Here is a 55,095-nt window from a genome sequence, read left to right as displayed (position 1 = left end):
ATGCCCGCGGCGGATCGCGACGCGCTGGCCGCGTTCATGTCGGATGTGAACGATCCGTCCCGAACCGGTTGAGCTAGGGACGATCGGCCGCTAGCGTGCGGCGGAATCGGGGCTGGCAGGGAACATGACGGACGAGTTGCCCAGAACAGACGCCGCGGCCAATGCGGCCGGCGGAGCTCAGCATCCGGCGGCCGGGCAGCCGTTGCTGCGCATCGAGGGCGTCGCCAAGACGTTCGGGACGTTCCGTGCCGTGGACGGCGTATCGCTCGACATCAAGGCCGGCGAGTTTTTCGCGCTGCTTGGTCCGAGCGGCTGCGGAAAGACCACGCTTTTGCGCATGCTCGCCGGCTTCGAGGCGCCGGACGAGGGGCGCATCCTGCTCGGGGGTCAGGATATCGCGCAGGCCTTGCCGCACGAGCGTCCGATCAACATGATGTTCCAGAGCTACGCGCTGTTTCCGCACCTGTCGGTGCGCGACAACATCGCTTTCGGCCTGAAGCGTGCCGGCATGGCGCGCGCCGACATCGCCTCGCGCGTGGCGGAGATGGTCGCACTGGTGAAGCTCGAGGGACTGGAGAAGCGCAAGCCCGACCAGCTCTCCGGCGGCCAGCGCCAACGCGTGGCGCTGGCCCGTGCGCTGGCCCGCCGTCCGCAGCTCCTGCTGCTCGACGAGCCGCTCGCAGCTCTCGACAAGAAGCTGCGCGAGAGCACGCAAGCCGAGCTGATGGAGCTGCAGCGCCGGCTCGGCATGACCTTCATCATCGTCACCCACGACCAGGAGGAGGCGATGACGATGGCGAGCCGGATCGGCGTGATGAATGCCGGCAAGCTGGCGCAGGTCGCGAGCCCGCGCGAGCTCTATGAGGCGCCGCGCTCGCGCTGGATCGCGGAGTTCGTCGGCGACGTCAATTTGTTCGAGGGCGAGTTCAAATTGCGCGACGGTCATCGCCTGGTCATCGCCACGCGCGAGGCCGGGACCTTGGTTGCGGCCGAGCCGCGCGAGCGGGTGAGCGAGGCGAAATTGTCGGTCGCGATCCGGCCCGAGAAGGTCAAGCTCTCGCGCCGCGGCCCGGTGTTTGAGGCCGGTCGTGAAACGGCGATCAACAGTCTGGACGGTGTGATCGCCGACATCTGCTATCTCGGCGGCACCACCACCTATAAGGTGAAGCTCGACGAGGGCGGAATGGTGCAAGCTTCAGTCGTCAACAGCGCGCGTCTCGACGTCGACGCCTACAGCGTGAACCAGAACGTCGTCGCCTGGTTCACGCCCGACGACTGCGTGGTGTTGCCGTCGTGAGCGGACGCCGCATCTTCGCGCGGCCGGCGCGCTTTGCTGCCATCGCGCCTTACGTCTGGATGGTGCTGTTCTTCCTGGTGCCGTTCGCCTTCGTGCTGAAGATCAGCCTGTCGCAGACGGCGATTGCGCAGCCGCCTTACGAGCCCGTGTTCGACCTGACGGCGGGATGGGAAGCACTGAAGACGGCGCTTGCTGCGTTGTCGATCGATAATTTCAGGCTGCTGATCTCCGATGAAATCTATGTATTCGCCTATGTGCGCAGTCTCACCGTCGCCGTCACAGCGACCGTGCTCCTGCTCCTGATCGGCTATCCCATCGCTTATGGCATGGCGCGGCTGCCCAAGCGCTGGCAGGCGGTGGCGATGGTGCTGGTGATCGTGCCGTTCTGGACCTCTTTCCTGATCCGCATCTATGCCTGGATCAACATCCTTCAGCACGACGGCTTGCTCAACCAGATCCTGCTGGCACTGCATCTGGTCAGCCAGCCCGTCGTGTGGCTCTCCACCGACAGCGCGATGTATATCGGCATCGTCTATTCCTATCTGCCGTTCATGATCCTGCCGCTCTACGCCACGCTCGCCAAGATGGAGCCGGCGCTGGAGGAGGCGGCCGGCGATCTCGGCGCGCCGCCTTGGCAGGTGTTCTGGCTCGTCACCTTCCCGCTGTCACTGCCCGGCGTCGGCGCCGGCGTGCTCTTGTGCTTCATTCCCATCGTCGGCGAGTTCGTCATTCCGGACCTTCTCGCGGGCTCCAACGCGCTGATGATCGGCCAGACCCTCTGGCTCGAATTCTTCACCAACAAGGACTGGCCGGTCGCGTCCGCGGCGGCCATCGTGCTGCTGGTTGTGCTGCTGGTGCCGCTGCTGCTGTACGAGCGGCTTCAGAAGCGGCAGCTGGAACAGGGGCGCTGAGACGATGCGCAAGCTCTCCCGTCTCTCCCGCTTCAACATCGCCTCGCTCGCGCTGGGGCTGGCGTTCCTTTACCTGCCGATCCTCATCCTCGTCATCTATTCCTTCAATGCCTCGCGCCTGGTGACGGTGTGGGGTGGCTGGTCGCTGCGCTGGTATCACGAGTTCTTCAACGACCGCGCCATGATCGAGGCGGCCTGGATGAGCCTGCGGGTTGCGGTCTCGTCCGCGACCATTGCCACGCTGCTCGGCACGCTCGCCGCGGTCGCGTTGTCGCGCGGCGAGCGGTTTCGCGGCCGGACGATGTTCTCCGGCATGCTCTATGCGCCGCTGGTGATGCCGGAGGTGATCACCGGATTGTCGCTGCTGCTGCTGTTCGTCGCGCTCAACGCCGAGCGCGGCTTCTGGACGGTGACGATCGCCCACACCACGCTGACGATGTGCTTCGTCGCCGTCGTCGTGCAGTCCCGCCTCGGCTCGCTCGATCGTTCGCTGGAGGAGGCGGCGATGGACCTCGGCTGCGATCCTGTCCGCGCCTTCGTGGCCGTCACGCTGCCGCTGATTGCGCCGGCAATCGTCGCCGGCTGGATGCTGGCATTCACGCTGTCGCTGGACGATCTCGTGATCGCGAGCTTCACCACGGGCCCCGGCTCCGCGACCTTGCCGATCCGGATCTACTCCGAGGTACGGCTGGGGGTGAAGCCGGAGATCAACGCGATCTGCACGCTGGTGATCGCCCTGATCGCGGTGGTGATCGTCGTCGCCTCGCTCGCCTCGAAGCTGTCGAGCTCACAGGGCGAGAGCGCCGCGCCGCTGTGAGCCGATCGTCACGCGAACGAAGCGAAGCAATCCAGAAATGCCCCCGCGGAAACACTCTGGATTGCTGCGTCGCTACGCTCCTCGCAATGACACGAAGGGCTGTTACGACTTCACCGCACCCGCCGTGAGCCCGCCCACCATGTAACGGCGGAAGGCGTAGTAGACCGCGGCCGGCGGCAGCGCGTAGATGAAGCCGGTCGTCATCAGCAGCTCCCATGGCGAGTCGTCGGCGGCGAGGAAGTTGCCGAGCGCGACGGGGAGGGTGATCTCGCGGTCGTTCGAGAGCAGTAGGAACGCGTAGAGATATTCGTTCCAGGCCAGCAGCACCGCATAGGTGCCGATCGCGACCAGCGACGGCATCATCAACGGCAGATAGACCAGGCGGAAGATCTGCAGCGTCGTGGCGCCATCCATGACGGCGGCTTCGTCCAGCTCGACCGGCAGCTTGTCGGAGGCCTGCTTGAGCACCCAGATCGCGTAGGGGCTGGCGATCGTCACCATGGCCAGGATCAGCGACCAGTGATTGTTGAGCAGGCCGTAATTGCCCATGGTGCGATACATCGGCACGGCGAGGAACGCCGCGGGGATGAAATAGGTGAAGAGCGCGAGGTTCAACACCATGCGTCCGCCCGGCACCTTCAGCCGCGAGATCGAGAACGCCGCCGCAGTCGCGATGAACAGGGTCAGCACGCCGACGGATGCCGCGATCAGCGTCGAATTCCAGAACTGGACGTAGAAGTCGCGCAGGAAATAATGCTGCTGCTTGAACACGATCTCGAAGTTATGCAGCGTCGGATGATCCGGCCACAGCTTGCCCGAGAACGCGTCCTCCTTCGGGGAGATCGCGAACAGGAACATGTGATAGATCGGGATCATCGTCCACAGGAAGACGGGGATACCGATCAGCAGCAGCCGCGCTTCGATCGCGACTTCGCGCAAGGAGGGGAGCTTCATCGCGACAACCGTTTCATCATGAAGTACACGAGCGGCAGGACGAACGGCATCGCGCAGACGATCGACGCCATGGCCAGCGAGAGCTGGTCGAGCCGGAGATAGCGGATGCCGAGCGTCGACAGCACGTGCGTGAGGTCGGCCGGGCCACCGCCGGTGAGCAGATAGACGCTGTTGAAGTCGCCGAGCGTCCAGATCATCGAGAGCAGCGTGCAGGTGACGTAGAGAGTCTGCATCGACGGCCAGGTGATGTAGCGGAATTTCTGCCACCAGCTCGCACCGTCGACCTCGGCGGCCTCGAACAGATCGTGGGAGATCGCAAGGCGGCCGGTGATCAGGATCAGCGTCCAGAACGGCAGCGACTTCCAGATGTGCACGGCGATCGCCATGGTCAGCGCCACGGTCGGATCGTTCAGCCAGTTCGGGCCGTCATCGCCGGTGAAGGTGAAGATGAAGTGGTTGATCATGCCCCATTCGGGATTGAGCATGAAGCGCACCGACAGGATGGTCGGGATCGACGGTACCGCCCAGGGCAGGATGAAGATCACCGAGAGCCATTTGATCCAGGTGCGCTGCTGGGCGAAGAAGCCGGATAGGAACAGCGCGATCAGCATCTTGATGTTGATGCCGATGACCAGGAAGATCAGCGTGTTGACCGCGGCGCGCGCGAAGATCGGGTCGTTGTACAGCGCGACATAGTTCGCCGGCGCGCGCGCCAGCCACAGCCCGTAGCCGACGGGATAGACGACGAAGGCGAGGAAAACGAGCAGATAGGGCGCGAGCAGTACGATGCCCCAGACCTGCGCCGGGGTCAGCCGCGACGACAGGGGCGGGCCGGGGATTGCCTGATCGCCAGAGAGCGTGATCGCCATTCTTTTCGGTCTCTTCAAAGAGAAGCCGGCCGCGAAACGCGGCCGGTGTTGTTCTTATACCTTTCCCCGCAACGCGGGGAGAGGGGCGGATGACTTAACCCGCGACCTGCTTGATGCGGGCGATCAGTTCGTCGACGGCCTTGTCGACCGGAACCTTCTCGCTCACCACCCGGTTCATCGCCTTCGCCCACACGTTCTCGTTGTTGAGGATCGTGAACTTCCAGTTCTTGGTGAAGTCGAACGCGGCGGTGCCGCCCTTGAACTGCGTGTAGACCGCCTTGCGGTGCTTGTCAGCCTGCCAGAACGGGCTTTCCTGGCTTTCCTTCGTCACCGGGAACCAGCGGCCCAGTGCGCCCTCGATATAGGGACGGACGTTCTCTTCCTGGAGCAGGAAGCTGATGAACTGCTTCGCCTCGGCCTTGTTCTTGGCCGCGGTGAAGACCAGCCCGGTCTTGACGTCGGAGCGGTAGCGGATGGTCGAACCATCCGGCGCCTTGGGGAAGGACGCCGTGATGATGTCCTGTTCATAGGCCTTCTTGCCGGCGTCGCGCTGTTCCTGGGTGAGGGCCTGGTTCTGCGAGTCCTCGAACCACTTCGCTGCGATCGAGATCGTGAAGTTGTGGGTCATCACGATGGTCTTGTTGTGGAAGGCGACGTTGTTGTCAGGATCCTTCCAGGTCGTCGAGGAGGGCGGCGTACAACCCTTGATGTAGGTGTCGGTGTAGTCCTTCATCGCCTTGATCAGGTTCTCGCGGACCTTGGGATCATCGACCAGCAGCTTGCCGTCGTCGTCAACCAGCTTGACGTGGTAGGCGTCCATGAAGGTGTAGAACGACTGGAAGGCGTCGGTGGATTCCACGCCCATCGGCTGGCCGACGGCATAGATGCGCTGGCCGGTCGCCTTGCGGATCGCCGGCTGCACCTTGTCGCACCAGAACGTCCAGTAGCCCGTCCAGTCGGTCGGAATGTCGCTCTGCTTGAAGCCGGCCTTCTCCAGCATGTCGTTCCAGATCTGGACGTGCATGCTCTGCTGCTTCAGCGGGAAGCCGTAATAAGCCTTCTTCTTGGTCACGTCGTTGTAGAGGATCGACGCATCCAGCGTGTTCTGCACGAACCGGCCCTTGATCGGCTCCATGACATCCGTGAGGTCCTCGAGCTTGCCCTCGTAAGCCCACTTGCCCTGCGCTTGCACGTCATAAGAGTCGGAATAGGCGACATCGGGCACGGTGCCGGCATCGAGCGCGGCGACCGTCTTCGGAATCATGTCCTGGATCGCGTACTGCGACAATTCGACCTTGATGCCGGTCTTGGCTTCGAATTTCTTGATCGTGTCGATCAACGCGTCGTCTTCGGAGCGATAGAAGCCCTTGCCCCACCAGACCGTAATCGTCTTCTGCTGCGCAAAGGCGGGTGCAGTGGCCGCAAACAGCCCAACCGCAGCGACCGCCAATGATACTGCGCCAATAACCTTGGATCTCACGTTTTTCTCCCTCAAACGGCCGGTGTTTTTAACCGGTCGTATAAAACACTAGCGCATGGCGGAAGTCTGATCTAGCGCCATCTTGTCAGACCAATGTCGTGGGGATAGAGCCTCGCGGAGATGCTTAATGCATGCATCGATCCAATCGCCGCATCAATTCGCGGCAATCAATTCGCCTTGTGCGTTCTGGCTTGGCCTGACCATGCGCGGCTGCTCGCCGCCAGCGAAAGGCGTTTTAAGCAGTATGAGGACTGAACGCAACGCAACCCGCTCGCAAGGCAGCGGTGCTCTGGCTGCAGGGCCAAAAATGTCTCTGTGAAACGGGCGGATTGATCCGAGGAACTCCGGTTCGACAGGGAACGGTCTTGCCCCGGTCTGCCGGCGAGCTATCAGCGTTTCCGCTTCAGACCCGTCGATGATGTGTTTGAACTTGCCTCGGCGGATCGGGGCCGCGGCTTGACTTGCCCGCTCGTCCGGGAAGGAGAGCGCCACGCCTCGAGCAGCATCTTGAGAAATTGGCTGGCATGAGGGGATAGTGTCGCCCCGCGCCTGCGCACGATTCCGATCGTCCGCGACACTTCCGGCTCGATCAACCGAATGGTGTGAATGATCGGATGGCCGGCGACGGGCGTCGCGAGTTTCGGTAGCACGGCGATTCCGAGTCCCGCTTCGACGAGGCCAAGCGAACCTGAGAGATGCGCGACTTCATAGGACCAGTTCAGCTGCAGGCCGTGTCGCGCCAGCGCATTGTCGATCAATGCGCGATTGCCGCTGTTGCGACCGACGGTGATGACCCGGTGCGGCACGATCTCCGACCAGCTTACCTGTTTGCGCGATGCCAACGGATGGTCATGACGGCAGGCCAGGACGAAAGGATCCTCAACCAGTTTCTCAAATTCAATTTCGGCATGTGATGCACCAATGAAATTGATGCCGAAGTCGGCTTCGCCGCGCGCGACCGCTTCCAATCCCTCATTGGCGCCGATGTCCAGAATCCGGATGCGAATGCGCGGATACGCTTCGGCAAACCGGCCGATCGCTCGCGGCAGGAAATAGAACACTGCTGTCGGCACCGCAGCCACCGAGACCAAGCCTGAACTTCGCGCGCCGATATCCTGGATGGCGAGCACCGAGGTCTCAAACTCGTCGATGAGGCGGCGCACCTTAGGCAGGAAGTCGCGGCCGGTCATGGTGAGATTGACGTGGCGCGTCGACCGCTCGAGCAACAGCGCACCGAGGCTTTCTTCCAGCTTCTGAATACGTCGGCTGAGCGCTGGTTGAGACAGGTTCAGCGCCTTGGCGGTCCGGACAAAGCTTCCCGTCTCCGCCACGGTGATGAACGCCCTGAGGTCGAGCAGTTCTGCGTTCATGGCAAGGCTCCATTATATCGATGGACGAAATAATACCTCAGATATTTGCATTTCACAAAAGAGTTCAGAAGGGGGATGCTCCGGTCGGGCGAAGATGTCGCCGAACGGAAGAACTCCATGAATGATCAGATTGCCATTCCCTGTGTGGTCATGCGCGGGGGTACCTCGCGCGGACCGTTTTTCCTGGCCCGCGATCTTCCCGCCGACCCCAGGTCGCGCGACGCGGTCCTGTTGTCTGTGATGGGAGGCGGCCACGATCTTGGAATCGATGGAATCGGCGGCGGCAATGCCGTCATCAACAAGGTCGCGATCATTGGACCGCCAACGGTGCCCGGCGCCGATGTTGACTACCTGTTTGCCCAGGTACGTGTTCGTGAAGGGATAGTCGATACCTCGCCGAACTGCGGAAACATGCTGGCGGCGGTGGGGCCGTTCGCAATCGAAGCCGGCCTGGTCGTCGCGACCGCAGATCGCACCCATGTCCGCATCCACAATGTCAACACCGGCAAGCTGATTGATGCGACCGTTGCCACCCCCGGAGCGCGGGTGACTTACGAGGGCGAGGCGCGGATCGACGGCGTACCGGGAACGGCCGCGCCCATCGAACTGTCATTCCCTAACGCGGCCGGCGCACGCACCGGCCGCCTGCTGCCGACAGGACGACCGATCGATCGCATCGAAGGGATCGACGTGACCTGCATCGACGCGGCGATGCCGGTCATGCTGGTCCGCGCGGCGGATCTGGGATGGACCGGCCGTGAGGCACCTTCGGACTTCGCCGACAGCGGCTTCCGCGCGCGTCTCGAGAACTTGCGCATCGAGGCCGGGCGCCTGATGGGTTTTCCAAATTCCGCGACAATGGTGATCCCGAAGCCAGTTCTGATTGCGTCTGCGGGCGAGGCGACGTTGAACACCCGGTACTTCATGCCGCATGACTGCCATGGCGCGCTGGCGGTGACCGGCGCTGTCGCAATCGCGACGGCCTGTGTCACGCCCGGGACTATCGCCGCAGACATGGTGGGACCGCTGGCGCCGCCGGTGCCGATCACGCTCGCTCATCCCTCCGGCCAGCTCGTGGTTCGGCTGGAGCCCGGTCCGGTCGCCCGGGTGCAGCGGACAGCCCGGCGGATCTTCGAGGGCCACGTCTTCGCCCGCCGATCGCACGTGCCTCATTCGGTCTTGGCGGCCTGAAGCCCGCCGCCGCAGTCATAAAGAAAATCAGAGCCATGGGAGAAACGAGAATGCACAAGCAAGCGCTGGCTGGGCCCGAGAACAGTGAGCCGCGAAAGCCATTCTACCGGATTCTCTACGTCCAGGTGCTGATCGGCCTCATGCTGGGCGTCCTCACCGGCCATTTCTGGCCTGAATTTGGCGCCGCGCTGAAGCCCTTCGGAGACGGCTTCGTCAAGCTGGTCAAGATGATGATCGCGCCGATCGTGTTCTGCACCATCGTCAGCGGCATCAACAGCATCAGCGATTCCCGCGAGGTCGGCCGCACGCTGGTGAAATCCATGGCGCTGTTCTACCTGCTGACCGTGCTCGCGCTGCTGGCCGGGCTGATCGCTGTATCGCTGATCCAGCCGGGCGCGGGCATGCATGTTTCCGTCAATACGCTGGACCCGTCGGTGGCTGCGAAATTCACCAAGCAGGCAGGTGCGACCGGATTTGCGGACTTCATGCTGCACATCATCCCGCATTCGTTCTTTGGAGCGTTTGCCGATGGCGAAGTGCTGCCGGTGCTACTGATCTCCATCCTGATCGCCTTTGGCCTAAGCCGTGCCGGCGATGGCGGCGTCGTGGTGACAAAGGCAGTCGCCTCGTTCTCTCACGTGCTGTTTGTATCCTTCGGCTTCATCATGAAACTCGCGCCGCTCGGCGCCTTTGGCGCCATGGCGTTCACGGTGGGCCGCTACGGCATCCGCTCGATTGGTTCGCTCGGACTGCTGATCCTGACATTCTATATCGCTTGCTCCGTCTTCGTGGTCGTCGTGCTTGGTACGCTGGCGCGGCTGAACGGCTTCAGTCTGTGGAAGACCATCCGCTACTTCAGGGAAGAACTGCTGATCGTGCTCGGCACGTCGTCGTCGGAGCCGGCGCTGCCTGGCGCGCTGCGCAAGCTGGAGCAGCTCGGATGCCGGAAAGGCGTGTCAGGGCTCGTGTTGCCGATGGGCTACTCGTTCAATCTGGACGGCAGCGCCATTTATCTCACCTTGGCCTCCATCTTCATTGCGCAGGCCTGTGACATTCACCTGTCATGGGGTCAGATCGCGGCGATGCTCGGACTGATGCTGCTGACGTCCAAGGGGGCGGCCGGCGTCACCGGCAGCGGCTTCGTCGCGCTCGTCGCGACCCTCTCGGTCATGCCGGATTTGCCCGTGACCGGCGTGGCGCTGCTTGTCGGCATCGACCGCTTCATGTCGGAGGCGCGGGCGCTGACCAGCATGATCAGCAACTGTGTCGCGTCCATCACCGTTTCGCTGTGGGAGGACGCCTGTGACCGCGAGGTGCTGGCCCGTGAACTGGGGCAGAGCGGCACTGTCACGGCCGCGCCCGGGACGAAGATCGCGGAGGCAGCGCTGGTGCGGGAGGACAAGAGCTGGATCTCGACGACGCAATCGGCCGCTTGACGCAGCGTTTGCAAATCGGTCGCAGTATTCAGCCTGGCAAATCGAGCCCGTGGCCTGCAGGCTGCCAACCCCTAAGAGAGCGACGTTGATCACTCTAGTTGGATTTGGCGCTGTCCTTCGCATTCTCCGCCGTCGGCGATCCGTCCTGCGCGGGGCGCTTTCCGCCCCCGGTGATGCGCTGCTTCAGGAGATCGAGGAAGGGAGACGCCGCAGGCGACTGGCGGATCAAGCTTTCGGGGTCGGGGAAGATCAGGGGATCGTCCCAGGGTCCCTGCACCATGAAGGGCAATTGAAAGCCGGACGTGGTGTTGAGGCTCGCCACGCCCTTCATGTCGTATTCGCGCGTCGGCACCGAGGCGGTGCCGGTCAGCGTGATCTTCGCCGCGGGCCCTTCGATGCGGATGTCCTCGGCGGTCGCGATCCCGTCGGCGAATTTCACCGCGATGGTGAGATTGTTATAAGGGGTCGAGCCGTTGCGGAAATTCCCGCCGCCCGACAGCGGCCGCCGCTCCAGACGCTTCAGCAGCTGCTCGGCGTTGAAGCCAGCGATCGCGCCGTCATGCCCGTTGACGGTGGCGCTGCCGTCGAGCGACTGCACGAGGCCGAACGGGCTCGAGCCTGAAGCGAAGAGCGACACGTTGATGTTGCCGCGCCCCGAGAGCTTGTTGATGCCGAACAGCTCGGTGGCACAGGCCTGCAGATCGACATCGGTGAACTGGAACTGCGCCTTGATGTCGGCGACGCTGTCGGCGCGCGCGATGCCGAACGAGCCCCTGGCGATGCCGCCAAAGATCTGGGCCTCGCCCACCGAGAGCGCCAGCGTGCCGTTGCGCAAATTGGCGCCGATCGCGGTGCGGCCGAGCTTTGACGGACCGACCGTCAGCTTTGCCGCCGACAGGCGCATGTCGAGGTCGGTGGTCGACAATCCATTGAGATCGAACAGCTGTCGGTTCCAGTCGCGCGCCCCGCTCGCGAGCAGGCGGAAGGTCGAGATATAAGGCGTGAAGTCGAGCGCGTCGGCGGCGAGCGTCGCCTGCAGCGTCTGCCGGCCGTTATTGGCGTAGGTCATGACGCCCTCGGCGGTATTGCCGTCGAGCTCGACATTGACGTTGGTGAGAGCGATCGAGGCACCGACGACGTTGGCGCGCGCCTTCAGCGCGAACCGGCCGAAGCCGCCGCTGCCCGGCTGCGGCTGTCCAGTCCAGCGCAGGGCGTTGCGCAAGGACGGGCTGTCGATGGTGAGGGTGCCTTCCATCATCGGGCTGGTGCGGTTGGCGACGCTGCCGTCGAAGGCGAGCTTGAGCGGCGCGCTCGCGATCCGCGCCTTCAACCCCGACCGCTCGCCGGAGAGGGCGGCGACGAAATCGGAAAAGCTGATCGAGCCGTCGACGCGCTCGCCGCGCCAGTCGAACTGTCCGGTCGCGGCAAAGGAGCGCGAGATCGAGGGCCAGGCCAGCGACAGGTCGATGTCCTCGAGCTTCTCGGTGGCGTGCGTGGCGGCGTCCTCGTAATTGAGTACGCCGTCCTGGATCCTGATCTCGGAGAACGACACCTGGTTGTCGGCGCCGGGCTTCATGGTGCGTGCAATGGTCTGGATGAAGGGTGTCCAGTTGCTCTCGCCGTCCGGCTTCAGGCTGACATGGATGCGCGGCCGCAGCAGCGCCAGGTCGGCGATCTCGAATCGTTGCAGCAGCAGCGGCAGCAGCCGCAAATTGGCGGTGAGCACGTCGACATGGAGCGCGGGATCGTTGGCGCCGCCGCCCTTGAGACCGACGTCGCGGAAGGAGATGTAGCTCGCCGGCAGGACCGAAATGTCGATGTTGCCTGCGACACTGAGCTCGAGCCCGGTCACGTCGCGGATCTGCGCTTCCACCGCCTTGCGCAGCGCGTCACGGTTGATGAGCCAGGAGGTCGCGATCAGGGCTATCAGCGCCACGCCGAGCAGCGCCGCGATCGGCGTCCCGAGGCGCTTCATTCCTTGGGCCATGGTCAATGGCATGTCCTGATCGGGTTGGTCGTTGGAGCCAGAAGGGCGGGTCGGGAAACCTGCGTGCCCACGCCCAACCCCCGCAACTTGATGGGTTTTCTTGTCGCTTTCAAGGCCGCGGGCGATTCTGCCCACGGCGTGGGCAGCTTCTATCACCCGGGGGCGGAACGGAGAACCCCGTATCATTGACGGCCTCGGAGAATTTCGCCTAATAATCGCCGCCAATAAGGCGCGACGCCCGCAAGCCGAAGGTTCAGTCGAAGGTCATTTGCATGAACAAGGTCTATCCCGACGCCAAGTCGGCTCTCGACGGCATTCTCAAAGACAACATGATGATCATGTCGGGCGGCTTCGGCCTCTGCGGCATCGCCGAGGAGCTGTCGGACGCGATCCGCGAGTCCGGCGTCAAGGGCCTGACGGTGGTCTCCAACAATGCCGGCGTCGACGGCATCGGGCTCAGCCGCCTGCTGGAAACCCGGCAGATCAAGAAGATGATCTCGTCCTATGTCGGCGAGAACAAGCTGTTCGCCCAGCAATTTCTCGCCGGCGAGCTGGAACTCGAATTCAATCCGCAGGGGACGCTGGCCGAGCGCATTCGTGCCGGCGGCGCAGGTATCCCGGCCTTCTACACCAAGACCGGCGTCGGCACGCTGATCGCCGAAGGCAAGGAAGTGAAGGAGTTCGACGGCGAGAAGTATCTGATGGAGCGCGGCCTGTTCGCCGACCTCGCCATCGTGCATGCCTGGAAGGGCGACACCGCCGGCAACCTCATCTACCGCAAGACCGCGCGCAACTTTAACCCAATGATGGCGACCGCCGCCAAGATCACGGTGGCCGAGGTCGAGCATCTGGTTCCGGCCGGTGAACTCAATCCCGACCACATCCATACGCCCGGCATCTTCGTGAAGCGCATCGTCGAGGTCGGTACGGCCAAGAAGCGCATCGAATTCCGCAACACCCGCCCGCGCACCAGCGCATGATCCGGAAAAGTGGAAGCCGGTTTTCCGATCAGATCATGCGCCACTAAAGAATCGACAGGAGCACAACGATGGCCTGGACCCGTGAACAGATGGCCGCGCGCGCCGCGAAGGAATTGCGCGACGGCTATTACGTCAATCTCGGCATCGGCATTCCGACGCTGGTCTCGAACTACATCCCCCACGGCATGGACGTCAGCCTCCAGAGCGAGAACGGCATGCTCGGCATGGGCCCGTTCCCCTATGAAGACGAGGTGGACGCGGACCTGATCAACGCCGGCAAGCAGACCGTGAGCGAGCTGCCCTCGACGTCCTATTTCTCGAGCGCCGATTCCTTCGGCATGATCCGCGGCGGCCACATGGATCTGTCGATCCTCGGCGCGATGCAGGTGGCCCAGAACGGCGATCTCGCCAACTGGATGATCCCCGGCAAGATGGTCAAGGGCATGGGCGGCGCGATGGACCTCGTCGCCGGCGTCAAGCGCGTCGTCGTGGTGATGGAGCATTCCGCCAAGGACGGTCCGAAGCTCCTGAAGAAGTGCAATCTGCCGCTCACCGGCGAGCGCGTGGTCGACATGGTGGTCACCGATCTTGCCGTCTTCACCATCGACAAGCACGGCGACGGCGGCATGGCCCTGATCGAGCTCGCCGACGGCGTCACGCTCGACGAGGTCAAGGCCAAGACCGAAGCCGAATTCCGCGTCGCGCTGAAGAACACGTAAGGCTCTGGAAGTAGTTGCGAATGGCCGGGCTTGCCCGGCCATTTTCGCTTGAACGTGCGGGTCAGGCGGGTGATCGGGCCCGGGAGGTCGCGAGGCGGCAGGTCGCTTCTACATCCCCGGTGTCGTCCTGGCCTAGTGCGCAATTGCGCACGGGGGGCCAGGACCCATACCGCGAGGTCTATCGGGCGCGTCGGTGATAGTCCCGAACGACTAATCGTCGTCAAACTCTATTCGGTGGTTATGGGTCCTGGCCTTCGCCAGGACGACATTGGAGAGGCACGAGCGCGCTCCCGCTACCAGCGTCAAGACCTCGCCGACCACACCTTGGCCCAGCGCGCCGACACGCTCGCGACCCACGACCTTTCCTCTCGCACCAGCCGGAAGCCGAGATTGGCGGGCGGCACGCCTTGCGCACAGCCGCCGGCTCGGGCGTCGCGGATGAAATCGGTGACATAGGCGCGGTGCGCGCCTTCCGCGACGCGCACGCCGCAATTCACGGTCGGGCGGATGGCATTGCCGGTCTCGTCGACCCGCGAGCGCACGAAGCAGGTCGAGGTCCATTCCCAGACGTTGCCGGAGATGTCTTCGAGACCGTGCTCGTTGAGGCCGAACTTGCCGAACGGATAGGCGGTGCTGTCGGCGAGGTCGCGCTCGGACTCACGCTCGTAGCGGCTGATCCAGCGCTTCGAAGGATCGCTTGCGTCGACCGGCACGCCGTCATCCTTGAAACGGCTGCCGGCGGCAAATGCCCATTCTTCGTCGCTTGGCAGGCGATAATGCCTGCCGGTCTTGCGCGACAGCCAGCCCGCATAGGCTTCGGCGTCGTACCAGCTCACCTGGACCGCAGGGCGATCGGGCGCGACGACGACGTCGCGGCCCAGCGCGCGGCATGCGCCATCCTGCACGCAGAGCTGAAAGTCGGCGGAGGAGACCTGTTCGCGCATGATGTGAAGCGGTCTGTTGAACCGCAGCTTTCGCAGCGGCGCTTCGGCCTGCTGCCCGGCGCGCGTGAAATCACCGGCCTCGCGATAGACCAAGCTGCCGGCGGCGATCTCGATGATCGCCGGCTCGCCGCCCGCGCGCGGCGTCGCCATCTCGGAGACCAGAGGCGCGACCGCCAGCGGTCCCGCGAGTCCGGCCGCGCAGGCCAGCGCCAACTTGAGCTTGAATGCGATCAGCATGGTGATCCCCGCAAAGAAAAAGGGGCCGGCGATTTGCCGGCCCCCCTCTGTTTGTCAGTTGGTCTTGCGGCCGGTCTCCAGGGCGCCCTGCGTCTGCGCCGGAATTTCGGCCGGCGCTTTCACCTGGGTCATCAGATCATCGTTCCATTTGCCTTCGACCTTGAAGTGCGCTGTGGCGCCGAGATCTGCGGCCTCGATCAGGTTATGCGTGACGTAGGCGTAGATGCCGGGCTGCTGGAATTTGTACAGCGCCGCGCCCGCAGAACCGCCGCGGATGAACCAGGTCTCGAGCCCGACTTCGGGGGCATTGCCGAATTTGCCGGTCTCCCAGACATAGTCGCCATGGCCGCCGATCAGGTGCGGACGGCTGTCGCGGTTGGCCTGCGAATGCACGATCAGCACGTTCTCGCCGACATTGGCGGTCAGCGCGTTCTTGCCGGTCAGCGCGCCGGCCTTGCCGTTGAACACGACATGGGTCGGCGTGAGCTTCTTCATCACCTCTTCGGTCTCGGTGAAGGCTTCACCGGGCGAATCGTAGGACTTGAAATTGCCCTTCTCGTCGCGCGGCACGTACATGTCCTGCTCGCCGATATAGTAGACCTTGTCGTATTTCAGCGCGTGGCCCTTGCCGTCGTTCAGTCCGTCGCGCGGCAGCACCATCACGGCGCCGTTCATGCCGGAGACGACATGCCAGGGGATCATCGGGCCGCCCGGCGCGCAGTGATAGACGAATACGCCGGTCTTGGTCGCCTTCCAGCGCAGCACGACCTGCTCGCCGGGATTGACCAGCGTGAGCGCACCGCCGCCGAGCGCACCGGTCGCGGAATGGAAGTCGATGTTGTGCGGCATGGTGTTGGTGGCGGGATTGACCAGCGTCGTCTCGACGTAGTCGCCCTCATGCACGACCATCAGCGGTCCCGGCATCGAACCGTTGAAGGTCATCGCCTGGAAGGTGGTGCCTTTCTCGTCGATGACGACCTTCTTCTCCTCGATGGTGAGCTTGAACTCGATGATCTTGGGGCCCTGCTTGGTCGCTTGTTCGTGCGCATGCACGAAAGGCGGAGCGACCAGCTCGACCTTCTGTCGAGGCAGTTTGAGATCGTCAGCGGCCAAAGCGGGGGTCGCCAACATCAGCGCAGTCGCGGCGGCGCCGATCAGTGCAGCTCTGCGGGTGAACATCGGAAGCATCCTTCATCTGAAATGGTTTTGATGACGGATGCAGTGTGCGCCGATCACAGCAAGATGATTTGCGCTGCAACAACCTTCAGCCGGATTTGCCTCCGCGAAGATCCTTAAGAGGTTTACGGCAATTGCCGCGAGAGCAAGAAGACGATTCCGACAGACTGATTGCTTCGGCTAGAGCAGCTGGATCGCAAGCCAGACCGTTCCCCAGACCGCGAGCGACAGCGCGGCAAAGACAGTCGCCATGATGGCCAGGACGCGCATGAGATGGCCGGCGCCGGTCGTGGGCGCCGCGGGTACGGGACGAAAATCGTCAAAGCGCGGAATGTGGCCGCGAACGCCGGTGAGCCAGAGAATGAGATCGAGGGCGAACGGCGCCATGGCGTCATCTCCGAAAGGGCAATGGTCGAGTCCCAATAGTCCCGCTTCGGCGCTTGGACTTTGAGCAAGCGCAAGGTCGTCTGCTCGAAAACGGATAAATTGAGCGCCATCCGGGACTTGCCGCGACCGTTCGCGGCTGGGATTTACGATTGGGTAAGATATGAGAGCTGATCTCGCGGTGAGCTACGGCGACGAACGGTTGCCGCGCTACACGAGCTACCCGACCGCACCGCACTTTTCGCCTGCGATCGGTGGAGACACCTACGCCGGGTGGCTTGCCGAGCTCCCGGCGGGTGCCAGCGCGTCGCTCTATCTGCACGTGCCGTTCTGCCGCGAGATGTGCTGGTATTGCGGCTGCCATACCCAGATCGTCCGCCGCGACGAGCTGATCGCGGCCTATCAGCGGACATTGCGCAGCGAGATCGTGCAAGTGGCCGACACGATCGGCCGCCGCTTCAAGGTCGAGCATATTCATTTCGGCGGCGGCACGCCGACGATCATGGCGCCGGAAGCTTTCGTCGAGTTGATGGCAACGCTGCGTCAGGCGTTCTTCGTGCTGCCCACGGCCGAGATCGCGGTCGAGATCGATCCTCGGACGCTGACCGCCGACATGGTGGAGGCGATGCGGCTCTCCGGCGTCAACCGCGCGAGCCTCGGGGTTCAGAGTTTCGATCCCGTCGTGCAACGCGCGATCAACCGCGTGCAGAGTTTCGAGCAGACGGCCTGCGTCGTCGACATGCTCAGGCGCGCCGATATCGCGGGAGTCAATTTCGACCTGATCTACGGGCTGCCGCACCAGACCGTCGCCTCGTGCCTGGACACGGTCCGGCGCGCGCTCGCGCTCGCGCCCGACCGCTTCTCGGTGTTCGGCTATGCCCATGTGCCTGATTTCAAGAAGCATCAGCGCATGATCAACGAGGCCGTCCTGCCCGATGGCCCTGCGCGTCACGACCAGGCTTGCGCGATCGCGAATGCGCTGAAGGAGGCTGGCTACGTGCAGATCGGGCTCGACCATTTCGCGCGACCCGACGATTCCATGGCCGTGGCCTTCGAGGAGCGGACGCTGCGGCGCAATTTCCAGGGCTACACCACCGACAAGGCCGAGGTGCTGCTCGGTTTCGGCGCGAGCGCGATCGGACACCTGCCGCAGGGCTACGTCCAGAACCACGTGCAGATCGGCGCCTACGCGCAGTGCATCGGCGCTGGCCGTCTCGCCACCGCGAAGGGCTATGGGCTTACCGATGATGACCGGCTGCGCGCCGACATCATCGAGCGCATCATGTGCGAGTTCGGCGCCGATCTCGGCGACATCTGCGCGCGCCATGGCGCAGAGCCCGAGGCGATGCTGAAGTCGGCGTCGCGTCTGAAGCCGCTGATCTCTGACGGTGTCGTGAGGCTGGACGGCGACAAGCTCGCGGTCGCCAGGGACTCCCGCTTCCTGGTCCGCAGCGTCGCGGCCGCGTTCGATGCGCATCTGGATCCGGGAAAGCAGCTGCACAGCCGAGCGGTGTAGACCCCTCTCTCTGTCATTCCGGGGCGCGCCTCTTTGGCGCGAGCCCCAAATCCATTGTTCCGCATCACGCGCTGCACCATGGATTCCGGGCTCGTGCTGCGCCCCGGAATGACAAGCTGGTGAACTGGCAACAGCTTGCGCTTCAACAAAGAGACTCCCACCCGCTCCGCTATCGTCGTTTCGGAACGGAGTTGTCCATGTCTTTCCGATCCGACGATCTGGTCGATGACATCATGCGCACGGCGCCGCACACGATCCGTGTGTTTCTCGCCTTCAGGATGGCCTGTGTCGGCTGCCCGATCGCGACCTTCCACACGGTGGATGACGCCTGCCGCGAGCATGGCATCGACCGCGAGAAATTCCTCGCCGCGCTCTGCGACTGCGTGCCGGCGTGAGGTGGTCCGGAATTCGCGCGGGCGCGTGCGGATTCCCGGGTGAGGGCGCGATTTCGCCGTAAGCGGAATCGCCCCTCGCTCCTATCTCAGGCAGGGGGCAGGCAGGAAAACGCCCTGGCGCGGCTCTCACGCCGCGCCGCTGTCGGGGCTCCGCTCCGCCAGCACGACGATCCTGTGCGGTTCGCGCAGGATGATGCGCTGGCGGCCGCTCTCGACGAGACCCTGGCTCTCCCAGCCACTCAGGATGCGGCTGACGGTGTGCAGCGTGGTACCGGTCATCTGCGCGATGTCCTGGCGGCTGATCGGGAAGTCGATCTCGATGCCATGATCGAGCCTCTTGCCGGACTGCTTGGCGAGGCGCAGCAGCACATGCGCGACGCGCTGCTCGACCTGTTGGGTCGACATTTCCAGGATGCGGGTGTGGCTCTCCTGGAGGCGCGTGCCGACCGTCTGGAGCGTGTTGGCGGCGAGCGAGGGAAACCGCTCGATCAGCCGCGGCCAGGCCGAGGTCGGCCAGATCAGCACCACGCTGTCGTCGACCGCCATCGCCGTCGCCGGATAGTGCGCGGCTCCGATCGCCATCGCGAGGCCGAACGTCTCGCCGGGCGCGACATAGCGCACCACGATCTGCTCGCCGGTCGGCGTGGTCTTGGCGGCCCGGACGTGGCCGTGCAGCAGCAGGAAGAAGGACTGCGCGTCCGCCCCCTGCTCGAAGATGGTGCTGTTCTTGGGGTAACGCGCCGAGCGGGCCTCGCGCAGGATTTCCTCGAGGTCCTCCGGCTTGACGCCCCCAAACAGCGGCAAATGCGCAACCAGCGATGTGTCGACCTTGGCCATTCTGTCTCCTTGGCGCTGGGGAGTGTGATGGCACCTGCAATCGTCCAACAGTTTGCGATAGCGCAAAACGGGCCGGCCGGGCGGCAGTATTTTTCCAGACACCGGTTTGAATTTCCAGGAGTTGACCCCATGGCTGGCGCCCGATCCCGCAACTTTGAGGGCTGGCCGCTGTTTGCGAACAGCTTTCGGCCCTTTTTCCTGTTCGCCGCGATCCAGGCCGCCGTGTCGATCCTGGTCTGGCTGCCGATGTTCTATGGCGAGCTGTCAGTGACATCAGCCTTCGCCCCGCGCGACTGGCATGTCCACGAGATGCTCTACGGCTTCCTGCCTGCGGTGATCACCGGATTCCTGTTCACGGCGATCCCGAACTGGACCGGGCGGTTGCCGATCCAGGGCACCTCCCTGGGGGCGCTGCTGGTGGTCTGGCTTGCCGGGCGCATTGCGGTGACGTTGTCGGCCGACACGGGCTGGGTGTTCGCGCTTCTCGTCGATGCCGCCTTCCTGGCGCTGGTCGTCGCCGCCGCGGCGCGCGAGATCATGGCAGGCGGTAACTGGCGCAACCTGCCTGTAGTGGCGCTCGTGCTGGTGCTGCTTGCCGGCAACATCGCCTTTCATCTCGAAACGCACTTCGAAGGCACGGCCGATATCGGCATCCGCATCGGCATCGGCGTGGTCGTGCTGCTGATCGCGCTGATCGGCGGCCGCATCATCCCGAGCTTCACCCGCAACTGGCTGGTCAAGTTCAATCCCGGCCGCCTGCCGGTGCCGTTCGGACGCTTCGACGGCGCGGTGATCGGATGCAGCGCGCTCGCGCTCATCGCGTGGATCGTGGCGCCATTGAATGCCGTCACCGGCGTCGCGATGACGCTCGTCGGCGTGCTGCACCTTGTGCGGTTTGCGCGCTGGGCCGGCGACCGCACGTTCCGCGAACGGCTGCTCTTGATCCTCCACGTCGGCTATTTTTTCGTGCCGCTCGGATTCCTCCTGCATGCGCTCGCTGCCTTCGGCGCGCTGCCGCCGAGTGCGGGCATCCACGCCTGGATGGCCGGGGCGGCCGGAACCATGACGCTCGCGGTGATGACGCGCGCGAGCCTCGGCCACACCGGGCAGGCGCTGACGGCTTCGCCCGCGACACAGGGGATCTACGTCGCGATCATCGTCGCGGCGCTGGCGCGGGTCGCCGCGGTGGTACTGCCTGCGCACAGTGGCGCGCTACTGCACATCGCCGCTTGCGGCTGGGTCGTCGCATTCCTCGGATTTGCCATTGCGTTCGGCCCGCTGCTCGCCGGCAGCCGCCGGCGGGCGCTTGCCATCATGGGCGTGCCGGTCCCGGCACGCTGAGCTTACGCCGCGGTCTGCGAGGGCACCTCGCCCCGCATGCCCTTGCGCCATTCGGTGACGGTGCAGCCGAAACGGCCGCGGAACCAGCGTGCCATGGCGCTCTGCGCGGAGAAGCCGAGCTGCACGGCGACGTCGGCCAGCGGCCGGCGCGTGTTGTCGATCAGTTGGATCACGAGATAGGCGCGCTGTGCATCGAGGATGGCCGAGAAGCTGGTGCCTGATGCAGCAAGGCGCCGGTGGATGGTGCGCCGGGTGCAGGCGAGATGCTCGGCCACGTGCTCGACGGTGCAATCGCCGCTGGCGAGCAGGCTGCGCACGACCTCGTCGACCTTTGCCTCCCAGCTTGCGGGGCGCGTCTCGATCGCCTCGATCCGTTTGCGCAGATAATTCGCGATCAGCGGGTGCGCGCTCGGGATCCGGCGCTCCATGTCGTGCGCCGACAACAGGATCGCATCGTCATCCGCATTGAAGGTGACGCGGCAGCCGAAGAACTCGCGATAACGCTTGCGGTCGTGCGGCGGCGGATAATGCAGTTGCACCTCCAGTGGCCGCCAATCGCTGCTGAACAGCGACTGGATGATGCGGTGGACGCTGCCGAGCGCCATGTCGATGGCCTGACGCGGCGCGCTCGGCTGCCGGCCGCGCAGATGCAGCGTGACTGTCACGGTGTGCTTGTCGCGCGCAACATCGAGCCGCATGCCCTCGTGATGGACATGAATGAAGCGTGAGAATGCTGCGATGGCCTCGCCGACTGTCGCCTGTTCGCGCACGATCAAACCGACCGCGCCGAAATTGGTCAGGCCGCCCCGCTCGGCAAGGCGCAAGCCGAAATCTTCGGCGCCGGATGCCTCGGCCGACAATTCGAGCAAGCGGCGCAGGCCGGCGACGGCGATCGGCGTGTCGGGCTTGTCGAGGCAGGCCAGTGGCAGTCGGACCTTGCGCATCATCTGCCTGGGGTCGAGTCCGACCGATCGGGCGACCTCCGGATAATAGCTCAAGCCTGCGCTGCGAATGAGGTCGGTCATGCGACCCGTTCCCGCCAGCCATGAGGGATGTCCCGAAATGTAAAGTTTATGTCCCCATCCGTCAAATCCGGGAACGCGTTGGAACATACATAGGGGAAACCGAAGCACTGGCGTGAATGCCGTGTTCACGACGGCGCGGTGGCGACGGGGCCCGCTGCCGTCTCGGGCCATTTGACCAAGACATTGCTGGATCGGGATGATGCCGGGAAACATGGTTTCCAAGGGTGAGGTGTTCGTCATTGAAACTGACGCGGTCTCCCGCGAGCAGCTTTCGACCGCGCTTCAACAGAGCGCCTATGACGTGATCTGCTTCGCCGATGGTGCCTCGCTGCTATCGGAGGCGAGAGCGCGGATGCCGGCCTGCGTGCTGCTGGAGATGCCGCCGGATCGCTCCGGCCTCGAGGTGCTCAAGCGGCTGCGCGAGGAAAACTGCATGGCACCGGTGCTGGTGACCTCGGCGAACGGTAGCATTTCCATGGCGGTCGACGCCATCAAGAGCGGCGCGGCCGACTTCATCGAAAAGCCGTTCCGCAGCCGTGACATCGTCGATCGGATCGATGCTGCGATCGACGAGTTCGCGCAACCCGGCTCGAACCGGCAGCGCTGGCTGCCCGGGCGCGAACCCCTCACCGCGCGCGAAGGCGCGGTGCTCGAGCATCTCGCCGCGGGGCTGACCAACAAGGAAATCGCCCGCCGCATGCATCTGAGCGCGCGGACGGTCGAGGGCTACCGCGCCAGCATCCTGAGGAAGGCTGGCGCCCGCAACGTGACCGATCTGCTCCGCCGCATCTTCGGCCAGGGCTCGCCAACCCAGATCTGAGGCCTGGCGGGACCATAAGGCGTTCCGCGGCCACCGTGCCGCCGCCGTAGCGCCCCACGGAAACCCCAATCGAACCAGTTCCTTCCCCGCCGCGTCTCATCACGATGGCGAGGTATCTGATCGCACGCGTCCGGCTGGCTGCGCGGCGATAATGGCAGGAGGGATTTATGCGCATCATCGCGAAATATTTGGCAACCACGAGCCTGGTCCTGGTGACCTCGGCCGTCGCGGTGCCGTCATGGGCAGCCGACGTGGACGCCAAATCCGCGATCGATACGGTCACCGTCTATCCCGATGGCGCCACCGTGACCCGCGTCATTTCGTTGGATCTCGCCTCGGGTGACTCGACGCTGGTCGCCAACGATTTTCCGCTCTCGCTCGATCCATCTTCCCTCCGCGTGGAAGGCGAGGCGGGCGCCAAGCTGACCATCGGCACGATCGACGCGCGGCCGCCGCGTACGGCGGCGCCCGTGAACCTGCCCGAGCTCGACAAGCGCATCGAGGCGCTCAGGGATCAGCGGGCAGACCTGCAAGGTGCGATCGACTCGGCCACCGCACGGCGCAATTTCGCGCAGCACTTCGCCGAAGCTTCGCCCGCCGGCCTCGGCGACAAGGGTGAAGCGCGGCCGATCACCGAATGGCGCGCGGCCTTTGCGGCGGTGGCTGAAGAGACCGCGACGGCGGACACTGCGATCCGCGATGCCACACGAAAACAGCGCGAGATCGATCGCCAGATCGCACAATTGGAAGTCGAGCGTTCGGCCAAGCCGCCGAGCAAGCTGGAGGTGCGGATCGACGTCGCCTCGGCCGCCGCGACGAAGGCGACGCTGCGGGTGACCTATGCCGTGCGCAACGCGCGCTGGCTGCCGCTCTACGACGCCCGGCTCGACACCGGCGCCAAGGACCGCAAGCCGCAGCTCGAGCTGGTCCGCCGTGCCGAGATCACGCAATCGACCGGCGAAGACTGGTCCAACGTCACACTCGGCGTCTCCACGGTGCGCATCGGCCGCGGCGGCAGCGCCCCGGAGCTGAATTCTCTGGTGGCACAATATCCGCAGGTGCCGAGGCCGCTGGCGCTCGGCACGGCCTCTGATTTGGCGCGGCCCGCTCCGATGGCACGCCAGATGCAGCCGCTGATGCCCAAAGTCGCGGAGGCTTCTGAGCCGCGTGAACGCGCCGAAGAACAGCAGGCGGTTGCCGAAATCGGCGACTTCCAGGCCACCTTCAGGATTCCCGGCCGCGTCAGCCTCGGTGCCGCCGAGGGCGCCAAGAGCCTCCGTATCGCTTCGGTGAATGTGCCCGTCGATCTGGCGGTGCGCGCCGCACCGGTGATGGACCCGACCGCCTTCCTCGAAGCCAGCTTCAAGCAAACCGACGATACGACATTGCTGCCTGGCAAGGTCGCGATCTACCGCGACGGCATCTTCGTCGGCCGCGGCAAGATCACGGCGTCGACCAAGGACGACATCGTGCGGCTCGGCTTCGGCGCCGATGACAAGATCAAGATCGAGCGCGCGGTGCTCAAGCGCAACGAAGGCTCGGCGGGTCTGCTGGTCACGACGTCGAAGACCGACGAGCGTTCATTCAAGACGACGATCCGCAATGGTCACGATTTCCCGATCAAGGTTGCGATCGAGGATCAATTGCCGGTCAGCGAGAACGAGGACATCGTGGTCGAGATGCTGCCCGCGACCACGCCGCCGACCGCGAGCAACATCCGCGACAAGCGCGGCGTGCTGGAATGGTCGTTCGACGCCAAGCCCGGCGAGGCCCGCGACATCAACTTCGCCTGGCGCATCCGCTGGCCGAAGGACAAGGGCATGGTGATCGTGCCGGCGGGGTAGGGAGTTTACGGTGCGATGTCATGTCCCGCCTAGCGCGCAATTGCGCACGGGGGCGGGCATCCAGTACGCTGAGGCCTAACGATCCAATCGCTGGCGCCGCGGCGTACCGGATCGCCCGGTCAAGCCGGGCGATGACTGCATTGATGGAGCGAGATCTCACTTCGCCTTCAGGAAATCCGCGACCTCGAGCAGCATGAACTCGTCGTCGTCGGCCTTGTTGGGGTCGCGGCTGGACGAGAATGGCAGATTGTTGTCGTTGCCGACAATGATGTGGGTGTCGTCAACGCGATCGACGTTCTCGATGGTGAAGAACGGGAAGGTGTAGACGCCGTCATTGAGCGGCTTCCTCGCCTTCTTGTCGGGATCCTGGATCTTCATCAGGTCAATATAGCCGATCTTGCGCGCGGGCTTGCCGACATTGGCGTCGCTGAGCTCGATCTTGTAGATGCGCTTGAACTTGGCGAGGTCCGGGAAGCAGTTCTCGCCGCGCTGACCTTGCGGGCAGGCCTTGTCGGCGGTGCCTTCGCCGTTGTCGCGCTCGATGACGAGGCCGGAGGCCGGATCGATCATGTTGAAGTCGCCGATGGCGTTGCCGTTCTGCTCGAAGACATACTGCCAGTAGCGGCCGGTGAACTTCTCGGCGGCGACGTCGAATTCGAGGATGCGGGAGGCTTCCTTGCCGTCGACCTTCTCCCAATCCTTCTTGTCGGTGTCCCACAGCGGCCCCTCGAGCAGGCCGTAGAGGAATTTGCCGTCCTTCGACGACGCAAAGCCTTCAAAGCCCTTGGAGCGGCGGAGGTTGACGTTGGTGTAGGTCGCGCCCGGCGCGCCCGGCGTTCCCACCGCCCAGTTGTCGGGCGAGCGCACTGGCTTGCCGTCGGCGACCGTCTCGAACACGCCGAGAATCTTGCCTGATTTGTCCGCCTTCAGGATGTAGGGGCCGAACTCGTCGCCGATCCAGAAGGTGTCGCCGATGATCTGAAAGCCCTCGGTGTCGAAGTCCGAGCCGGTGAGGTAACGCTTCTGCGTGTCCTCGTGCACGATGCGGAAGGGGACGCGTCTGTCGGGATCGTGCAGGAAGATGGTCTCCAGCCGCTCGATCTTGCCGCCCGCCCAATCCATCTTGTAGCGGTTCAGATACAGCATCGAATCCGGCGAGTTCGCGCGCGCGCCCATGCCGTTGTCGGTGATCACCCAGAACGTGCCGTCGGGCATGGTCTTGATGCCGGAATGACCCTGGAGCGGCTGGCCCTTGAACGGCAGCGACACGCCGGTCGCTCGCTCATAGGACTTGCCCATCACGGTGGCGAGTGCGTCGACGCGCTTGCCCGTGGTGTACTTGCCCGAGGTCTTGAGATCGGCGGGGGCGTCGACCGGTGCGTCGATGAACGAGGCGGCCGGCATCACCACGTGGCCGGCGAGCTTGGCCGGGAATTCACCTTCGCTCTGCGCGAGTGCTGCGCTCGCGGTGAGAATGATCGTTGCGACGGTGCTGAGAAAAGTCGCGCGCATGTGCGTCTCCTGTTGGCGGACGCACGCCTTATGCGGACGGCACGTTGCAGTTTTGTGAAGCCGGGCCAAAGGCCGCAGCGGCCGTCTACTCCTTGACCGCGCCTGTCAGCGACGACACGTAATAATCCACGAATAGCGAGTAGAAGATCGCAACCGGCAGCGAGCCGAGCAGCGAGCCCGCCATCAGCGCGCCCCACTGATAGACGTCGCCGGTGACGAGCTCGGTCAGGATCGCGACGGGCACGGTCTTGTTGGCGCCGCTCTGGATGAAGGCGAGCGCATAGATGAACTCGTTCCAGGACAGCGTGAAGGAGAAGATGCCGGCCGAGATCAGGCCGGGCACCGCCAGCGGCAGCGTAATCCGCCGCAGGATCTGGAGCCGCGTGGCGCCGTCGACCAGCGCACACTCCTCGAGCTCGTACGGGATCGACTTGAAGTAGCCGATCAGGAGCCAGGTGCAGAACGGCACCAGGAAGGTCGGATAGACCAGGATCAGTGCCAACGGTGAGTCGAACAGGCCGAACTGCACGACGACGGTGGCGAGCGGAATGAACAGGATCGACGGCGGCACCAGATACGTCAGATAGATGCCGAGGCCGACATAAGGACTGCCGCGGAAGCGCAGGCGTTCGATGGCATAGGCGGCCAGCGTGCTCGCGATCAGCGACAGCGTGGTCGAGCCGATTGCCACCAACATCGTCGTCCACAGCCAATGCGGATAGGCCGTGTTGAACAAGAGGTGCTTGATATGCGCCAGCGTCGGCGAGGAGATCCAGAACGGATTGTGCTCCTTGTAGTTCATCAGCTCCGCGTTCGGCTTGAACGAGGTGATCGCCATCCAGTAGAACGGGAACAGCAGGATGAGTACGAAGCAGCCGAGCGGCAGATAGATCATCATCAGCCGCCGCAGCCCGGAATCCCAGGCCATCGTGTCGGGCGCTGCCTTCGCGTCGGCGACAGCCGGTTGGGCGACAGTATCAGTCATTGCTCTCTCCCTGCTGCCATTTGCGGCGCGCCAGGCCGAAATAGGAGAACAGCGTCGCGAACACCAGGAACGGGATCATCGACACTGCGATCGCGGCACCTTCGCCGAGCTCGCCGCCGGCGATGCCGCGCTGGAAGGCCAGCGTTGCCAGCAGATGGGTCGAATTGCCGGGCCCGCCACGGGTGATGGCGTAGACCAACTGGAAGTCGGTGAAGGTGAAGATGATCGAGAAGGTCATGACGATGGCGAGGATCGGCATCATCATCGGGAAGGTGATGTAGCGGAAGCGCTGCCAGGCGCTGGCGCCGTCGAGCATCGCAGCCTCGTAGAGCGAGGGCGAGATGGTCTGAAGCCCCGCCAGCAGCGAGATCGCGACAAAGGGAATGCCGCGCCAGATATTGGCGGCGATCAGCGAGAAGCGCGCCGGCCAGGGCGAGCCGAGGAAGTCTATATTGCTGTCGCGCCAATGCAGCACGTCGACCAGCAGGTAGGAGATGATCGAGAATTGAGGATCGTAGATCCACCAGAACGCCAGCGCCGACAGCACGGTCGGCACGATCCAGGGCAGCAGGATGATCGCACGCAGCACGCTCTTGAAAGGAAAATGGTTGTTGAGCAGCAGCGCGAGCCAGAAGCCGAGTGCGAATTTCCCGAACGTTGCGATGCCCGTGTAGACCACGCTGTAGAACACCGCGTTCCACCACAGGGAATCGGTGAGCAGATACTGGAAATTCTCGAAGCCGACGTAGATGCCACGCCGGCCGATCGTGGTGTCGGTGAAGGCGAGCCAGACGCCGAGGCCGAGCGGATAGGTCAGGAAGACCGCGAGCAGCCCGATCGCAGGCGCCAGACACATCGCGATCAGGAACGGCTTGTAGTCGAACAGGCGTACCAGCCAGTTCGGCTGCCGCTGGGCCAGGGCGGGGGAGGAGAGGGTGGTCACGGACATCAGTTTGTTGTCCCGTCTGTGAAAGTCACTCCACCGTCATTGCGAGCGAAGCGAAGCAATCCAGTCTGTCTCCGCGGAGATAGTCTGGATTGCTTCGTCGCAAGTGCTCCTCGCAATGACGGCCGCTTTGTCGTCGCCCGTTACCGGTTTTGCCGCCGGAAGTACCGCTTGCAGCGTTGCTCGGCTTCTGCGGCAGCGGCCTCGGGCGTGGCGGCGCCAGTGGCAACGGACGAGAACATCTGGATCAGCACGTAGTCAGCGCTGACGGCACCCGTCGCCGTGGAGATCGGGCCCTTGTAGCCGTCATAATAGGTGCTGTTCATGGTGTCCTTGAACAGCTTCACCTTGGGATCCTGCGACCACACGGCGGCTTCGGCATAGGCGGCCAGCGGCTGTGACCAATAGCCGGAGTTGGCATTGAGCCACGGCTCGTACTGGTCTTTTTCAAGCATGTATTGCAGGAATGCCTTTGCCGCGTTGGGGTACTGGCTGTGCTTGAACACCATGGCGTTCAGCGTCAGGCCCGCCATCGGCGAGACCTTGGCCAGGCCCTTCGGCAGCAACTGATGTTCGCTGTCCTCGGCGATCGCCTTGGTCGCGGGGTCGTTCTTCAACGAGAAGTACAGCGAGACGCCGTTGGCGGTCAGGGAAATCTCCTGCGAGGAGTAGGCGCGGTTGTTGCTGACGTCGTTCCACGATGTCGTGCCGGCGATGAAGGTCGGGTAGAGCTGCTTGACCCAGTTCAGCGCGGCAATCGTCTCCTTGCTGTTGATGACGACGTTGCCGTCCTCGTCGAGCAGGGAGCCGTTGTGCGACCACAGCGCCCAGTTCGCAAAACCGTTGCCGTCGCCCTTGGCGTTGCCGAGCGCGAAGCCGGCCGGCTTGCCGGCCTTGTGCAGCTTCTGGCACAGGTCGACGATTCCGGCATGGTCTTCCGGCACCTTGTCGAAGCCGACCGATTGCAGAATCGACTTGCGGTAGATCAGGGGACCGGCGGTGGCGCCGAACGGCAACCCGATCCAGGCGTCGCTCTTGTTCTTCTTGCCGTAGCGCTGCGCCAGCGGCAGCCAGCCGCCATAACGCTTGCCGAGATAGTCGGCGACATCAGTCAGCTCGATCAGCTTGTCGATATAGATGTGCGGAGCATCGGAGAAGCCGATGATGATGTCGGGGCCGGCGCCGGAATTCGAGGTCACCGCGGTCTGCTGGTTGATGTCTTCCCAGCCGACGAAGTCGACCTTGACCTCGACCCCGGTCTCCTTGGTGAATTTTGCCGCATTGGCGCGGAACACGTCCTCGTCGGCCTGGACGAAACGCACCGGGCGCAGCATGCGCAAGGATGCGCCTTTCTCGATGTCGCGCTTGGGCGCCGCCACGTCGGCGGCCTTGATGTTGGATTGCGTTGTTTGCGCTGCAGCACCAGTGGCCGCGAGCGTTGCAGCGGACAGGCCCAGCGCCAAGGCATCACGACGCGTGATGTCGTTCCTCATCAGTTCCTCCCTAAATGTCTCCCTTCCCGGCGTTGATCGCCGGTGAAGGGCCGTTCCGGTTACCGGCGCCTTTTGCGCCGTCCGCCTAGCTGTTCGGTCCGCGATCCATGCTGACAGGCTGCCAGCGGCGGAGCGCGGTGCTTTGCAGCACCGACGGATTAACGCAGCTTACCGGCCACATGCCCTGAAGCACCAGTGACAATTCGTAGCCCACACGGCGCTTGCGCGCCTCGTCGAACCGTGCCGAGGCCGAAGCGACGTGGGCGGTCAGGGTCACGTTCTCCATGCCGAGCAGCGGATTGTTGTGCGAGGGCGGTTCCTTCTCCAGCACGTCGAGGGCGGCATGCGCGATCCAGCCTTCTTGCAGCGCCTTGATCAGGCTCTCCTCGTCCACCGTGGCGCCGCGGCCGGTGTTGATGAAGATCGAGCCCTTCTTCATCTGCCGGAAATGCTTCTCGGTCAGCATGTGATGCACCTCAGGCCGGGCGGGGGCATGCATCGAGACGAAGTCGGATTGCGACAGCACCTCGTTCAGCGTCGCCGGGATCACGCCGTGGTCGTACATCAGCGTTTCCTGGATGAAGGGATCATAGGCCATCATGCGCAGGCCGAACGGGGCTGCACGTTTCGCTACCGCACGCGCGACGCGGCCGAACGAGATGAAGCCGAGCGTCTGGCCCATTAGCCTCGGGATCTTGAGCAGCGCCGGCCGGCCCTCGGCCCAGCGGCCGTCGCGCACCATGCGGTCCTGCTCGACCAGGCGGCGGAAGCCGGCGAGCAGCAGCATCATGGCGTGGTCGGCGACCTCCTCGATGAAAGTGTCGGGGATGTTGGTGACGGGAATGCCGCGGGCGGTGGCGGCCTTGACGTCGACGCTGTCGACGCCGACCGAGCCGAGCGTGATGACCTTGCAACTCTCCAACGCGTCGATGATGGTCTTGGTGATCGGAATGCCCTTGGCATAGATGGCGTCGGCGTTCTTCGCGGCGGCGATGAAGCCGGCCTCGTCGGCCGGTGCTTCGACGATCTCGGCATCGATCGGATCGAGCGCCTCGCGCTCATAGGAATAATCGCTGCCCGCGACCGTGAAGCTCGCGCCCTTCGGCGTCACCACCCTGTATTTCGGCATTTTCTGCTCCCGATTTGGTTTCTTGTTGTGACCCGCCTTCGTGGCTGGCCTTTGCGTCTTTTACGCGAAATCGATGCGGTCGCGTACAATTCCCGGTTGTCGGTGTTGAGATAGGTTTTTGCGGCGGCGTGCGGGCTTCTACGGAGGCCCCGTAAGTAACTTGATAAGGCCTCACACATAAAAGTTGTTTCGATTTTGATCGGTCTGATCGCGTGCCCGTATCCCATTGTTGCCAGAGCCATCCCGTGAAATTGAGCAATCTGAAGATCGCCCCGAAGCTCGGCATTCTCGTCGGCGTCACCTTGTTCGGCCTGTGCATCTCCGGTGTCCTCGCCGGCTACCTGATGAAGCGCGAGATGGTGAACGCGCGCATCGACCAGACCAAGGCGATCGTCGAGCTGGCCCGCAACTACGCGGCCACGCTGGTGAAGCGGGTCAATGCCGGCGAGCTGACCAAGGACGCCGCGCTCGCCGAGCTGCGCCGCTACGGCAATGCGATGACCTACGACAAGGGCTCCGGCTATCTGTTCGGCACCACCTATGACGGCATCACGCAGCTCGCGCCCGATCCGAAGGTGATCGGCACCAACCGCATGGATGTGGAGACCAACGGTCGGAAGCTGTCCCGCGAGATCATGGATGGGGTCAGGGCGAATAGCGAGATCTTGCTGTTCTACGAATATGTGAAGCCCGGTCAGGCCAAGCCGATCCGCAAGCTCGGCTACGCCGTCGCAGTGCCAGGCTTCGAGATGTATCTCGGCACCGGCGCTTATCTCGAGGACATCGACGAGAGGATGGGTCCGGTCTATTGGCTGCTCGGCTTCGCCATGCTCGGCATCGTCATCGTTGCGGGTAGCGTCGCCTGGCTGATCGGCCGTAGCATCAGCCGCCCGCTGGCGCTGCTCGGGACCCGCATGAAGGAGCTGGCCGACGGCAAGCTCGAGGGCGACATCCCGGGTGTCGGCCGCGGCGACGAGGTCGGCGCGATGGCTTCGACCGTGCAGATCTTCAAGGACAACGCCGTTCGCATCCGCGACCTCGAAAAGACCGAGGCCGATGCCAAGGAGCGTGCCGCGGCGGAACGTCGCAGCGCGATGGAAGACATCGCCAACGACTTCGAACGCAGCGTCAACGGCATCGTCCGCTCGGTCTCCTCGGCCGCGGCCGGCATGCAGAGCACGGCGCAGTCGATGACCGCGACCGCGAGCGACGCCTCCTCGCGTGCCGCAACGGTCGGCGCTGCCTCGCAAAAGGCCTCCGGCAATGTCGGCACGGTTGCGGCTGCCGCCGAAGAGCTGTCGAGCTCGGTTGCGGAAATCTCCCGTCAGGTCACCCGCTCGACCGAAGTCGCGAGCCGCGCCGTCAGCGATGCCGAGCGGACCAACGCCACCGTGCAGGTGCTCTCGACCGGCGCCGAGAAGATCGGCGAGGTCGTCAAGCTGATCCATTCGATCGCCGCGCAGACCAACCTGCTCGCGCTCAACGCCACCATCGAGGCGGCACGCGCCGGTGAATCCGGCCGCGGTTTCGCGGTCGTCGCCTCCGAGGTCAAGGCGCTCGCCAACCAGACCGCGAAGGCGACGGAGGAGATCTCCGCGCAGGTCGCGGCGATGCAGACCTCGACCAGCGACGCGGTCACGGCCATCTCCGGTATCACCCAGACCATCGCCGAGATGAGCGAGATCACCGCCGGCATTTCCGCATCGATCGAGCAGCAGGGCGAAGCGACCCGCGAGATCGCCCGCAACATCCAGTCGGTTGCGGCGGGCTCGAGCGAGATCAACGCCCATATCGGCAGCGTCACCTCGGCCGCGGAAGCGACCGGCAGTGCGGCCAGCGACGTGCTCTCCAACGCCCGCGAGCTGGACAACCAGTCCGGCGCGCTGCGCAGCGCCGTCGACGGCTTCCTCGCCAAGGTCCGCGCGGCGTAGTCATAGGCGCGAAATGCGTAGGGTGGGCAAAGACGCGAAGCGTCGTGCCCACCTTCTTCTTTTTTGCGACGACCTAATGGTGGGCGCGCTACGCTTTGCCCACGCTACGAGACTGCCTACTGCTTCTCGATCTTCGCGTTCGTGATCAGCTTCTCCCACAGCACGAGCTGCTCGTTCACGAAGCTGCCAAGCTGCTCCGGCGTGCCGGAGAAGGCGTCCATGCCGAGGGTGGCGAGCTTGGCCTTGATCTCCGGATTCTCGACGATCTTCCTGATCTCGGCGTTGAGCCGCGTCACGATCTCCTTCGGCATGCCGGCCGGGCCGAAATAGCCCTGCCATGACGAGATGTCGAAGTCCGGCACGCCGGCCTCCTGCATCGAGGGCAGATGCGGTACCAGCGGTGAGCGCTCCTTGGTGGTGACCGCGAGCGCGCGCAGCGCGTTGCCGTTGACATGCGGCAGGCCGGTCAGGATGTCCACGAACATCATCGAGACGCGGCCGCCCATGACGTCGTTGAGCGCCGGCGGCGAGCTCTTGTAGGGCACGTGCAACAGGTCGAGCCCGGCATTGTGCGCAAAGGTCGCGCCCGACACGATCGCCGAGGACGAGCCCGAGGCATAACTCAGCTTGCCCGGATTGGCCTTGCCATAGGCGACCAGCTCGCCGACGGTCTTGGCCGGCACTTCCGGATTGATGACCAGCATGAAGGGCAAATCGCCGGTGCGCGCGATCGGCGTGAAATCCTTGACCGGATCGTAAGTGAGGCTCTTGAGCAGGAAGGGATTGGCCGAATGCGTGGTGTTGGTCGTCACCAGCAGCGTGTAGCCGTCGGGCGCGGCGCGCGCGACATAGGTCGCGGCGAGCATGCCGTTAGCGCCCGCCTTGTTCTCGATCACGATGCCGACGCCGAGCGCCTGCGACAGATGCTGCGAGATCAGCCGCGTCGTGGTGTCGGTGCCGCTGCCGGCGGCGAACGGCAACACCAGCGTGATGTTGCGGCTCGGATAATTGTCGGCCTGGGCCGTGGATGCGGCGGCGAGGCACAGTACGGCGGCGCCGATAGCACGCAGGTTTCGAATCAACACTGAAATCATGTCTGGACGTTCCCTCTTTTTCGTTGGCGGGGAACGTAGCTTGTCAAAACCGGATTCGAAAGATGGCCGTAGGTAGTGAACGTGTCCGCGCCGCGGAATTACTTCACCGCAGAACCCTGGCGCGAGGCGATCACGACGCCGGCGAGCACCAGCGCGTAGCCGATCAGGTGGAACGGCTGGAGCTTTTCGCCGAGCAGCAGGATCGCCAGCGCCGAGCCGAACACCGGCACCAGATGGAAGAATGGCGCGGCGCGGTTCGGGCCGATCAGCGCGACGCCGCGGTTGAAGAAGAGATAGGCCAGCGTCGAGGGAAAGATCAGGATGTAACCCAGCGTCGCCAGCGTCATCCCGTCGAATTGCAGCACGCGGCCGCTTGCCGCCTCCCAGATCGCGGTCGGCAGCAGCATGGTCGCGCCGCAGCAGGTGGTGAAGGAGAGAAATGAGAGCTGATGGATCTTCGGCCGCCGCGGGATGAAGGCGGAGTAGAGACCGAACGCCACCAGCGAGGAGGCGAACATGATGTCGCCCCTGTTGAAGCTGATGCTCGCGAGCGCGGCGAGATCGCCGCGCAGGATGATGATCAGCACGCCGGCAAGCGAGATCGCGATGCCGGCGAACTGCGCGCCGGTCAGCCGCACCCCGAACAGTACCAGCGACCACAGTGCCACGAACAGCGGACCTGCCGACTGGATCAGCAGCGCGTTCAGCGCTTCCGTGTATTGCATCGCCCAGTACGAGATCGCGTTGTTGAAGGCAAAGCCCACCAGCGACAGGAACAGCATCAGGGGCAGGCTGCTCCGCAAGGCGGGCCAGTCCCGCTTCAGATGCGGCCAGGCGAACGGCAGCAGGATCAGGAACACGCCGAACCAGCGGATCGTGGTCACGGTCAGCGGCGGCACATGCGCGCCGACATGGCGCGCGAGCACGATGTTGCCCGCCCAGAACAGCGAGCTCAGGCTGAGCAGCAGATAAGGCTGGTTGTTGAGCCAACTGGCCGGATTGGCGGCCTTTGGCGCGGGCGAAGCGATCGTCATTGGCGTTGATGGGAGCTTGCGCCGGATCGGCGTCGTGGCACAAGTCACGCGGCCGCAATGCTACAATGCAGGCATGAACCGGGGAGGCGCCTTTGGCGGTTAATATGTTGAACATCGAGGGCCTGGAACGGCTCGATCCAAACGCGCCGGTGGTTATGCTGAACCTGATGCGCTTCCACGCGCGTTCGCGCGACGGCAACGGCTCCGGCTGGGACGCTTATCTGCGCTACAGCGCCATCACCGTGCCGATGATCAAGGCGCGCGGCGGCACCTTGCTCTGGACCGGCGAGGCCAGGGCTGTCGCACTCGGACCGCAGGAGGGGAACGACTGGGATTTCGTCGCGCTGGTCTTCTATCCGTCGGTCACAGCCTTCCTCGACATGATGACATCGGAGGCCTACGAGATGCAGGCCGACCCGCATCGCGTCAACGGCTGCGCCGAGCACGTCATCATTGCCACCAGCGAAGCGTACAGCAAGTTGAAGGCGTGATCGTGCGCGGGCGGCGCTGCCTTCACAAGGAACAAGACGCCATCGGGGGCGGTGCCTACTTGTTCCCCACCGCGCGCCCATCAAATGCCAGCGCGTCTACTACGGCGCGGCAAGCAGCCTGCAGCAGGCGGCAGACCTCCTCCGTCGACCGCTGCGGGCGCAGCGCTGCAAACGTCGGATAGCTCGTCAGCACGAAGATCAGATCGACCGAATCCCGCACGGCGCGCTTTGCCGCGTGTTCGCCGACGATGCGCGACAGCAGCGCAGCCAGCAATTCGCGCCGTCGCTCGTTGCGCGCGACCAGCGCCTCGCCGAATTCGGGATCGGTTGCAATGGCCTGGTTGAGTCCGCCGACCGCGGCGTCGTGCCCCCAGAACGTACAGAATATTTCGACGACGCGATCGAGCGCGGCGCGCGGATCCGCCATCGCCATCACCTCGGTCAGTTCGAACAGCCCGCCACGGCTTGCGATGTCGTCGAACACGGCTTCCAGCAATCCGCGCCGCGATCCGAACTGGTTATAGACGGTCAGCCTGGTGACGCCGGCCGCCTTCGCCACCACATCGAGTGAGAAGTTCGCAATGCTCGCGTCCTTGCGCAACAGGCGCGCACCGGCCGCGATGATACGTTCGCGCGTCTCCGCCGCCGCGGAAGCCCGCGCGGAGCTCACATAGTTGCGCTTCGGCATGGCCTTGCCATTCTGTTGACGTATTGACTATACATATTGTATATCAAATTTAGAAGCTGGTTCGGAGCTTGCCATGCACACCGCCCTTGTGATCGCCCTGTCGCTTCACGTGTTGTCATCCGTGTTCTGGGCGGGATCAAGCTTCGCGTTGGCCCGCATCGGCGGAGTGGGCGGCGAGCAACTGGTCTTTCCACAACTCGGCGCGGCAGCGATTGCGATCCTGACCGGCGGCTATCTCGGACATCTCATTCATGCCGGCAGCTTCGGCACGACAGAGCAGGTGCTCGCGGTCGGTGCGGTCTGCGCACTGATCGCGGCCGGTGTTCAGGCGGCAATCGGTCCCCGTGCGCTCGCGTCCTTGCGTCGTGGCGTCGGCAATCCGGAGGATCTGCGTTCACGTATCGCTGGGGCTCAACGCGTGGCGGCGGGCCTGCTCGGCATCGCCGCGCTCTGCATGGGCGCTGCGCGTTACATTTGAATGGAGGTTAGGGGCGTCCTGGAGGCCGATCAGCAGCTTCCTATGTCGAGCGCTGAGAGTTTTCTGTTCGCGATGTCAAACCATAGTGCGGCTTCCAGCCGCTTTTTGAAGGAAAAGCAATGCCCAAGATGATTTTGGTGAACCTGCCTGTACGCAACCTCGCTGCATCGACAGCGTTCTACGTGGCGCTAGGTGGCGCAGTGAATCCCCAATTCTCCGGCGCAAATTCGACTTCGCTCATGTTCACGGACGCGATCGGCGTGATGCTGCTCACCCACGACCACTATCGTGAATTCACCCAACGCGAGATCGGCGACGCGCGGCGCGACAGCCAGGCCATGTTCGCTCTTACGGTCGACGACCGCGATGCCGTCGATGCAACGCTGGCTCGCGCAGTGGCTGCGGGCGGTCGCGCCGATCCCAACCCGGCACAGGATCTTGGCTTCATGTACAACCGACACGTTGAAGACCCGGATGGGTATGTTTGGGAGATGGTATGGATGAACCCATCAGCGAACGCTTGATCGCAGATGATGGACCTTGCGATGGCCTTTTGACGGGATGCCTGATGAGCCTTGAGCCTAGCTCGCCTGCTTCCTTGACGCCACGAACACCCCGGACAGCACCAGCGCAAAGCCGATGAAGTGGAACGCCTGCGGGCGCTCGCCCAAAAAGACCATCGCCATGATCGAGCCGAACACCGGCACGACGTGGAAGAACGGCGCGGCGCGGTTGGCGCCGATCAGCCGGACGCCGCGGTTGAAGCAGAGATAAGCGAGCGTCGAGGGGAACACCGCGACATAGAACAGCGTCAGCAGGTTCGGCCCGTCGAGCTTCATCACGGGGCGCGCGAACAATTCCCAGATCTCCAGCGGAATGAGGCAGGCGGCGCCGCAGCCGAAGGTGAAGGCGAGGAACGAGAGGCCGTGCATCGGTGGACGCTTCAAGGTCAGCACCGAATAGAGCGCGAAAATGACGAGCGCGACGATGAAGATGAGGTCGCCCTTGTTGAACTCGATGTTCGACAGCGTGGTGAAATCGCCATGCAGCAGGATCGTGAGCACGCCGCACATCGACAGCAGCACGCCGAAGGCCTGCGCCGCGGTGAGTCGGACGCCGAGAATGGCCAGCGACCACAATGCCACGATCAGCGGCGCGGCCGACTGGAGCAGCAGCGTATTCAGCGCCTGGGTATGCTCCAGCGCCCAATATTGCAGCGTGTTGAACGCGCCGATACCGGTGACCGAGAGCGTGACCATCAGGCCGAGCCGCCCGCGGATCGCGGGCCAGTCCTGCGCAAGATGCTTCCAGGCGAACGGCAGCACCAAAAGGAACGCGAAGAACCAGCGCAGGAACGACAGCGTCACCGGCGGGATGTGGCCGGCGGCGAGCCGACCGACGATGGCGTTGCCGGCCCAGCACAGCGCGGTGATGCTGAGCAGCAGGTAGGGCTGGTTGGCGATCCAGCTGTGACCGGATGTATCGGTGCCGGTGGTCTGGGCGGTTGCGGACATTGTGATCGTCATGGCCCCGCGGATAGCGCCGAGGCCCCCGGCCCGGAAAGGTCCGGGCCGGCTCATCGCCCGGCTCTGCTCAAAGACACGGAAATCGAGATGGCATCAACGGGGGGCGGATGCATCGCGACCATGCAGGGACCGACATGGCGTCTCACGCTTTGGTCGAAGCCCGCTCCGCCGTTCCCAGAGGTTTCTGGATTTTCAGGGGATATCAAAGGCTTGGGTCGGGCTTTGGACCTCGAAAAAGCCCCGTTCTTGCTTGCCTAGAGGGGCTGCTTCCTTTATCCGGTTGGCTGCCTTGCGTGCGGGCGGCTCCGGCCGCCGATTGGGCTGGGCGCAGGCATGATCCCGGAAGAGTGGGCACCGGTTTTCCGCGAGGATCATGCCTCCTAGAGACAGATTGAACAGGGATTACCCGCGAATGGCCAACGTTGTCGTCGTCGGCGCCCAGTGGGGCGACGAAGGGAAGGGCAAGATCGTCGACTGGTTGTCGGAGCAGGCGGACATCGTCGTCCGCTTCCAGGGCGGCCATAACGCCGGCCACACGCTGGTGATCAACGGCAAGACCTACAAGCTCGCGCTGCTGCCCTCCGGCGTGCTGCGCGAGGGCAAGCTGTCGGTGATCGGCAATGGCGTGGTGTTCGATCCCGCCGCTTTCCTAGACGAGGTCGCTAAGCTCAGGGCGCAGGGCGTCGAAGTCAGCCCAGACAATCTGCGCATCGCGGAAAACGTCACGCTGATCCTGCCGCTGCACCGTGAGCTCGATGCGCACCGCGAATCCGCCAGCGCCGCGACCGCGATCGGCACCACCCGCCGCGGCATTGGCCCGGCCTATGAAGACAAGGTCGGCCGCCGCGCCATCCGCCTGATGGATCTCGCCGATCATCAGACGCTGCCGCACAAGATCGACCGCCTGCTGGCGCATCACAACGCGTTGCGCCGCGGCCTCAACCTGCCGGAATTCGACAGCGCGGTGATCCTGAAAGAGCTGATGGCGATGGCGCCGCAGCTGCTGCCCTACGCCGAGACGGTGTGGCGGCTGCTCGACATCGAGCGGCGCGCCGGCAAACGCATGCTGTTCGAGGGCGCGCAAGGCGCGCTGCTCGACGTCGATCACGGCACTTATCCTTACGTCACCTCGTCCAACACGGTGGCGGCGCAGGCCGCGACCGGCGCCGGCCTTGGGCCGGGCGCGGTCGGCTACGTGCTTGGCCTGTGCAAGGCCTATACGACCCGCGTCGGCCAGGGCCCGTTCCCGACCGAGCAGGACAACGAGACCGGCCGCAAGATCGGCGAGCGCGGCCGCGAGTTCGGCACCAATACCGGGCGGCCCCGCCGTTGCGGCTGGTTCGACGCCGTGCTGGTCCGCCAAGCGGTCCGGACCTGCGGCATCAACGGCCTGGCGCTGACCAAGCTGGACATCCTCGACGGCTTCGACACGATCGAGGTCTGCACCGGCTACAAGCTCGACGGCAAGGAGATCGACCATTTCCCGGCTGGCGAGGGCGCGCAAAGCCGGGTCGAGCCGATCTACGAGACCATCGAGGGCTGGAAGGAGCCGACCGCCAGCGCGCGGTCCTGGGCCGACCTGCCGGCTCAGGCCATCAAATATGTCCGCCGGATCGAGGAATTGGTCGGCTGCCCGGTCGCACTGCTTTCCACCAGCCCCGAACGCGAGGATACTATCCTGGTGCAAAATCCGTTTGAGGCTTAACGATATCTTACCGGGACGCGCGTATAGTTGAGTTGAAATGGCTGATTACTATCCGCTGATCGCCCGCGCTATTGCCGCCCTGGATCCCAACGCTCCCGGCGAAAGCCGTCGCGCGCTCTATGAGCGGGCGCGCACGGCGCTGATCGCGCAGCTCCGCAGCGTGCAGCCGCCGCTCTCCGAATCCGAGATCACCCGCGAACGGCTGTCGCTGGAAGAGGCCGTCCGCAAGGTCGAATCGGAGGCCGCCCAGCGCGCCCGCGAGGCCTCGCGCCCCGGTGGGGGCACGCGCAGCAGCGGCAGCGGCGATGCCTTCCGCCGGGCCAGCGCCCGCGCCGCCGAAGGCAACGCTCCCGCACCTCAGCCGGCCGCACCGCGCACGCGTCCGGCCCCGACCCCGCCGCGTGCCGACCGCCCGTCCTTCAACGTCGATGACCAGGGCGAGGCGCCGCGGCCGCCGCGCGCGCCGCGTTTCGACGCCCCGCGCCAGCCCGGCCCGTCCGCGCCGCCGCCGGAGCCGCCCGCGCCTCCACCGGCCGGACGCGATCGCGCGGGTGCGCGCCGTCCGCCGGATATGGGGCCGCCGCCACCGCTGCCACCTGCACCGGGCGTGCGCGGCTTCCGCGACATCACGGCCGATGCCAACGATCTCGGCGGTGCTGCCGCGCAGGCCAGCCGTGCCGCGCGCCGCACCTACGCCAACGTGCCCTCGCCCTCACCGGAGTTCGACCGGCTGGAGCCGAGCCTGGAAAACCGCACCGGCGAGGAGGAGGCGCCCTATTCCTACGACGAGTCGATCGAGGAGGCCGAGCGCTACACGCCGCAGTCGCCGCGTCCGCGCGAGCGCGACGCCAAGAAGCGCGTCCGCACCGGCTCCGCCTTCCCGTTCAAGAGCGCGATCGCCGTCGGCATCGTGCTGATCCTGGTCGGTGCCGGCATCCTCTGGGGCAAGCAGCTGGTCCAGATCGTCAACGGCTTTCTCAAGCCGTCCGCGACCCAGGTGGTTGAGGCGCCGAGTCCGGCCCAGCCGCAGAGCAAGCCGAAGATCCCGGATCGCGTCGGCCAGCCTTCGGCGAGCGACCAGCCGGTTGCGCCCGTGGCGCAGAAGGTCGTGCTCTATGACGAGGATCCGTCCGATCCGAAGGGCAAGCAATATGTCGGCTCGGTGGTGTGGCGGCTGGAGCCGATCAAGGCGTCCGGCAACCAGAAGGCCGACCTCGCCGTGCGCGCCGACATCGAGATCCCCGACCGCAAGTTCAAGATGACGATGTCGTTCCGCCGCAATACCGACTCTTCGCTGCCGGCGAGCCATACCGCGGAACTGACCTTCATCCTGCCGCAGGATTTTCCCGGCGGTAGCGTCTCCAACGTGCCGGGCATCCTGATGAAGTCGAACGAGCAGGCGCGCGGTACGCCGCTCGCCGGCCTCGCGGTCAAGGTCACTGACGGCTTCTTCCTGGTCGGCCTGTCCAATGTCGACGCCGACCGCTCCCGCAACGTCCAGCTCCTGAAGGAGCGCTCATGGTTCGACGTGCCACTGGTCTACGCCAACCAGCGCCGCGCCATCATCGCGATCGAGAAGGGCGCCCCCGGCGAGCGCGCCTTCAACGACGCGTTCGCGCAATGGGGCGATTAGGGCCGGGCGGACATCACCTTCGTCATTCCGGGGCGCGCAGCTTGTCCGCCGAAGCTCGAAGAGCGAAGGCGGAAGCGCGAAACCGGAATCCATCGCGCAGCGGGTGACGTCGAGAAATGGATTCCGGGTTCGACGTTTCCGGGCCGTGCTTTGCGCGGTCCCGTCGCGTCGCCCGGAATGACATCCTGGATAGACGAAATGAGCGCTACTGCGCCGCCGCTTCCCGCTTGCGCGATGCTGCGGCGGCTGCGTGCTCGCGGTCCATGACAGCGCGGCAGGCAGGGCTGACCCGCGCCTTGTTCCGCACCATGCAGGCGGTGATCCTGGGGATATCAGGGATTTCACTGGAGCACAGCCGCATCGCATCGCCCGAGCACATCTGCTGCGCTTCGGACGAGAAGGCGAGACCAGGTGATGACTGGAATGCGACGGCGGTGGTGGCGACGGCGAAGAGAGCTGCGATCGTCTGAGAGCGTGTCATGCTGAATGGGTCCCCGAGTTCCGTGGGCTTGAGCCACTTGGTTTTTGGGGCGCCGCACGCGGCTTGATCTGCCGCATGTCACAGCCTTCACGTCGGGAACTCAATCCCGCATGTGGTCGCTCGATTTCCTGATGTCCGAATCGAAAAGTGCTGCGCCGCCCGAAGCGAAGTATGCGCCATTGTCACGCGGCTGCAATGGTCAGCACAAAGGAATTCGCAATTGTTGCGCGCGAGTCACGTCGCGCGCGATCAGATCGGCCGATCGGAGGATGCGCTCGCTTGTTCGGCATCGCTCGCACCGAGAGCGGCGTGTTCCTCGACGGCGGTGACACCCTTGGGCGTGAGCTCGAACAGATCGCCGTCCTTCATCACATAGCCATCGGCGATCAGTTCGCCGATCTTGCCGTGGCGGTCGTCGGCGAAGGCAACCGACTGGCTGATGTCCCGCAGGATCGAGAGTTGTTCGTCGCGCAGCATGGCTTCACACTCCGTTCGCGGGTTCCGGTCCTCACATGCCGTGGCTCTGAAACACCTTGCTGCAAGACTTCGACAGCTTGTCCCGGTTGGCCTGCAGGCAGCTCTGAACCGCGCTGTCATTGCCGAGGTCCTTGCGGCACAGGCGCGATGCATCCCGCGAGCAGGCCTTCTGCTCCTGCGGCGTGCCCATGTGGCCTTGGCCTTGGGCAAGAGCAGGTGCGTTCGACAGACCGGTCAGGGCTGCCAGCGCGATTGTCGCCAGAACGAGTTGACGGGCCATCGGCGGCTCCAATCTGCCAGGGTTAAATTCAGGTCCTGCATGAACTCATCGCCCTGCCACTTGTTCCCCTCGAGGAGGCTTGCGCCCCGCTATTCAAGGTTCCCGTGGCGCTGCTATAAGGCTGGCGAAGTTGAGGGATGCTCAATGAAACGCTATCTGGTGTTTGCGCTGGTCGGCCCGTTCGTCGGCGGGTTCCTGCTGCTGCTGACGACGACCTATCAGTCCGGCTATTGGGCCCAGACCAGCCTCGGCGAGGTTGGCAAGCTGTTCGCAGTGTTCTTCAAGTCCCTGCAATACAGCTATCTGTTCGGCATCCTGCCCTCGGTGATGCTCGGCGCGGTCGACGACATCCTGGTCCACATCAGGCGGATCGGCCCGGGCTTGCGGATGCTGCTGGTCGGCCTGCTCGCCTTCGTCCTGGCCTCGCTGATCTACAGCTCGCGCGGGCCGGATTCGGGCGCGGTGCAGTTCATCCTGTACGGCCTCGTCGGGTTCGTGCCCGCGGTGATTTCGTCCTGGCTCGTGCATAGATATGTCGAGGAGCCGCAAGCCGTGGCGGCACCGACCTGAGCGCGCGACCATCGGGCGCGGCGCCGCAACCTCTGCCGCGGCAGCGCGTTCTTTGGAGGCCATGACCATGTCCGACGACGATATCCTTGCTCCGCGCCGATCCCGTTCGGGAAGCGGCTCGCGGGCGACCTTTTCAGGCAAGGAGGCGCGCGGGCCGATCATCGACCAGGAGGGTCACGAGATCCGTCCCGAGACGCTGGAGCAGGGGTTTCGCGAGTTTCGCTTCGAGTTCGGCCAAGGCAATCCGTTCGGCAATCTGACGCGCGAGCAGCGGATCGCGCGGCTCGAGGCGATCGCAAAGTTGCTCGACGTCGCCTTCATCCTGCCCGGCACCAACATCCGCTACGGCATCGACGGGCTGATCGGACTGATCCCGGTCGTCGGTGACATCATCACCACCGCGATCTCGTTGTGGCTGGTGCGCGAGGCGAGGGTGCTGGGCGCGCCCTGGTACATCACGGCGCGCATGCTCGGCAATGTCGCGGTCGACGGCGTGGTCGGCATGGTGCCGTTCGCGGGCGACGCCTTCGACGTCATGTTCCGCGCCAACATGCGCAACGTGCGCCTGCTCCGCCGCTGGCTGGAGAAGCAGCCGCGGATCTGAAGCCCTAGGAATTTTGATGAGCCGTTCGAGCGTCAGGCTCGCTGCACCTCTCCCGCTTTGCGGGAGAGGTCGGCGCGTAGCGCCGGGTGAGGGTTTTCGCCTCTTGGGGGTTCTCGATCGCGGAGATACCCTCACCCCAGCCTCCCGCAAGCGGGAGAGGGAGAACTAACAATGCAAAAAGCGCGATGGCCCTTCGGCCATCGCGCCTTCTGCGCACATCGGAGGCTTGCGAAAACTTACGCCGCGTCGGCGTCGGTGCTGGCATCAGCCTTGCGGCGACGGGGCAGCGGGAAGGCTTCGCTCTCATAGAGCGAGCGGATGCCGTTCTGGTCGAAGCGCGCTTCTTCGACCTGGAGATAGGCGCCGTTCAGCGAATCCGTCGGCAACTGCTCCATCGCGAACTGCACGGCTTCGGCCGCGGTGCCGAACCGGCGATAGGTGAAGCCCGCGCGCTTCTTCTTGCGGATCGCGGCGGGGAAAAGTTCGGCGGAGGTGTTGAAGTTGAACGGACGCAGTGGACGCATGGTCAAAGACCTCGTGATCTTCTCTGGGGCTTTAAGCGCGTGGGGTTGGGGAGGGCAGAGGCCGCAATCGAGCGGGCCCGCCACACATGTCATTTTCGCCCCCTAATATAGGCCGTTTTGACAGAAATGCGACCCCTGCGATGGGAGAACATGAATCCGCGCATGGCAGCCCCGCGCGCGAAATAAATCAAGTAATTTCAATGTGTTGTATGGTTTATAATTTGCCAAGAAGCAACAGCACGACCAGCACCACCAGTACGACGCCGCCGATCCCCATGCCGGAATGGCCAAGGCCATAGCCATAACCGCCGAAGCGGCCGGACAGGCCGCCCACGAGATAGATGATCACCAGGATGATCAGGATGGTCCCGAGTGACATGGCATCCCTCCCTGGCGGCCGCCAAAATGCGCTGATCGGCCGCACCGCCAGAGGAGAAAAGCACATTAAGCCGCCGGGTTCCATGCTGGAACCCGGCGCGCGCGAGCTTATTTCGGCTCGAGCTTCAGCGCGGCGGAGTTGATGCAGTAACGCAGGCCGGTCGGCCCGGGGCCGTCGGGGAAGACATGGCCGAGATGGCCGCTGCACTTGGAGCACAGCACCTCGGTGCGGATCATGCCGTGGCTGGTGTCGCGCTCCTCGTCGATATGGCTCTCGACCGCGGGCTCGGTGAAGCTTGGCCAGCCGCAGCCGGAATCGAACTTGGCATCGGACTCGAACAGCACGTTGCCGCAGCCGGCGCAGACGTAAGTGCCGGCGCGCTCGTCGTGCTCATATTCGCCGGAGAAGGGACGCTCGGTCGCCTTCTCGCGCAGCACCGCGTACTGCATCGGCGTCAGTTCGCGCCGCCACTGCTCTTCGCTCTTGATGACTTTGTCGTTCGTTACTTTCGTCTTGGCGTCGGGCATGGGTCTCCCGTTTCTCTCGTGATCAGTTGGTGGCCTTGCTGGCATTCACCAGCGTCGGCTTCTCAATGTAATTATCCGCGAACAGCTTTTTCAGGTTCTCGACCTTGGGGAGGTCGTTATAGGCAATGTAGGGCTGGTTCGGGTGCAGGGTCAGGTAGTCCTGATGATAGGCCTCCGCCGGATAGAATGCCTCCAGCGCACCGACCTTGGTCACGATCGGCTTGTTGAAGACGCGGGCCGCGTTGAGCTGGGCGATATAGGCCTCCGCCACCTTCTTCTGCTCGTCGGAGGTGGTGAAGATCGCCGAGCGGTATTGCGAGCCCACGTCAGGGCCCTGGCGGTTGAGTTGGGTCGGGTCGTGCACCACCGAGAAGTAGATCTGGAGGATCTTTCCATAGGAGATCTTCTTCGGGTCGTACTTGATCTCGACCGACTCGGCGTGGCCGGTGCGGCCGCTCGAGACAGTCTGGTAGTCGGCGGTTGCCTTGGTGCCGCCGGCATAGCCGGAGACGGCATTGACGACGCCCGCGGTGTGCTGGAAGACGCCCTGAACGCCCCAGAAGCAGCCGCCGGCGACGACAGCGGTCTGGATTCCGCTCGCGGGTGCTGCATCCATGGCGGGGGCGGGGATCACGACCGCATCCTCCGCGGCCCGGGACGGCATGGCAAAGGCCAGCGACAGGGCGGCGGTTGCGGCGAACAGGGACAGGACGGCAAGTCGGCGCATGGCGATCCTCTTTCCGAAGGTCTGACAGTTTAGGGCGGCCGGCGTCGGGCGAACAGCCTGCGCGGCGGTGTTTTCGATCATCCGAGATACGGGCACGGGGGGCGATCGTTACGCCGGGATGGACACGAGTCCGTGAGAAGTGACTTCGGACCGCGCGACTTGGCGGGATGCGGAACTCCGCGCTAGATGAACCCGCACGATCGATGATCAACCTAGAAAAATGGTGGCTGGAGCGGACCTGACAACATGCTGCGCGTCATTTCCAGCCACGAGCAGCAGCCGTTCACCTACGGCTCGCCGCCGGGGCGCGAGGACTTTTATTTTGTTGCGGGGAAGTGACGTGTGACACGACACCGGCGCCACATTCACGATGTGCCGTAGCAACCATTAAACGCCGAGGAGTTTTTCAGTCCACGGCGTTCCGCGTTGCACGACGGTGTTGGCATAGATGAGCAGCTTGCGCGCGCATGCGATGAGAGCGGCATTGTGAGCCTTTCCGGCCGCAGTCAGGCGGGCATAGAGGGCCATGACGGCCTTATTCCAGCGGAAGGCCGCAGGCAGGGCTGCCGCAAACAGAGAGCGACGCAGGCGAGCGCGGCCGCCGGCGATACGGCGTTGGCCCTTGTACTGCCCGCTATCGTTGTCGAAGGGAGCCAGCCCGGCAAGGGCTGCGACTTCCTCCCGGCTGACACGGCCGAGTTCAGGCATGCGGACCAGGAGGGCCAGTGCCGTGCGCTCACCGATCCCGGGAATGCTCATCACGAGGTCAAGGCGGACAGCGAGATCGTGGTGAGCGCGTAGTTGCTTGGCGATGTGACGGATTTGGGAGAGCCGCCTTGCCTTCAACCGGGCAATGTCATCCAGCACGATGCGGCGTAGCCCAGGCTTATCGAGATGCTCGAGCCGGGTCTTGAAGCGCTTGATGTCGTCCTCGATCTGCTCGAGGAAGGTGAGCTGCTCGGCGAGCTCCGCCAAGCGCGGATCCGGCGCACTCCTCACCTCTTCGAGCGATGCCGCGCAGGCAGCAATCAGCGCGGCATCCAGCGTATCGTTCTTGGCGCGACGCAATCGGGAGCGGCCGAACGCCTTGACCTGGATCGGCTGCAGCACCAGCACGATGACGCCGGCCGCACGCAAATGCTCCACTACCCCACGCTCGTAACCGCCGGTCGCTTCGATCCCGACTCGCTTGACGCCAGCTTTGGTCAGCAGTTGCACCAGCTTCCGCCAACCGGGAAGGTCGTTGGCGACCTCCCAACCCTCGTCTCGACCATGAACTACAATGTCGAGCTTCGCCTTGGACGTATCGATTCCCGCTGTCGTCGTGCTAGTCTGTGCCATCTTCGTCGACCCTGCCTTGTGAAGCGAACCTGATTGTTCCGGCAACCATCCGGGTCCGATGAAGGTGCTGGCGCGATCCTGCTACGGGGCAGCCACAAACTGCTCAGGGTGGGCGCGATCCGATCGCCAGCGGCCTGCCGCGGGTTGCAGCCGCGGCAGGCCATTCCTCACGGAAACGCCGACAATATCTGATTGCGCTATTACAAGGGTGGGCAAAGCGACTTGTGCGCCGTAGCTCGAAGAGCGAAGGCGGAAGCGTGCCCACGATTCTTGATGCGTACTCAGAAAAATGGTGGGCACGGCGCTATGCGCCTTTGCCCACCCTACGGGAGCGCAGCCTTAGACCACGATGCTCAGCCGCTTCGCCGCCCGCGTGATGCCCGTGTACAGCCACCGCGCCCTCGAGTCCTGAAACGCAAAGCTTTCGTCGAACAGCACGACGTCGTCCCATTGCGAGCCCTGCGACTTGTGCACGGTGAGCACGTAGCCGTAGTCGAACTCGTCATAGGGCTTGCGCTGCTCCCAGGCGATCTGCTCGATGCCGCCCTCGAAGCAATCGGCGCGCACCGAGACCTTCGTCACCTTGTGGCCGAAATCTTCGTCGGGCGACAGCCGCATGCTGAGGATGCGCGACTTGGAACGTGAGGTGTTGCGCGACTTCACGCGCCACAGGCCGCCGTTGAACAGGCCCTTCTTGCGGTTGTTGCGCAGGCATACCAGCTTGTCGCCGGCGACCGGGAATTGATCCTCGATGTTCTGGCGCTGTCGCACCCGCATGTTGTAGGCGCGTCGCGTGTTGTTGCGCCCGACCAGGACCTGGTCGGCGCCCATGACGCGATCGGGGTCGAGCTCCTTGCGCGAGACCACCTCGCTCTCGCCGTAACGGCCGATGTCGAGCTCGCGGCCCTCGCGCACGTCCATCGACATCCGCACGATCGGATCGTCCTGGGCCTGGCGATGCACCTCGGTCAGCATCGCATCCGGCTCGGAATTGGTGAAGAAGCCGCCGCCCTGGATCGGTGGCAGCTGCGCGGGGTCCCCTAACACCAGCAGCGGGCAGTCGAACGACATCAGGTCTCGGCCCAATTCGGCGTCGACCATGGAGCATTCGTCGATCACGATCAGCTTGGCTTTTGAGGCCGGCGCGTCGTCCCATAGCTCGAAGCTCGGCTGCTCCTCGCCGGATTCCCGGGCGCGATAGATCAGCGAATGGATGGTGGAGGCATCGTCGCAACCCTTGTTGCGCATGACCAGCGCGGCCTTGCCGGTGAAGGCGGCGAACTTCACCTCGCCGTCAACGCCCTCGGCGATGTGCCGTGCCAGCGTGGTCTTGCCCGTGCCGGCAAAGCCGAACAGGCGGAACACCGGCGGCGTGCCGCCCCGGCCGGGCTTTGCTTTGAGCCAATCGCCAACGGCCTTGAGCGCGGCGTCCTGATGCGGGGTGAATGTCGCCATGTCTGTCTTGAAGAAGGGCGAAATCGACCGATTCGCCATCCTCCAAAACTAACCATTCGCAGCGCCCGTTCAAGCCGGGCCGACCACCCTACTGCCAGCCGGGAACGCCGCGCATGTCGGGCAATTGATGGGCGATGCCCTTGTGGCAGTCGATGCAGGTCTTTTCCTTGGTGAACAGGAAGCGCTGGTGCGCCACCGAGGCCCGCGGCGACTGTTTCGTGATGTCCATGGAATCGGCGCTGTGGCAGTTGCGGCATTCCAGGGAATCGTTGGCCTTGAAACGCGCCCATTCATGCGCCGCGAGTTCGAGCCGGTGGTCGAGGAATTTCTCTCTTGTGTCGATCGTGCCAAAGATCTTGCCCCAGACCTCCTTGGAGGCCTGCATCTTGCGCGCGATCTTGTCGGTCCAGTTGTGCGGCACGTGGCAGTCCGGGCAGGTGGCACGCACACCGGAGCGGTTGCTGAAATGGATGGTCGATTTCAGCTCGGCAAAAACGTTGTCCTTCATCTCGTGGCAGCCGGTGCAGAACTTCTCGGTGTTGGTGATTTCCAGCGCGGTGTTGAAGCCGCCCCAGAAGATCACGCCGGCCGCAAAGCCCGCCAGCACCAGCACGCCGAGCCCGAACACCGAGCTCGGCCGGATCAGCACCTGCCAGAGTTCGAGTGCAAAATCCCAGCTGCGCGTGAACAAGCCGCGCCTGGCCTTGCGCTTGGATTCATCAGCTGTCGTGGTCATCGGCGCCCACCGGGGCTCGTGCGCGACAGCAGCGTGTCGATGTCGGTGAAATCGTTGCTGACGGGCGGATTGGCGGTATTCTGCGGCACGTGGCATTCCGTGCAGAAGAAGCGCCGCGGTGAGACCGAGCCCAGGAACTGGCCGTCACGGTCCATGAAGTGTGTGATCGAGACCATCGGTGCCTGCGATTCCGCGGTACGCGCCCGCGCGTGGCAGGACAGGCACTTGTTGCCGTTGAGATCGATCTGGTAGCCGTCGATCGTGTGCGGGATCACCGGCGGCTGCTCCGGATAGTTGCGCACCTCCTTCTCGGAAGTATTGCGGTTCGGCAGCATCGGCGGCGCCGGGCCCTCGTCGTTGAGCGGGGTCGGGCCGCGCAGGCCCGATGTTACCGTCTGCGCGGTCAGGGAGCTCGCGCCAGCTGCGATCGCGAGGGCGAGCAGGACGATTGCGGATCGTTTCATCATGACATGCTCACCCGCTCGATGCGCACGGCGCATTTCTTGAAGTCGGTTTGCAGCGAGATCGGATCGGTGGCGTCGAGCGTCACCTTGTTGATCAGCTTGGATTCGTCGAACCACGGCACGAACACGAGGCCGCGCGGCGGCCGGTCGCGGCCGCGCGTCTCGACCCGGGCGCGGATGAAGCCGCGGCGCGAGACCACCTTCACTTCATCCCCGCGGCGGAGCTTGGCTTCCTGCGCGTCGTCCGGATGCATGAAGCAGACGGCTTCGGGGAACGCCTTGTAGAGCTCGGGCACACGGCGCGTCATGGTGCCGGAATGCCAGTGCTCCAGCACGCGGCCGGTGGACAGCCAGAACGGATATTCGTTGTCGGGCGATTCCGCCGGCGGCTCGTAGGGCAGCGCGAAGATGCGCGCCTTGCCGTCGGGATAGCCGTAGAACTGCACGTCCGTGCCCTGCTTGACGTAGGGGTCGCTGCCCTCGCGGAAGCGCCACTTCGTCTCCTGGCCGTTGACGACGGGCCAGCGCAGCCCGCGCTCGCGGTGATAGGCGTCGAACGGCGCGAGGTCGTGGCCATGGCCACGGCCGAAGGTGGCGTACTCCTTGAACAGACCCTTGTGGACGTAGAAGCCGAACGCCTTGGACTCGTCGTTGAGATAGCCGGGCTCGATGTCGGAGACCGGAAATTTGTCGACCTGACCGTTCCGGTAGAGCACGTCGAACAGCGTCTTGCCGCGAACGTCCGGCTTCTTGGCAATCAACTCCTCGGGCCAGACCTCCTCGATCTTGAAGCGCTTTGAAAATTCCATCAGCTGCCAGAGATCGGATTTCGCCTCGCCGGGCGCGGAGACGAGCTGATGCCAGAACTGCGTGCGCCGCTCGGCATTGCCATAGGCGCCTTCCTTCTCCACCCACATCGCGGTCGGCAGGATCAAATCGGCGGCAAGCGCGGTCACCGACGGATAGGCGTCCGAGACCACGATGAAATTGTCGGGGTTGCGGAAGCCGGGATAGGTCTCCTCGTTGGCGTTGGGCCCGGCTTGCAGGTTGTTGTTGACCTGCACCCAATAGGCGTTGATCAGGCCGTCCTTCAGCATCCGGCTTTGCAGCACGGCGTGCGCGCCGTTCTTGTCGGGGATGGTGCCTTCGGGCAGCTGCCAGATGTGCTCGGCGTGATCGCGGTGCGCCTTGTTGGTCACGACCATGTCGGCCGGCAGGCGGTGCGAGAAGGTGCCGACCTCGCGCGCGGTGCCGCAGGCCGACGGCTGACCGGTCAGCGAGAACGGGCTGTTGCCGGGCGCGGAGATCTTTCCGGTCAGAAGATGGATGTTGTAGACGAGGTTGTTGCACCAGACGCCGCGGGTGTGCTGGTTGAAGCCCATGGTCCAGAACGAGACCACTTTTGTTTTTGGATCGGCGTAGAGCTCGGCGAGCGCCTCGAGGCGGTTCAGCGGTACGCCGGACATCTGCGCCGCCTTCTCCAGAGTATATTCCGAGACGAACTTGACGAACTCGTCATAGCTCATGTCGGTGGCATCGTTGGGTTTCGTCGCGCCGGTCGCCTTCTTCTGCAACGGATGCTCGGGCCGCAATCCATAACCGATGTCGGTCTGGCCGCGCTTGAATACGGTATGTGCGGCAACAAAATCCTTGTTGACGCGGCCGGTCTTGATGATGTGGTTGGCGATAGCGTTGAGGATGTAGAGGTCGGTCTGCGGTTTGAACACCATTCCGATATCGGCGAGGTCGAACGAGCGGTGCTCGAAGGTCGAGAGCACGGCGACGCGGACATGCGGCGCGGAGAGACGGCGGTCGGCCAGACGCGTCCACAGAATGGGGTGCATCTCCGCCATGTTGGAGCCCCACAGCACGAAGGCGTCGGTCGCCTCGATGTCGTCATAGCAGCCGGGCGGCTCGTCGATGCCGAAGGTGCGCATCATGCCGGCAACCGCGGAGGCCATGCAGTGACGCGCATTGGGATCGATGTTGTTGGTGCGGAAGCCGGCCTTGAACAGTTTCGAGGCGGCATAGCCTTCCCAGATCGTCCACTGGCCGGAGCCGAACATGGCGACGCCGTTCGGCCCGCGCTTCCTAATCGCCTCCTTCCACTTCAGCTCCATGATGTCGAAGGCTTCGGTCCAGGTAACAGGCGTGAACTCGCCGTTCTTGTCATATTTGCCAGCCGTCTTGCGCAGCATCGGTTGCGTCAGGCGGTCATGGCCGTACATGATCTTGGAGAGGAAGTAGCCCTTGACGCAATTGAGGCCGCGATTGACCTCGGCCTTGATGTCGCCATGGGTGGAGACAATGCGATTGTCCTTGGTCGCGACCATCACCGAGCAGCCGGTGCCGCAGAAGCGACAGGCGGCCTTGTCCCACTTCATTTCGCTGTTGTTGCGCTCGGTGACGAGATTGGCAGCGAGCGCCGGGGCCGGCAGTCCGGCGGCAGCCGCGGCGATGGCGGCCGCCTCCAATTTCAGCATCTGGCGGCGGTCGAGCTTGGGCGATGTCATGATGGCTCTCCCGGCCTTCAGGCGGTTTCGATGGCGTGAAAGACCAGCGCCGCGGAATAGACGTCTCGCAGCGACTGGATGGTGTTGAGCAGGGTGCCGAGGCTGCCGGCATCAGGCGCTTCGGTCACGACGACGAGTTTGCCGCGCGCGTCGCGGCCATGGATCTCGCAGCCGGCCAGCGCGGTGATCTCGGCTTCGACCTCAGCGAGCCGCTCGGGCCGCGCCTGCACCAGGATGCTGGCGATCTCGCATCCCGGCGGCGGGATGATGCGTTCATCGCTGAGCATCCGGCCGGTGATTAGGGCACGGCGGTTGAGTGTGGCTTTGTTGACTGAGGCTTTGTTCAGTGAGGCTTGGGCCATGATGCCTGCCTTTCGCTTCTTAGGGATCAATGCGGGAAGGGTGGCGGGCCGGGAGGGCCGGCGAACATCTGGTAGATCCAGACGCCGAGGCCGTAAGAGCCGACGGTCCCAACCGCGAGGACGGGCATCACGACCGCGGTCAGAAACAGGAAGGCGAAAATCTCCATGCGCTTACGGCGCACGCGATCTGTCGTGTCGTCAGGGGCCGACATATTCGGACTCTCTGATAGGGATATGGGAAGCGAGACGGCATCCGGGCCGTTACCTGCCGGCACCTTAGGAGGATGAGGTCCAGTTACCTTGATTTGGATCAACGGCTCAGGGCGAGGGCGTGTCGCACGCAGCAAGCGTTAGCGTTGCGTTGATCCCGCGCCATGCCGAGCGATGTCCGTATGACGGAATTGCTAGTCGGTGGACAGCGCCACCTCGCGCATTAAGATGCGCTTAACAAGAACAATGCGGGAGAGCGACGCCATGAAGTTCGGCATCTTCTACGAGCTGCAACTGCCACGGCCTTGGGTGGCCGGCGACGAACTCAGGCTCTACCAGAACGCGCTCTCGCAGATGGAGCTTGCCGATAGGCTGGGCTACGACCACGCCTGGGTGGTCGAGCATCACTTCCTCGAAGAATATTCGCACTCGCCTTCCCCGGAATCGTTCCTCGCCGCTGCCAGCCAGCGCACGCAGAAGATCAGGCTCGGCCACGGCATCCTCCAGCTCACGACAAATCACCCGGCGCGCGTCGCCGAACGCGTCGCGGTGCTCGATCTGCTCAGTAACGGGCGCTGTGAATTCGGCATGGGCGAGAGCGCGTCCATCACCGAGCTCACCCCGTTCGGCCGCGACATGGAGACCAAGAAGGAGGTGTTCGAGGAAGCCGTAGCCGCGATCTTCCCGATGTTCAAAGACGGCGGCAGCGAGCATCACGGCAAGTACTTCGACATTCCCCTGCGCAACGTCGTGCCGAAGCCGGTGCAGAAGCCGCATCCGCCGCTGTGGATGGCGTGCTCGCAACTGCCGACCATCGAGCGCGCCGGACGGCACGGCTTTGGCGCGCTCGGCTTCCAGTTCGTCAGTGCCGACGCCGCGCATGCCTGGGTGCACGCCTATTACAACGCGATGACCAAGCGGCTCACCAAGCTCGCCGACTACGAGATCAATCCGAACATGGCGCTGGTCTCGTTCTTCATGTGCGCGAAGACCGACGAAGAGGCGCGTGCCCGCGCCGACGGCGCCACCTTCTTCCAGTTCGCGCTGCGCTTCTACGGCGCCTCGCAGAACCGCCAGCGGCCTGCGCCCGGCACCGTCAACATGTGGGACGAGTACAACAAGTGGAAGCGCGACAATCCGCAAGCGCAGGAGGCGGCCTTGCGCGGCGGCCTGATCGGCTCGCCCGAGACCATCCGCAGGAAGCTGAAGCGCTTCCAGTCTTCGCATATCGACCAGGTCATCCTGCTCAACCAGGCCGGCAAGAACAGCCACGAGCACATCTGCGAATCGCTCGAGCTATTCGGCCGCGAGGTGATGCCGGAGTTCCAGAACGATCCGGCGCAGGCGGCGTGGAAGCAGGGCGTGATGAGCGGCGAGATCAAGCTGGAAGAGATCGACACCCAGGCTTTTACGGATCGCTACGGCAAGCTCGCGATCAACGTCGCCCCGGTGAAGGCGGCCGCGGAATAGGCCGTTCGTTAAGTCATGTTGCTGACGCAATCTCTGTCTTAGTCGGTGACAACTTAAAACACTGCGTGGGAACCGCCCTGGTTCACACAACGGTTCCATAGCCAAGGGGTTGGCGCGAATCCGCAAAACATCGGCGCAAGTTTCGTGAACGCTTCCGCGTTCGCTTGCGCCCGTTTGCGGTGTCGGGAACCGGACGACGAAAAAAATCACAGGAGTTATGATGCTGTTCCGCTCGAGCGCCGCAATTTGCGGCGCCCTGCTTGCGCTTGCCGTTTCTGTTACCGTTGCTCGAAGTGAAACGCGTGGGGGTCACTCAAATGCCGTCGTTGATGTCGATGCCGTCTCTGGGAATGCGGTCGTAGGCGCCGCATCCATGTACAATCCATTCAAACCCGGCAAGGAGGAGGGCGGTCCGCGCACAGCGTCTGGGGAGCGTTATGATCCCTCTGCCTGGACGGCTGCCATCAAGACAAGCTTGCGCCGGAAATTTGGTGGGGTCCAATTTGGTGTGAGGCCGAAATATGCTCTCGTCGAGGCCGCAGGCAAGAAGGTCATCGTCAAGATCAATGACGTCGGACCACTCAGGCCCGGCCGCATCATTGACTTCAACGAGCGCACGATGCGCCATTTCGATCCGAGCCTGGAGCGCGGAGTCATTAAGGACGTGAGGGTCAGCCCGCTTTCAGGGGACGATTGGACACTGGGCCCGGTGGGCTGAAAATCCCACGTGGAAGGGGCAGTGCACTCCCGGACCGCGAGGCTCTGAAGAGGCGCGTCAATCTAGTCCCAGTATGGAATGG

The 55,095-nt window shown here is 64.1% G+C and carries 57 protein-coding genes (2 of these 57 only partly in view); 23 read left to right on the top strand and 34 right to left on the bottom strand.

The features are described from left to right. The 4 genes in view from LRP30_RS38140 to LRP30_RS38125 are tightly spaced (at most 52 nt apart) and all read left to right on the top strand, a layout consistent with a single transcriptional unit that may run on beyond the window. On the top strand, positions 1–72 hold the final stretch of the coding sequence (locus LRP30_RS38140; RefSeq protein ID WP_249758142.1) for a glycerol-3-phosphate dehydrogenase. Its footprint begins 1,407 nt before the window's first position; the window shows 72 of its 1,479 coding nt (coding positions 1,408–1,479); its start codon lies beyond the left edge, outside the window; its stop codon occupies positions 70–72. A 52-nt stretch (positions 73–124) separates the two neighbouring features. Further along, a complete protein-coding gene (locus LRP30_RS38135) occupies positions 125–1,297 on the top strand; it encodes an ABC transporter ATP-binding protein (RefSeq protein ID WP_249758141.1) in 1,173 nt (390 codons plus the stop codon). Then, positions 1,294–2,208 (top strand): ABC transporter permease, encoded by a 915-nt coding sequence (locus tag LRP30_RS38130; protein ID WP_249758140.1) that lies wholly within the window; start codon positions 1,294–1,296, stop codon positions 2,206–2,208. The genes LRP30_RS38135 and LRP30_RS38130 overlap by 4 nt, the downstream gene beginning before the upstream one ends. Before the next feature lie 4 nt (positions 2,209–2,212). Next, the gene (locus LRP30_RS38125) at positions 2,213–3,025 is read left to right on the top strand and encodes an ABC transporter permease subunit (RefSeq protein WP_249758139.1); all 813 of its coding nucleotides are present in this window, start codon (positions 2,213–2,215) and stop codon (positions 3,023–3,025) included. 102 nt (positions 3,026–3,127) lie between these two features. On the opposite strand, the gene LRP30_RS38120 is transcribed toward LRP30_RS38125, so the two are convergent. The 4 genes from LRP30_RS38120 to LRP30_RS38105 all read right to left on the bottom strand — a co-directional run bounded on the left by LRP30_RS38120 (position 3,128) and on the right by LRP30_RS38105 (position 7,698). After that, positions 3,128–3,979 carry a carbohydrate ABC transporter permease gene (locus LRP30_RS38120; RefSeq protein WP_091888255.1) on the bottom strand — a complete coding sequence of 284 codons (852 nt, stop codon included), beginning with the start codon at positions 3,977–3,979 and terminating at the stop codon, positions 3,128–3,130. Further along, positions 3,976–4,848, bottom strand: a complete 873-nt coding sequence (locus LRP30_RS38115) for a sugar ABC transporter permease (RefSeq protein WP_128940150.1) — start codon at positions 4,846–4,848, stop codon at positions 3,976–3,978. Before LRP30_RS38115 ends, LRP30_RS38120 begins: the two co-directional genes overlap by 4 nt. A gap of 94 nt (positions 4,849–4,942) precedes the next feature. Beyond that, positions 4,943–6,328 carry an ABC transporter substrate-binding protein gene (locus LRP30_RS38110; protein ID WP_091888259.1) on the bottom strand — a complete coding sequence of 462 codons (1,386 nt, stop codon included), beginning with the start codon at positions 6,326–6,328 and terminating at the stop codon, positions 4,943–4,945. A 389-nt stretch (positions 6,329–6,717) separates the two neighbouring features. Beyond that, positions 6,718–7,698 (bottom strand): LysR family transcriptional regulator, encoded by a 981-nt coding sequence (locus LRP30_RS38105; RefSeq protein WP_249758138.1) that lies wholly within the window; start codon positions 7,696–7,698, stop codon positions 6,718–6,720. 117 nt (positions 7,699–7,815) lie between these two features. On the opposite strand from LRP30_RS38105, the gene LRP30_RS38100 reads away from it, so the two are divergent. Together LRP30_RS38100 and dctA are read left to right on the top strand one after the other, a co-directional pair. Beyond that, on the top strand, positions 7,816–8,889 hold the full coding sequence (locus LRP30_RS38100) for a 4-oxalomesaconate tautomerase (protein ID WP_249761928.1): 1,074 nt from the start codon (positions 7,816–7,818) through the stop codon (positions 8,887–8,889). Positions 8,890–8,939: 50 nt separating this feature from the next. After that, positions 8,940–10,325, top strand: a complete 1,386-nt coding sequence (dctA, locus tag LRP30_RS38095; RefSeq protein WP_249758137.1) for a C4-dicarboxylate transporter DctA — start codon at positions 8,940–8,942, stop codon at positions 10,323–10,325. Positions 10,326–10,419: 94 nt separating this feature from the next. Here the strand turns inward: dctA and LRP30_RS38090 are convergent, their stop codons facing one another. After that, complete coding sequence (locus LRP30_RS38090) at positions 10,420–12,312, bottom strand: AsmA family protein (protein ID WP_164940421.1); 1,893 nt, start codon at positions 12,310–12,312, stop codon at positions 10,420–10,422. 272 nt (positions 12,313–12,584) lie between these two features. Between LRP30_RS38090 and LRP30_RS38085 the strand changes: the two genes are divergently transcribed. Together LRP30_RS38085 and LRP30_RS38080 are read left to right on the top strand one after the other, a co-directional pair. After that, positions 12,585–13,292, top strand: coding sequence for a CoA transferase subunit A (locus LRP30_RS38085; RefSeq protein ID WP_027573157.1), 708 nt, complete (start codon positions 12,585–12,587; stop codon positions 13,290–13,292). Positions 13,293–13,360: 68 nt separating this feature from the next. Continuing rightward, positions 13,361–14,011, top strand: a complete 651-nt coding sequence (locus tag LRP30_RS38080) for a 3-oxoacid CoA-transferase subunit B (RefSeq protein ID WP_128940156.1) — start codon at positions 13,361–13,363, stop codon at positions 14,009–14,011. A gap of 302 nt (positions 14,012–14,313) precedes the next feature. Here LRP30_RS38080 and LRP30_RS38075 read toward each other — a convergent pair whose 3' ends face one another. The 3 genes from LRP30_RS38075 to LRP30_RS38065 all read right to left on the bottom strand — a co-directional run bounded on the left by LRP30_RS38075 (position 14,314) and on the right by LRP30_RS38065 (position 16,755). After that, positions 14,314–15,192, bottom strand: a complete 879-nt coding sequence (locus LRP30_RS38075; RefSeq protein WP_249758136.1) for an SUMF1/EgtB/PvdO family nonheme iron enzyme — start codon at positions 15,190–15,192, stop codon at positions 14,314–14,316. Positions 15,193–15,246: 54 nt separating this feature from the next. Continuing rightward, on the bottom strand, positions 15,247–16,371 hold the full coding sequence (gene nirK, locus LRP30_RS38070) for a copper-containing nitrite reductase (protein ID WP_164934739.1): 1,125 nt from the start codon (positions 16,369–16,371) through the stop codon (positions 15,247–15,249). Between the two features lie 177 nt (positions 16,372–16,548). After that, positions 16,549–16,755 carry a hypothetical protein gene (locus LRP30_RS38065; RefSeq protein ID WP_128940158.1) on the bottom strand — a complete coding sequence of 69 codons (207 nt, stop codon included), beginning with the start codon at positions 16,753–16,755 and terminating at the stop codon, positions 16,549–16,551. A 160-nt stretch (positions 16,756–16,915) separates the two neighbouring features. Between LRP30_RS38065 and hemN the strand changes: the two genes are divergently transcribed. Together hemN and LRP30_RS38055 are read left to right on the top strand one after the other, a co-directional pair. Further along, a complete protein-coding gene (hemN, locus tag LRP30_RS38060) occupies positions 16,916–18,268 on the top strand; it encodes an oxygen-independent coproporphyrinogen III oxidase (protein ID WP_249758135.1) in 1,353 nt (450 codons plus the stop codon). A 197-nt stretch (positions 18,269–18,465) separates the two neighbouring features. Then, complete coding sequence (locus tag LRP30_RS38055) at positions 18,466–18,663, top strand: DUF1858 domain-containing protein (protein ID WP_091888479.1); 198 nt, start codon at positions 18,466–18,468, stop codon at positions 18,661–18,663. 126 nt (positions 18,664–18,789) lie between these two features. On the opposite strand, the gene LRP30_RS38050 is transcribed toward LRP30_RS38055, so the two are convergent. Next, on the bottom strand, positions 18,790–19,500 hold the full coding sequence (locus LRP30_RS38050) for a Crp/Fnr family transcriptional regulator (protein ID WP_249758134.1): 711 nt from the start codon (positions 19,498–19,500) through the stop codon (positions 18,790–18,792). Positions 19,501–19,629: 129 nt separating this feature from the next. On the opposite strand from LRP30_RS38050, the gene LRP30_RS38045 reads away from it, so the two are divergent. Further along, positions 19,630–20,841 (top strand): NnrS family protein, encoded by a 1,212-nt coding sequence (locus LRP30_RS38045; RefSeq protein WP_249758133.1) that lies wholly within the window; start codon positions 19,630–19,632, stop codon positions 20,839–20,841. A 2-nt stretch (positions 20,842–20,843) separates the two neighbouring features. Here LRP30_RS38045 and LRP30_RS38040 read toward each other — a convergent pair whose 3' ends face one another. Beyond that, entirely contained in the window at positions 20,844–21,866 is a 1,023-nt protein-coding gene (locus LRP30_RS38040; RefSeq protein ID WP_249758132.1) for an AraC family transcriptional regulator, read from the bottom strand. Positions 21,867–22,065: 199 nt separating this feature from the next. Here LRP30_RS38040 and LRP30_RS38035 point away from each other — a divergent pair, with 199 nt between their 5' ends. Continuing rightward, positions 22,066–22,686: a response regulator gene (locus LRP30_RS38035; protein ID WP_249761927.1), complete on the top strand. Its 621-nt coding sequence runs from the start codon at positions 22,066–22,068 to the stop codon at positions 22,684–22,686. Positions 22,687–22,853: 167 nt separating this feature from the next. Further along, positions 22,854–24,530 carry a mucoidy inhibitor MuiA family protein gene (locus LRP30_RS38030; RefSeq protein ID WP_249758131.1) on the top strand — a complete coding sequence of 559 codons (1,677 nt, stop codon included), beginning with the start codon at positions 22,854–22,856 and terminating at the stop codon, positions 24,528–24,530. A 156-nt stretch (positions 24,531–24,686) separates the two neighbouring features. Here the strand turns inward: LRP30_RS38030 and LRP30_RS38025 are convergent, their stop codons facing one another. The 5 genes from LRP30_RS38025 to LRP30_RS38005 all read right to left on the bottom strand — a co-directional run bounded on the left by LRP30_RS38025 (position 24,687) and on the right by LRP30_RS38005 (position 30,595). Beyond that, a complete protein-coding gene (locus LRP30_RS38025; protein WP_249758130.1) occupies positions 24,687–26,042 on the bottom strand; it encodes an esterase-like activity of phytase family protein in 1,356 nt (451 codons plus the stop codon). Between the two features lie 85 nt (positions 26,043–26,127). Then, positions 26,128–27,027, bottom strand: coding sequence for a carbohydrate ABC transporter permease (locus LRP30_RS38020; protein WP_249758129.1), 900 nt, complete (start codon positions 27,025–27,027; stop codon positions 26,128–26,130). Further along, positions 27,020–27,976: a sugar ABC transporter permease gene (locus LRP30_RS38015; protein ID WP_128936460.1), complete on the bottom strand. Its 957-nt coding sequence runs from the start codon at positions 27,974–27,976 to the stop codon at positions 27,020–27,022. Before LRP30_RS38015 ends, LRP30_RS38020 begins: the two co-directional genes overlap by 8 nt. 140 nt (positions 27,977–28,116) lie before the next feature. Continuing rightward, positions 28,117–29,466 (bottom strand): extracellular solute-binding protein, encoded by a 1,350-nt coding sequence (locus LRP30_RS38010; protein WP_128936459.1) that lies wholly within the window; start codon positions 29,464–29,466, stop codon positions 28,117–28,119. Positions 29,467–29,551: 85 nt separating this feature from the next. Continuing rightward, positions 29,552–30,595, bottom strand: a complete 1,044-nt coding sequence (locus tag LRP30_RS38005; protein ID WP_091888294.1) for a C-terminal binding protein — start codon at positions 30,593–30,595, stop codon at positions 29,552–29,554. 245 nt (positions 30,596–30,840) lie between these two features. Here LRP30_RS38005 and LRP30_RS38000 point away from each other — a divergent pair, with 245 nt between their 5' ends. Then, positions 30,841–32,526, top strand: coding sequence for a methyl-accepting chemotaxis protein (locus tag LRP30_RS38000; RefSeq protein WP_249758128.1), 1,686 nt, complete (start codon positions 30,841–30,843; stop codon positions 32,524–32,526). Between the two features lie 116 nt (positions 32,527–32,642). On the opposite strand, the gene LRP30_RS37995 is transcribed toward LRP30_RS38000, so the two are convergent. Together LRP30_RS37995 and LRP30_RS37990 are read right to left on the bottom strand one after the other, a co-directional pair. Further along, positions 32,643–33,620: a tripartite tricarboxylate transporter substrate binding protein gene (locus LRP30_RS37995; protein WP_249758127.1), complete on the bottom strand. Its 978-nt coding sequence runs from the start codon at positions 33,618–33,620 to the stop codon at positions 32,643–32,645. Positions 33,621–33,718: 98 nt separating this feature from the next. Further along, positions 33,719–34,654, bottom strand: coding sequence for a DMT family transporter (locus LRP30_RS37990; RefSeq protein ID WP_128936456.1), 936 nt, complete (start codon positions 34,652–34,654; stop codon positions 33,719–33,721). A gap of 104 nt (positions 34,655–34,758) precedes the next feature. On the opposite strand from LRP30_RS37990, the gene LRP30_RS37985 reads away from it, so the two are divergent. Further along, entirely contained in the window at positions 34,759–35,145 is a 387-nt protein-coding gene (locus LRP30_RS37985) for a DUF1330 domain-containing protein (protein WP_249758126.1), read from the top strand. 55 nt (positions 35,146–35,200) lie between these two features. On the opposite strand, the gene LRP30_RS37980 is transcribed toward LRP30_RS37985, so the two are convergent. Next, positions 35,201–35,833 (bottom strand): TetR/AcrR family transcriptional regulator, encoded by a 633-nt coding sequence (locus LRP30_RS37980; RefSeq protein WP_249758125.1) that lies wholly within the window; start codon positions 35,831–35,833, stop codon positions 35,201–35,203. A 73-nt stretch (positions 35,834–35,906) separates the two neighbouring features. On the opposite strand from LRP30_RS37980, the gene LRP30_RS37975 reads away from it, so the two are divergent. Together LRP30_RS37975 and LRP30_RS37970 are read left to right on the top strand one after the other, a co-directional pair. Further along, positions 35,907–36,311 (top strand): hypothetical protein, encoded by a 405-nt coding sequence (locus LRP30_RS37975; protein ID WP_249758124.1) that lies wholly within the window; start codon positions 35,907–35,909, stop codon positions 36,309–36,311. A 119-nt stretch (positions 36,312–36,430) separates the two neighbouring features. Then, positions 36,431–36,835, top strand: a complete 405-nt coding sequence (locus LRP30_RS37970) for a VOC family protein (RefSeq protein ID WP_128940172.1) — start codon at positions 36,431–36,433, stop codon at positions 36,833–36,835. A gap of 57 nt (positions 36,836–36,892) precedes the next feature. Here LRP30_RS37970 and LRP30_RS37965 read toward each other — a convergent pair whose 3' ends face one another. Continuing rightward, complete coding sequence (locus LRP30_RS37965; protein ID WP_128946826.1) at positions 36,893–37,825, bottom strand: DMT family transporter; 933 nt, start codon at positions 37,823–37,825, stop codon at positions 36,893–36,895. Positions 37,826–38,249: 424 nt separating this feature from the next. Between LRP30_RS37965 and LRP30_RS37960 the strand changes: the two genes are divergently transcribed. Next, positions 38,250–39,542 carry an adenylosuccinate synthase gene (locus LRP30_RS37960; RefSeq protein ID WP_091888310.1) on the top strand — a complete coding sequence of 431 codons (1,293 nt, stop codon included), beginning with the start codon at positions 38,250–38,252 and terminating at the stop codon, positions 39,540–39,542. A 37-nt stretch (positions 39,543–39,579) separates the two neighbouring features. Beyond that, positions 39,580–41,175: a hypothetical protein gene (locus LRP30_RS37955; protein ID WP_128936450.1), complete on the top strand. Its 1,596-nt coding sequence runs from the start codon at positions 39,580–39,582 to the stop codon at positions 41,173–41,175. Between the two features lie 205 nt (positions 41,176–41,380). On the opposite strand, the gene LRP30_RS37950 is transcribed toward LRP30_RS37955, so the two are convergent. The 3 genes from LRP30_RS37950 to LRP30_RS37940 all read right to left on the bottom strand — a co-directional run bounded on the left by LRP30_RS37950 (position 41,381) and on the right by LRP30_RS37940 (position 42,413). After that, positions 41,381–41,656 carry a hypothetical protein gene (locus tag LRP30_RS37950; protein WP_244551141.1) on the bottom strand — a complete coding sequence of 92 codons (276 nt, stop codon included), beginning with the start codon at positions 41,654–41,656 and terminating at the stop codon, positions 41,381–41,383. A gap of 249 nt (positions 41,657–41,905) precedes the next feature. Next, entirely contained in the window at positions 41,906–42,133 is a 228-nt protein-coding gene (locus LRP30_RS37945) for a hypothetical protein (RefSeq protein WP_128936448.1), read from the bottom strand. Between the two features lie 31 nt (positions 42,134–42,164). After that, positions 42,165–42,413, bottom strand: coding sequence for a hypothetical protein (locus tag LRP30_RS37940; RefSeq protein ID WP_128936447.1), 249 nt, complete (start codon positions 42,411–42,413; stop codon positions 42,165–42,167). A 144-nt stretch (positions 42,414–42,557) separates the two neighbouring features. On the opposite strand from LRP30_RS37940, the gene LRP30_RS37935 reads away from it, so the two are divergent. Next, entirely contained in the window at positions 42,558–42,983 is a 426-nt protein-coding gene (locus LRP30_RS37935; protein WP_091888318.1) for a DUF5413 family protein, read from the top strand. A 61-nt stretch (positions 42,984–43,044) separates the two neighbouring features. Continuing rightward, a complete protein-coding gene (locus LRP30_RS37930) occupies positions 43,045–43,587 on the top strand; it encodes a DUF4112 domain-containing protein (RefSeq protein WP_249758123.1) in 543 nt (180 codons plus the stop codon). Positions 43,588–43,823: 236 nt separating this feature from the next. On the opposite strand, the gene LRP30_RS37925 is transcribed toward LRP30_RS37930, so the two are convergent. From LRP30_RS37925 to napE, 11 genes are all read right to left on the bottom strand, one after another. After that, complete coding sequence (locus LRP30_RS37925) at positions 43,824–44,111, bottom strand: hypothetical protein (RefSeq protein WP_091888322.1); 288 nt, start codon at positions 44,109–44,111, stop codon at positions 43,824–43,826. Positions 44,112–44,325: 214 nt separating this feature from the next. Then, on the bottom strand, positions 44,326–44,490 hold the full coding sequence (locus tag LRP30_RS37920) for a DUF3309 family protein (protein ID WP_091888324.1): 165 nt from the start codon (positions 44,488–44,490) through the stop codon (positions 44,326–44,328). A gap of 107 nt (positions 44,491–44,597) precedes the next feature. Further along, positions 44,598–45,017 carry a peptide-methionine (R)-S-oxide reductase MsrB gene (msrB, locus tag LRP30_RS37915; RefSeq protein ID WP_249758122.1) on the bottom strand — a complete coding sequence of 140 codons (420 nt, stop codon included), beginning with the start codon at positions 45,015–45,017 and terminating at the stop codon, positions 44,598–44,600. A 22-nt stretch (positions 45,018–45,039) separates the two neighbouring features. Continuing rightward, positions 45,040–45,744 (bottom strand): peptide-methionine (S)-S-oxide reductase MsrA, encoded by a 705-nt coding sequence (gene msrA / locus LRP30_RS37910; protein WP_249758121.1) that lies wholly within the window; start codon positions 45,742–45,744, stop codon positions 45,040–45,042. Positions 45,745–46,131: 387 nt separating this feature from the next. Next, on the bottom strand, positions 46,132–47,085 hold the full coding sequence (locus LRP30_RS37905) for an IS110 family transposase (protein ID WP_128930866.1): 954 nt from the start codon (positions 47,083–47,085) through the stop codon (positions 46,132–46,134). Positions 47,086–47,424: 339 nt separating this feature from the next. Next, entirely contained in the window at positions 47,425–48,540 is a 1,116-nt protein-coding gene (locus LRP30_RS37900) for an ATP-dependent RecD-like DNA helicase (RefSeq protein ID WP_164934741.1), read from the bottom strand. An 88-nt stretch (positions 48,541–48,628) separates the two neighbouring features. Then, positions 48,629–49,276 carry a NapC/NirT family cytochrome c gene (locus tag LRP30_RS37895; RefSeq protein WP_249758120.1) on the bottom strand — a complete coding sequence of 216 codons (648 nt, stop codon included), beginning with the start codon at positions 49,274–49,276 and terminating at the stop codon, positions 48,629–48,631. Continuing rightward, the gene (locus LRP30_RS37890; RefSeq protein WP_164934742.1) at positions 49,273–49,743 is read right to left on the bottom strand and encodes a nitrate reductase cytochrome c-type subunit; all 471 of its coding nucleotides are present in this window, start codon (positions 49,741–49,743) and stop codon (positions 49,273–49,275) included. Before LRP30_RS37890 ends, LRP30_RS37895 begins: the two co-directional genes overlap by 4 nt. Beyond that, complete coding sequence (gene napA, locus LRP30_RS37885) at positions 49,740–52,253, bottom strand: nitrate reductase catalytic subunit NapA (protein ID WP_249758119.1); 2,514 nt, start codon at positions 52,251–52,253, stop codon at positions 49,740–49,742. Before napA ends, LRP30_RS37890 begins: the two co-directional genes overlap by 4 nt. A gap of 17 nt (positions 52,254–52,270) precedes the next feature. Continuing rightward, positions 52,271–52,615, bottom strand: coding sequence for a chaperone NapD (locus LRP30_RS37880; RefSeq protein ID WP_249758118.1), 345 nt, complete (start codon positions 52,613–52,615; stop codon positions 52,271–52,273). Positions 52,616–52,641: 26 nt separating this feature from the next. Next, a complete protein-coding gene (gene napE, locus LRP30_RS37875) occupies positions 52,642–52,827 on the bottom strand; it encodes a periplasmic nitrate reductase, NapE protein (protein WP_249758117.1) in 186 nt (61 codons plus the stop codon). Between the two features lie 262 nt (positions 52,828–53,089). On the opposite strand from napE, the gene LRP30_RS37870 reads away from it, so the two are divergent. After that, complete coding sequence (locus LRP30_RS37870; protein ID WP_249758116.1) at positions 53,090–54,295, top strand: LLM class flavin-dependent oxidoreductase; 1,206 nt, start codon at positions 53,090–53,092, stop codon at positions 54,293–54,295. 217 nt (positions 54,296–54,512) lie between these two features. Beyond that, positions 54,513–55,013 carry a septal ring lytic transglycosylase RlpA family protein gene (locus tag LRP30_RS37865; protein ID WP_206732766.1) on the top strand — a complete coding sequence of 167 codons (501 nt, stop codon included), beginning with the start codon at positions 54,513–54,515 and terminating at the stop codon, positions 55,011–55,013. A 62-nt stretch (positions 55,014–55,075) separates the two neighbouring features. Here the strand turns inward: LRP30_RS37865 and LRP30_RS37860 are convergent, their stop codons facing one another. Beyond that, positions 55,076–55,095: the 3' portion of a DUF2269 domain-containing protein gene (locus LRP30_RS37860; RefSeq protein ID WP_128943801.1), read on the bottom strand. The gene runs 460 nt beyond the window's last position; 20 of the gene's 480 nt are visible here — the last part of the coding sequence; its start codon lies beyond the right edge, outside the window; its stop codon occupies positions 55,076–55,078.

Origin of the sequence: Bradyrhizobium sp. C-145, from assembly GCF_023375135.1 — a bacterium.
GTDB lineage: Bacteria > Pseudomonadota > Alphaproteobacteria > Rhizobiales > Xanthobacteraceae > Bradyrhizobium > Bradyrhizobium zhanjiangense.
This window is presented reverse-complemented; position numbering and strand designations above follow the sequence as displayed.

Bases quoted from the DNA above. Each gene is read 5' to 3' on its own strand.
- nirK (WP_164934739.1), bottom strand. From the start codon at position 16,371: ATGTTCACCCGCAGAGCTGCACTGATCGGCGCCGCCGCGACTGCGCTG.
- LRP30_RS37995 (WP_249758127.1), bottom strand. From the start codon at position 33,620: ATGATTTCAGTGTTGATTCGAAACCTGCGTGCTATCGGCGCCGCCGTA.
- LRP30_RS37925 (WP_091888322.1), bottom strand. From the start codon at position 44,111: ATGCGTCCACTGCGTCCGTTCAACTTCAACACCTCCGCCGAACTTTTC.
- LRP30_RS37945 (WP_128936448.1), bottom strand. From the start codon at position 42,133: ATGCTGCGCGACGAACAACTCTCGATCCTGCGGGACATCAGCCAGTCG.
- LRP30_RS38045 (WP_249758133.1), top strand. From the start codon at position 19,630: ATGGCTGGCGCCCGATCCCGCAACTTTGAGGGCTGGCCGCTGTTTGCG.
- LRP30_RS38055 (WP_091888479.1), top strand. From the start codon at position 18,466: ATGTCTTTCCGATCCGACGATCTGGTCGATGACATCATGCGCACGGCG.
- LRP30_RS38075 (WP_249758136.1), bottom strand. From the start codon at position 15,192: ATGCTGATCGCATTCAAGCTCAAGTTGGCGCTGGCCTGCGCGGCCGGA.
- LRP30_RS38065 (WP_128940158.1), bottom strand. From the start codon at position 16,755: ATGGCGCCGTTCGCCCTCGATCTCATTCTCTGGCTCACCGGCGTTCGC.
- dctA (WP_249758137.1), top strand. From the start codon at position 8,940: ATGCACAAGCAAGCGCTGGCTGGGCCCGAGAACAGTGAGCCGCGAAAG.
- LRP30_RS37990 (WP_128936456.1), bottom strand. From the start codon at position 34,654: ATGACGATCGCTTCGCCCGCGCCAAAGGCCGCCAATCCGGCCAGTTGG.
- LRP30_RS37880 (WP_249758118.1), bottom strand. From the start codon at position 52,615: ATGGCCCAAGCCTCACTGAACAAAGCCTCAGTCAACAAAGCCACACTC.
- LRP30_RS37975 (WP_249758124.1), top strand. From the start codon at position 35,907: ATGCACACCGCCCTTGTGATCGCCCTGTCGCTTCACGTGTTGTCATCC.
- LRP30_RS37970 (WP_128940172.1), top strand. From the start codon at position 36,431: ATGCCCAAGATGATTTTGGTGAACCTGCCTGTACGCAACCTCGCTGCA.
- LRP30_RS38120 (WP_091888255.1), bottom strand. From the start codon at position 3,979: ATGAAGCTCCCCTCCTTGCGCGAAGTCGCGATCGAAGCGCGGCTGCTG.
- LRP30_RS38020 (WP_249758129.1), bottom strand. From the start codon at position 27,027: ATGACTGATACTGTCGCCCAACCGGCTGTCGCCGACGCGAAGGCAGCG.
- hemN (WP_249758135.1), top strand. From the start codon at position 16,916: ATGAGAGCTGATCTCGCGGTGAGCTACGGCGACGAACGGTTGCCGCGC.
- LRP30_RS37950 (WP_244551141.1), bottom strand. From the start codon at position 41,656: ATGACACGCTCTCAGACGATCGCAGCTCTCTTCGCCGTCGCCACCACC.
- LRP30_RS38080 (WP_128940156.1), top strand. From the start codon at position 13,361: ATGGCCTGGACCCGTGAACAGATGGCCGCGCGCGCCGCGAAGGAATTG.
- LRP30_RS37920 (WP_091888324.1), bottom strand. From the start codon at position 44,490: ATGTCACTCGGGACCATCCTGATCATCCTGGTGATCATCTATCTCGTG.
- LRP30_RS38090 (WP_164940421.1), bottom strand. From the start codon at position 12,312: ATGGCCCAAGGAATGAAGCGCCTCGGGACGCCGATCGCGGCGCTGCTC.
- LRP30_RS38030 (WP_249758131.1), top strand. From the start codon at position 22,854: ATGCGCATCATCGCGAAATATTTGGCAACCACGAGCCTGGTCCTGGTG.
- LRP30_RS38040 (WP_249758132.1), bottom strand. From the start codon at position 21,866: ATGACCGACCTCATTCGCAGCGCAGGCTTGAGCTATTATCCGGAGGTC.
- LRP30_RS37905 (WP_128930866.1), bottom strand. From the start codon at position 47,085: ATGGCACAGACTAGCACGACGACAGCGGGAATCGATACGTCCAAGGCG.
- LRP30_RS37900 (WP_164934741.1), bottom strand. From the start codon at position 48,540: ATGGCGACATTCACCCCGCATCAGGACGCCGCGCTCAAGGCCGTTGGC.
- LRP30_RS37955 (WP_128936450.1), top strand. From the start codon at position 39,580: ATGGCTGATTACTATCCGCTGATCGCCCGCGCTATTGCCGCCCTGGAT.
- LRP30_RS37865 (WP_206732766.1), top strand. From the start codon at position 54,513: ATGATGCTGTTCCGCTCGAGCGCCGCAATTTGCGGCGCCCTGCTTGCG.
- LRP30_RS37935 (WP_091888318.1), top strand. From the start codon at position 42,558: ATGAAACGCTATCTGGTGTTTGCGCTGGTCGGCCCGTTCGTCGGCGGG.
- LRP30_RS37960 (WP_091888310.1), top strand. From the start codon at position 38,250: ATGGCCAACGTTGTCGTCGTCGGCGCCCAGTGGGGCGACGAAGGGAAG.
- LRP30_RS37890 (WP_164934742.1), bottom strand. From the start codon at position 49,743: ATGATGAAACGATCCGCAATCGTCCTGCTCGCCCTCGCGATCGCAGCT.
- napA (WP_249758119.1), bottom strand. From the start codon at position 52,253: ATGACATCGCCCAAGCTCGACCGCCGCCAGATGCTGAAATTGGAGGCG.
- LRP30_RS37980 (WP_249758125.1), bottom strand. From the start codon at position 35,833: ATGCCGAAGCGCAACTATGTGAGCTCCGCGCGGGCTTCCGCGGCGGCG.
- LRP30_RS38015 (WP_128936460.1), bottom strand. From the start codon at position 27,976: ATGTCCGTGACCACCCTCTCCTCCCCCGCCCTGGCCCAGCGGCAGCCG.
- LRP30_RS38035 (WP_249761927.1), top strand. From the start codon at position 22,066: ATGCCGGGAAACATGGTTTCCAAGGGTGAGGTGTTCGTCATTGAAACT.
- LRP30_RS38125 (WP_249758139.1), top strand. From the start codon at position 2,213: ATGCGCAAGCTCTCCCGTCTCTCCCGCTTCAACATCGCCTCGCTCGCG.
- msrB (WP_249758122.1), bottom strand. From the start codon at position 45,017: ATGCCCGACGCCAAGACGAAAGTAACGAACGACAAAGTCATCAAGAGC.
- LRP30_RS37895 (WP_249758120.1), bottom strand. From the start codon at position 49,276: ATGACCACGACAGCTGATGAATCCAAGCGCAAGGCCAGGCGCGGCTTG.
- LRP30_RS38050 (WP_249758134.1), bottom strand. From the start codon at position 19,500: ATGGCCAAGGTCGACACATCGCTGGTTGCGCATTTGCCGCTGTTTGGG.
- LRP30_RS37965 (WP_128946826.1), bottom strand. From the start codon at position 37,825: ATGTCCGCAACCGCCCAGACCACCGGCACCGATACATCCGGTCACAGC.
- LRP30_RS38085 (WP_027573157.1), top strand. From the start codon at position 12,585: ATGAACAAGGTCTATCCCGACGCCAAGTCGGCTCTCGACGGCATTCTC.
- LRP30_RS38115 (WP_128940150.1), bottom strand. From the start codon at position 4,848: ATGGCGATCACGCTCTCTGGCGATCAGGCAATCCCCGGCCCGCCCCTG.
- LRP30_RS37985 (WP_249758126.1), top strand. From the start codon at position 34,759: ATGTTGAACATCGAGGGCCTGGAACGGCTCGATCCAAACGCGCCGGTG.
- LRP30_RS38105 (WP_249758138.1), bottom strand. From the start codon at position 7,698: ATGAACGCAGAACTGCTCGACCTCAGGGCGTTCATCACCGTGGCGGAG.
- LRP30_RS38005 (WP_091888294.1), bottom strand. From the start codon at position 30,595: ATGCCGAAATACAGGGTGGTGACGCCGAAGGGCGCGAGCTTCACGGTC.
- LRP30_RS37870 (WP_249758116.1), top strand. From the start codon at position 53,090: ATGAAGTTCGGCATCTTCTACGAGCTGCAACTGCCACGGCCTTGGGTG.
- napE (WP_249758117.1), bottom strand. From the start codon at position 52,827: ATGTCGGCCCCTGACGACACGACAGATCGCGTGCGCCGTAAGCGCATG.
- LRP30_RS38025 (WP_249758130.1), bottom strand. From the start codon at position 26,042: ATGCGCGCGACTTTTCTCAGCACCGTCGCAACGATCATTCTCACCGCG.
- LRP30_RS38100 (WP_249761928.1), top strand. From the start codon at position 7,816: ATGAATGATCAGATTGCCATTCCCTGTGTGGTCATGCGCGGGGGTACC.
- LRP30_RS38135 (WP_249758141.1), top strand. From the start codon at position 125: ATGACGGACGAGTTGCCCAGAACAGACGCCGCGGCCAATGCGGCCGGC.
- LRP30_RS37940 (WP_128936447.1), bottom strand. From the start codon at position 42,413: ATGGCCCGTCAACTCGTTCTGGCGACAATCGCGCTGGCAGCCCTGACC.
- msrA (WP_249758121.1), bottom strand. From the start codon at position 45,744: ATGCGCCGACTTGCCGTCCTGTCCCTGTTCGCCGCAACCGCCGCCCTG.
- LRP30_RS37930 (WP_249758123.1), top strand. From the start codon at position 43,045: ATGACCATGTCCGACGACGATATCCTTGCTCCGCGCCGATCCCGTTCG.
- LRP30_RS38010 (WP_128936459.1), bottom strand. From the start codon at position 29,466: ATGAGGAACGACATCACGCGTCGTGATGCCTTGGCGCTGGGCCTGTCC.